Annotated in this window: 56 protein-coding genes and 1 pseudogene (2 of these 57 only partly in view); 18 read left to right on the top strand and 39 right to left on the bottom strand. The window is 66.5% G+C overall.

The features are described 5' to 3' along the window. Positions 1-24, top strand: partial view of a DUF4190 domain-containing protein gene (locus ACZYVJ_RS10720; protein WP_463830979.1) — the 3' portion only. The gene continues 246 nt to the left of window position 1, outside the view; the window shows 24 of its 270 coding nt (coding positions 247-270); its start codon lies off the left edge, out of view; the stop codon is at positions 22-24. Between the two features lie 8 nt (positions 25-32). Here the strand turns inward: ACZYVJ_RS10720 and ACZYVJ_RS10725 are convergent, their stop codons facing one another. Further along, entirely contained in the window at positions 33-458 is a 426-nt protein-coding gene (locus ACZYVJ_RS10725) for an acyl-CoA dehydrogenase family protein (RefSeq protein WP_463832942.1), read from the bottom strand. A gap of 144 nt (positions 459-602) precedes the next feature. Beyond that, positions 603-1,220 (bottom strand): annotated as a pseudogene (locus tag ACZYVJ_RS10730) (acyl-CoA dehydrogenase family protein); the annotation flags it as partial. A gap of 242 nt (positions 1,221-1,462) precedes the next feature. On the opposite strand from ACZYVJ_RS10730, the gene ACZYVJ_RS10735 reads away from it, so the two are divergent. After that, positions 1,463-2,113 carry a TetR/AcrR family transcriptional regulator gene (locus ACZYVJ_RS10735; RefSeq protein WP_463830980.1) on the top strand — a complete coding sequence of 217 codons (651 nt, stop codon included), beginning with the start codon at positions 1,463-1,465 and terminating at the stop codon, positions 2,111-2,113. A gap of 238 nt (positions 2,114-2,351) precedes the next feature. Then, a complete protein-coding gene (locus ACZYVJ_RS10740) occupies positions 2,352-3,200 on the top strand; it encodes a mycofactocin-coupled SDR family oxidoreductase (protein ID WP_463830981.1) in 849 nt (282 codons plus the stop codon). A gap of 3 nt (positions 3,201-3,203) precedes the next feature. On the opposite strand, the gene ACZYVJ_RS10745 is transcribed toward ACZYVJ_RS10740, so the two are convergent. Next, on the bottom strand, positions 3,204-3,620 hold the full coding sequence (locus tag ACZYVJ_RS10745) for a DUF5313 domain-containing protein (protein ID WP_463830982.1): 417 nt from the start codon (positions 3,618-3,620) through the stop codon (positions 3,204-3,206). Positions 3,621-3,637: 17 nt separating this feature from the next. Continuing rightward, entirely contained in the window at positions 3,638-4,129 is a 492-nt protein-coding gene (locus ACZYVJ_RS10750; protein ID WP_463830983.1) for a MarR family winged helix-turn-helix transcriptional regulator, read from the bottom strand. A gap of 85 nt (positions 4,130-4,214) precedes the next feature. On the opposite strand from ACZYVJ_RS10750, the gene ACZYVJ_RS10755 reads away from it, so the two are divergent. After that, the gene (locus tag ACZYVJ_RS10755) at positions 4,215-5,054 is read left to right on the top strand and encodes an SDR family NAD(P)-dependent oxidoreductase (protein ID WP_463830984.1); all 840 of its coding nucleotides are present in this window, start codon (positions 4,215-4,217) and stop codon (positions 5,052-5,054) included. Here ACZYVJ_RS10755 and ACZYVJ_RS10760 read toward each other — a convergent pair. The 10 genes from ACZYVJ_RS10760 to ACZYVJ_RS10805 all read right to left on the bottom strand — a co-directional run bounded on the left by ACZYVJ_RS10760 (position 5,051) and on the right by ACZYVJ_RS10805 (position 15,912). Further along, on the bottom strand, positions 5,051-5,860 hold the full coding sequence (locus tag ACZYVJ_RS10760; protein ID WP_463830985.1) for an SDR family NAD(P)-dependent oxidoreductase: 810 nt from the start codon (positions 5,858-5,860) through the stop codon (positions 5,051-5,053). The genes ACZYVJ_RS10755 and ACZYVJ_RS10760 overlap by 4 nt on opposite strands. 6 nt (positions 5,861-5,866) lie before the next feature. Then, positions 5,867-8,296, bottom strand: a complete 2,430-nt coding sequence (locus tag ACZYVJ_RS10765) for a CaiB/BaiF CoA-transferase family protein (RefSeq protein ID WP_463830986.1) — start codon at positions 8,294-8,296, stop codon at positions 5,867-5,869. After that, the gene (locus ACZYVJ_RS10770) at positions 8,296-9,291 is read right to left on the bottom strand and encodes an enoyl-CoA hydratase/isomerase family protein (protein ID WP_463830987.1); all 996 of its coding nucleotides are present in this window, start codon (positions 9,289-9,291) and stop codon (positions 8,296-8,298) included. The genes ACZYVJ_RS10765 and ACZYVJ_RS10770 overlap by 1 nt, the downstream gene beginning before the upstream one ends. A 2-nt stretch (positions 9,292-9,293) precedes the next feature. Then, on the bottom strand, positions 9,294-10,421 hold the full coding sequence (locus ACZYVJ_RS10775) for a M24 family metallopeptidase (protein ID WP_463830988.1): 1,128 nt from the start codon (positions 10,419-10,421) through the stop codon (positions 9,294-9,296). Beyond that, a complete protein-coding gene (locus ACZYVJ_RS10780) occupies positions 10,411-11,655 on the bottom strand; it encodes a M24 family metallopeptidase (RefSeq protein WP_463830989.1) in 1,245 nt (414 codons plus the stop codon). Before ACZYVJ_RS10780 ends, ACZYVJ_RS10775 begins: the two co-directional genes overlap by 11 nt. Further along, positions 11,655-12,716, bottom strand: coding sequence for an amidohydrolase family protein (locus tag ACZYVJ_RS10785; RefSeq protein ID WP_463832943.1), 1,062 nt, complete (start codon positions 12,714-12,716; stop codon positions 11,655-11,657). The genes ACZYVJ_RS10780 and ACZYVJ_RS10785 overlap by 1 nt, the downstream gene beginning before the upstream one ends. 154 nt (positions 12,717-12,870) lie before the next feature. Continuing rightward, complete coding sequence (locus ACZYVJ_RS10790) at positions 12,871-14,115, bottom strand: cytochrome P450 (RefSeq protein WP_463830990.1); 1,245 nt, start codon at positions 14,113-14,115, stop codon at positions 12,871-12,873. Position 14,116: 1 nt separating this feature from the next. Next, positions 14,117-14,311, bottom strand: a complete 195-nt coding sequence (locus ACZYVJ_RS10795; protein ID WP_463830991.1) for a ferredoxin — start codon at positions 14,309-14,311, stop codon at positions 14,117-14,119. 10 nt (positions 14,312-14,321) lie between these two features. Then, positions 14,322-14,987 carry a TetR/AcrR family transcriptional regulator gene (locus ACZYVJ_RS10800; protein WP_463832944.1) on the bottom strand — a complete coding sequence of 222 codons (666 nt, stop codon included), beginning with the start codon at positions 14,985-14,987 and terminating at the stop codon, positions 14,322-14,324. Positions 14,988-15,105: 118 nt separating this feature from the next. Beyond that, positions 15,106-15,912 (bottom strand): SDR family NAD(P)-dependent oxidoreductase, encoded by an 807-nt coding sequence (locus ACZYVJ_RS10805; RefSeq protein ID WP_463830992.1) that lies wholly within the window; start codon positions 15,910-15,912, stop codon positions 15,106-15,108. Positions 15,913-16,071: 159 nt separating this feature from the next. Here ACZYVJ_RS10805 and ACZYVJ_RS10810 point away from each other — a divergent pair, with 159 nt between their 5' ends. The 4 genes from ACZYVJ_RS10810 to ACZYVJ_RS10825 all read left to right on the top strand — a co-directional run bounded on the left by ACZYVJ_RS10810 (position 16,072) and on the right by ACZYVJ_RS10825 (position 22,179). Beyond that, positions 16,072-18,861 (top strand): helix-turn-helix transcriptional regulator, encoded by a 2,790-nt coding sequence (locus ACZYVJ_RS10810; RefSeq protein ID WP_463830993.1) that lies wholly within the window; start codon positions 16,072-16,074, stop codon positions 18,859-18,861. Positions 18,862-18,956: 95 nt separating this feature from the next. Next, positions 18,957-19,724: an SDR family oxidoreductase gene (locus tag ACZYVJ_RS10815; protein WP_463830994.1), complete on the top strand. Its 768-nt coding sequence runs from the start codon at positions 18,957-18,959 to the stop codon at positions 19,722-19,724. 21 nt (positions 19,725-19,745) lie between these two features. Beyond that, the gene (locus ACZYVJ_RS10820; protein WP_463830995.1) at positions 19,746-20,468 is read left to right on the top strand and encodes an SDR family NAD(P)-dependent oxidoreductase; all 723 of its coding nucleotides are present in this window, start codon (positions 19,746-19,748) and stop codon (positions 20,466-20,468) included. A gap of 88 nt (positions 20,469-20,556) precedes the next feature. Beyond that, positions 20,557-22,179, top strand: coding sequence for a multicopper oxidase family protein (locus ACZYVJ_RS10825; RefSeq protein WP_463832945.1), 1,623 nt, complete (start codon positions 20,557-20,559; stop codon positions 22,177-22,179). 3 nt (positions 22,180-22,182) lie between these two features. Here ACZYVJ_RS10825 and ACZYVJ_RS10830 read toward each other — a convergent pair whose 3' ends face one another. The 8 genes from ACZYVJ_RS10830 to ACZYVJ_RS10865 are packed head-to-tail and all read right to left on the bottom strand — an operon-like array spanning position 22,183 to position 31,330. Next, the gene (locus tag ACZYVJ_RS10830) at positions 22,183-22,998 is read right to left on the bottom strand and encodes an alpha/beta fold hydrolase (protein ID WP_463830996.1); all 816 of its coding nucleotides are present in this window, start codon (positions 22,996-22,998) and stop codon (positions 22,183-22,185) included. Further along, positions 22,998-23,987 (bottom strand): cyclase family protein, encoded by a 990-nt coding sequence (locus ACZYVJ_RS10835; protein WP_463830997.1) that lies wholly within the window; start codon positions 23,985-23,987, stop codon positions 22,998-23,000. Before ACZYVJ_RS10835 ends, ACZYVJ_RS10830 begins: the two co-directional genes overlap by 1 nt. Next, a complete protein-coding gene (locus tag ACZYVJ_RS10840) occupies positions 23,975-24,802 on the bottom strand; it encodes a coniferyl-alcohol dehydrogenase (protein WP_463830998.1) in 828 nt (275 codons plus the stop codon). The genes ACZYVJ_RS10835 and ACZYVJ_RS10840 overlap by 13 nt, the downstream gene beginning before the upstream one ends. A 41-nt stretch (positions 24,803-24,843) precedes the next feature. Then, positions 24,844-26,145, bottom strand: coding sequence for an LLM class flavin-dependent oxidoreductase (locus ACZYVJ_RS10845; RefSeq protein WP_463830999.1), 1,302 nt, complete (start codon positions 26,143-26,145; stop codon positions 24,844-24,846). A gap of 2 nt (positions 26,146-26,147) precedes the next feature. After that, on the bottom strand, positions 26,148-27,875 hold the full coding sequence (locus tag ACZYVJ_RS10850; protein ID WP_463832946.1) for an FAD-binding protein: 1,728 nt from the start codon (positions 27,873-27,875) through the stop codon (positions 26,148-26,150). Positions 27,876-27,883: 8 nt separating this feature from the next. After that, positions 27,884-28,801: a 3-carboxyethylcatechol 2,3-dioxygenase gene (locus ACZYVJ_RS10855; protein ID WP_463831000.1), complete on the bottom strand. Its 918-nt coding sequence runs from the start codon at positions 28,799-28,801 to the stop codon at positions 27,884-27,886. Then, positions 28,749-30,467, bottom strand: coding sequence for a bifunctional 3-(3-hydroxy-phenyl)propionate/3-hydroxycinnamic acid hydroxylase (locus tag ACZYVJ_RS10860; protein ID WP_463831001.1), 1,719 nt, complete (start codon positions 30,465-30,467; stop codon positions 28,749-28,751). Before ACZYVJ_RS10860 ends, ACZYVJ_RS10855 begins: the two co-directional genes overlap by 53 nt. After that, positions 30,467-31,330: an alpha/beta fold hydrolase gene (locus ACZYVJ_RS10865; RefSeq protein ID WP_463831002.1), complete on the bottom strand. Its 864-nt coding sequence runs from the start codon at positions 31,328-31,330 to the stop codon at positions 30,467-30,469. Before ACZYVJ_RS10865 ends, ACZYVJ_RS10860 begins: the two co-directional genes overlap by 1 nt. A gap of 126 nt (positions 31,331-31,456) precedes the next feature. On the opposite strand from ACZYVJ_RS10865, the gene ACZYVJ_RS10870 reads away from it, so the two are divergent. Together ACZYVJ_RS10870 and ACZYVJ_RS10875 are read left to right on the top strand one after the other, a co-directional pair. Then, positions 31,457-32,134 carry an IclR family transcriptional regulator gene (locus ACZYVJ_RS10870; protein WP_064951249.1) on the top strand — a complete coding sequence of 226 codons (678 nt, stop codon included), beginning with the start codon at positions 31,457-31,459 and terminating at the stop codon, positions 32,132-32,134. 14 nt (positions 32,135-32,148) lie between these two features. Continuing rightward, positions 32,149-33,765: an FAD-dependent oxidoreductase gene (locus ACZYVJ_RS10875; RefSeq protein WP_463831003.1), complete on the top strand. Its 1,617-nt coding sequence runs from the start codon at positions 32,149-32,151 to the stop codon at positions 33,763-33,765. Positions 33,766-33,899: 134 nt separating this feature from the next. Here ACZYVJ_RS10875 and ACZYVJ_RS10880 read toward each other — a convergent pair whose 3' ends face one another. Beyond that, positions 33,900-35,120, bottom strand: coding sequence for a sensor histidine kinase (locus ACZYVJ_RS10880; RefSeq protein WP_463831004.1), 1,221 nt, complete (start codon positions 35,118-35,120; stop codon positions 33,900-33,902). A gap of 113 nt (positions 35,121-35,233) precedes the next feature. Between ACZYVJ_RS10880 and ACZYVJ_RS10885 the strand changes: the two genes are divergently transcribed. Further along, positions 35,234-35,887 (top strand): response regulator, encoded by a 654-nt coding sequence (locus ACZYVJ_RS10885; RefSeq protein ID WP_463831005.1) that lies wholly within the window; start codon positions 35,234-35,236, stop codon positions 35,885-35,887. On the opposite strand, the gene ACZYVJ_RS10890 is transcribed toward ACZYVJ_RS10885, so the two are convergent. The 4 genes from ACZYVJ_RS10890 to ACZYVJ_RS10905 form a co-directional block, all read right to left on the bottom strand. Further along, a complete protein-coding gene (locus tag ACZYVJ_RS10890; RefSeq protein WP_463831006.1) occupies positions 35,880-36,776 on the bottom strand; it encodes a thiamine pyrophosphate-dependent enzyme in 897 nt (298 codons plus the stop codon). The two genes, ACZYVJ_RS10885 and ACZYVJ_RS10890, sit on opposite strands and share 8 nt — an antisense overlap. Positions 36,777-36,921: 145 nt before the next feature. After that, on the bottom strand, positions 36,922-37,809 hold the full coding sequence (gene meaB, locus ACZYVJ_RS10895; RefSeq protein ID WP_463831007.1) for a methylmalonyl Co-A mutase-associated GTPase MeaB: 888 nt from the start codon (positions 37,807-37,809) through the stop codon (positions 36,922-36,924). A gap of 7 nt (positions 37,810-37,816) precedes the next feature. Next, entirely contained in the window at positions 37,817-38,956 is a 1,140-nt protein-coding gene (locus tag ACZYVJ_RS10900; protein ID WP_463831008.1) for a thiolase family protein, read from the bottom strand. Between the two features lie 127 nt (positions 38,957-39,083). Then, the gene (locus ACZYVJ_RS10905; protein ID WP_463831009.1) at positions 39,084-39,602 is read right to left on the bottom strand and encodes a phenolic acid decarboxylase; all 519 of its coding nucleotides are present in this window, start codon (positions 39,600-39,602) and stop codon (positions 39,084-39,086) included. A gap of 155 nt (positions 39,603-39,757) precedes the next feature. On the opposite strand from ACZYVJ_RS10905, the gene ACZYVJ_RS10910 reads away from it, so the two are divergent. Together ACZYVJ_RS10910 and ACZYVJ_RS10915 are read left to right on the top strand one after the other, a co-directional pair. Next, positions 39,758-40,360, top strand: a complete 603-nt coding sequence (locus ACZYVJ_RS10910; RefSeq protein ID WP_463831010.1) for a cation efflux transmembrane domain-containing protein — start codon at positions 39,758-39,760, stop codon at positions 40,358-40,360. Between the two features lie 12 nt (positions 40,361-40,372). After that, positions 40,373-41,227 carry a proline iminopeptidase-family hydrolase gene (locus tag ACZYVJ_RS10915; protein ID WP_463832947.1) on the top strand — a complete coding sequence of 285 codons (855 nt, stop codon included), beginning with the start codon at positions 40,373-40,375 and terminating at the stop codon, positions 41,225-41,227. Between the two features lie 21 nt (positions 41,228-41,248). Here the strand turns inward: ACZYVJ_RS10915 and ACZYVJ_RS10920 are convergent, their stop codons facing one another. From ACZYVJ_RS10920 to ACZYVJ_RS10935, 4 genes are read right to left on the bottom strand one after another with little or no spacing between them, the layout of a single operon-like run. Then, positions 41,249-42,019 carry an enoyl-CoA hydratase/isomerase family protein gene (locus ACZYVJ_RS10920; protein WP_463831011.1) on the bottom strand — a complete coding sequence of 257 codons (771 nt, stop codon included), beginning with the start codon at positions 42,017-42,019 and terminating at the stop codon, positions 41,249-41,251. Between the two features lies 1 nt (position 42,020). Further along, positions 42,021-43,109, bottom strand: coding sequence for an acyl-CoA dehydrogenase family protein (locus tag ACZYVJ_RS10925; RefSeq protein ID WP_463831012.1), 1,089 nt, complete (start codon positions 43,107-43,109; stop codon positions 42,021-42,023). After that, positions 43,096-44,001: an acyl-CoA dehydrogenase family protein gene (locus tag ACZYVJ_RS10930; RefSeq protein WP_463831013.1), complete on the bottom strand. Its 906-nt coding sequence runs from the start codon at positions 43,999-44,001 to the stop codon at positions 43,096-43,098. Before ACZYVJ_RS10930 ends, ACZYVJ_RS10925 begins: the two co-directional genes overlap by 14 nt. Then, positions 43,979-45,394 (bottom strand): class I adenylate-forming enzyme family protein, encoded by a 1,416-nt coding sequence (locus tag ACZYVJ_RS10935; protein ID WP_463831014.1) that lies wholly within the window; start codon positions 45,392-45,394, stop codon positions 43,979-43,981. Before ACZYVJ_RS10935 ends, ACZYVJ_RS10930 begins: the two co-directional genes overlap by 23 nt. A 124-nt stretch (positions 45,395-45,518) precedes the next feature. Here ACZYVJ_RS10935 and ACZYVJ_RS10940 point away from each other — a divergent pair, with 124 nt between their 5' ends. Genes ACZYVJ_RS10940 through ACZYVJ_RS10950 form a run of 3 tightly spaced genes read left to right on the top strand, consistent with a single transcriptional unit; the run spans position 45,519 to position 47,499 of the window. Further along, on the top strand, positions 45,519-45,857 hold the full coding sequence (locus ACZYVJ_RS10940; RefSeq protein ID WP_463831015.1) for a 2Fe-2S iron-sulfur cluster-binding protein: 339 nt from the start codon (positions 45,519-45,521) through the stop codon (positions 45,855-45,857). Between the two features lie 20 nt (positions 45,858-45,877). After that, on the top strand, positions 45,878-46,192 hold the full coding sequence (locus ACZYVJ_RS10945; RefSeq protein ID WP_463831016.1) for a hypothetical protein: 315 nt from the start codon (positions 45,878-45,880) through the stop codon (positions 46,190-46,192). Positions 46,193-46,233: 41 nt separating this feature from the next. Continuing rightward, positions 46,234-47,499: an amidohydrolase family protein gene (locus ACZYVJ_RS10950; protein WP_463831017.1), complete on the top strand. Its 1,266-nt coding sequence runs from the start codon at positions 46,234-46,236 to the stop codon at positions 47,497-47,499. A gap of 9 nt (positions 47,500-47,508) precedes the next feature. Here the strand turns inward: ACZYVJ_RS10950 and ACZYVJ_RS10955 are convergent, their stop codons facing one another. Genes ACZYVJ_RS10955 through ACZYVJ_RS10965 form a run of 3 tightly spaced genes read right to left on the bottom strand, consistent with a single transcriptional unit; the run spans position 47,509 to position 49,794 of the window. Next, positions 47,509-47,934 (bottom strand): nuclear transport factor 2 family protein, encoded by a 426-nt coding sequence (locus ACZYVJ_RS10955; RefSeq protein WP_463831018.1) that lies wholly within the window; start codon positions 47,932-47,934, stop codon positions 47,509-47,511. 52 nt (positions 47,935-47,986) lie between these two features. After that, entirely contained in the window at positions 47,987-48,892 is a 906-nt protein-coding gene (locus ACZYVJ_RS10960; RefSeq protein WP_463831019.1) for a TIGR03620 family F420-dependent LLM class oxidoreductase, read from the bottom strand. 8 nt (positions 48,893-48,900) lie between these two features. After that, on the bottom strand, positions 48,901-49,794 hold the full coding sequence (locus ACZYVJ_RS10965; RefSeq protein ID WP_463831020.1) for an SDR family oxidoreductase: 894 nt from the start codon (positions 49,792-49,794) through the stop codon (positions 48,901-48,903). 165 nt (positions 49,795-49,959) lie between these two features. Here ACZYVJ_RS10965 and ACZYVJ_RS10970 point away from each other — a divergent pair, with 165 nt between their 5' ends. Continuing rightward, entirely contained in the window at positions 49,960-50,865 is a 906-nt protein-coding gene (locus tag ACZYVJ_RS10970; protein WP_463831021.1) for a LysR family transcriptional regulator, read from the top strand. Between the two features lie 8 nt (positions 50,866-50,873). Here the strand turns inward: ACZYVJ_RS10970 and ACZYVJ_RS10975 are convergent, their stop codons facing one another. From ACZYVJ_RS10975 to ACZYVJ_RS10990, 4 genes are read right to left on the bottom strand one after another with little or no spacing between them, the layout of a single operon-like run. Beyond that, a complete protein-coding gene (locus ACZYVJ_RS10975; RefSeq protein ID WP_463831022.1) occupies positions 50,874-51,911 on the bottom strand; it encodes a CaiB/BaiF CoA transferase family protein in 1,038 nt (345 codons plus the stop codon). Next, complete coding sequence (locus ACZYVJ_RS10980; protein WP_463831023.1) at positions 51,908-52,864, bottom strand: LLM class F420-dependent oxidoreductase; 957 nt, start codon at positions 52,862-52,864, stop codon at positions 51,908-51,910. The genes ACZYVJ_RS10975 and ACZYVJ_RS10980 overlap by 4 nt, the downstream gene beginning before the upstream one ends. After that, positions 52,849-53,289, bottom strand: a complete 441-nt coding sequence (locus ACZYVJ_RS10985) for a cobalamin-dependent protein (RefSeq protein ID WP_463831024.1) — start codon at positions 53,287-53,289, stop codon at positions 52,849-52,851. Before ACZYVJ_RS10985 ends, ACZYVJ_RS10980 begins: the two co-directional genes overlap by 16 nt. Then, entirely contained in the window at positions 53,290-54,867 is a 1,578-nt protein-coding gene (locus ACZYVJ_RS10990) for a methylmalonyl-CoA mutase family protein (protein ID WP_463831025.1), read from the bottom strand. A gap of 70 nt (positions 54,868-54,937) precedes the next feature. On the opposite strand from ACZYVJ_RS10990, the gene ACZYVJ_RS10995 reads away from it, so the two are divergent. Further along, entirely contained in the window at positions 54,938-55,762 is an 825-nt protein-coding gene (locus ACZYVJ_RS10995) for an SDR family oxidoreductase (protein WP_463831026.1), read from the top strand. A 4-nt stretch (positions 55,763-55,766) separates the two neighbouring features. Here ACZYVJ_RS10995 and ACZYVJ_RS11000 read toward each other — a convergent pair whose 3' ends face one another. Next, on the bottom strand, positions 55,767-56,126 hold the 3' portion of the coding sequence (locus tag ACZYVJ_RS11000) for a methyltransferase domain-containing protein (protein ID WP_463831027.1). 453 nt of this gene lie beyond the right edge of the window; the window shows 360 of its 813 coding nt (coding positions 454-813); its start codon lies beyond the right edge, outside the window; it ends in the stop codon at positions 55,767-55,769.

Below are 56,126 nucleotides of genomic sequence, written 5' to 3' on the forward strand. Positions count from 1 at the left end.
CAGCTGGACGCCCGGAATCACTGACGCGCAGCTCAATTGCGCGGCAGCCCGAGTACGCGTTCGGCGATGATGTTGCGCTGGATTTCCGACGTACCGCCGGCGATGGTCGCCGCGAAGGTGCGGGTGTACCGGTCGAACCAGCTGCCGTAGTGGCTGTCCAGGTTGAGCGGCGCGAACGGGGCGGTGACCGCACGCAGTGCCAGTCCGTCGCCGTTCTTGGCGTTGAGGGCGTCCTCGCTGGCGCGTTGCATCGCCTCCGAGCCGAGCAGCTTGAGCACCGACTGCGCGGGCACGTCCTCCTCGCCGCGCGTGGCCTTGGCCAGCGTCGCCGACCCCAGCAGGCGCATCGCATAGAAATCCATCACCAGCGTCGCGTAGTGATCCCGCTGCACGGCCCCCGCGGGCCTGGACTCGGCGGTCAAGGCGTGCAACATGTCTGCATAGTCCAGCCACAGCATCGCCCGTTCGTGGCCGAGCGAACCGGTCGCGACGCGCCAGCCGCCGTTGAGCTCCCCCACCAGATTCTCGGCAGGCACCCGCGCGTCGGTGAAGAAAACCTCGTTGAAGTCGACGTCTTCGATGTCGCCCACCGAGGCGAAGGGGCGACGGACCACACCGGGGGTGTCGGTCGGAATCAGTAAAGCGCTGATGCCCTTGTGTTTTGGGGCGTCCGGGTCGGTGCGCACGAATGTCAGCAACACGTCGGCGTGATGGGCGCCCGATGTCCACACCTTCTGGCCATTGACGACGAAGTGGTCGCCTTCTGAATCAGACGAGCGCACGGCGCGCGTCGTCAGCGACGCGAGATCCGAACCCGCGCCGGGTTCGCTCATCCCCAGCGATGCGGTGATCTCGGCGCGCAGGATCGGCACCGCCCAACGCTGCTTCTGTTCGGCTGTGCCGAACGACAGTAATGACGCCGCGATGATGCCCACACCCTGCGGGTTGAAACTCTGGTAGATGCGCCGCCGGGACAGCTCTTCCTGGTACACGTATTGCTGCAACAGCGTGGCGTTGCGCCCGCCGAACTCCGGCGAGTTGCCAGGCTGCAGCCATCCGCTGTCAAACAGCAGGCGTTGCCAGCGGCGGGCCCACTCAGGAATGTCCGAACTGGACTGCGGCCGTGCCAACGCCTCGGCCTCGGAAGGCAGATGCGCGTCGAGAAAAGCCACGAATTCGGCTCGGAATGCCTCCACGTCGGCGTCAAACGTCAGCTGCACAGCACTTCCCGGGATGGGTCTGAGTGCACCGCGCCGTCGGTAGATTGGGGTTTCCGCCGACGACGGGGTTCACTCTTACGATTACGCTTCCCTACACACGTCTAAGAGAATACTATTCTCGTGGTAAGAAAGTTACAATCTCCGACACGTGATCCGTGAGGGGGTCGAGCGCAGCGATGTCACCGCGTTCTCCGGTAGAGTCCAACCATGTTCTCCCCTCGCGGCAATCACCTGAGCCGGCCGTGACCAACCCCAGCGAAGAGCCGGCCTGGAAGCAGCGTGCCGTCGAGCGGTCCATCAAGACTGCGAAACTGCGTGCGGCGCAACGTGTTCAGCGCTTCCTCGACGCGGCCCAGGCGATCATCATCGAAAAGGGCAGCACGGACTTTACCGTGCAGGAGGTCGTGGACCGCTCCCGTCAGTCGTTGCGCAGCTTCTACCTGCAATTCGACGGCAAGCACGAGTTGCTGCTGGCGCTGTTCGAGGACGCTCTGAGCCGATCGGCCGACCAGATCCGCGCCGCCACCGAGAGCCAAGCCGATCCGCTGGAGCGGCTGCAGGTCGCGGTCCAACTCCTCTACGAGGCGTCCCGTCCGGACCCCACGGCCAAGCGTCCACTGTTCACCGACTTTGCTCCGAGACTGCTGGTGACGCACCCTGCCGAGGTCAAGGTGGCTCACGCGCCGCTGCTTGCGTTGCTGACTGAGCTGATGGACGCGGCCTACGACGCCGGCAAGTTGCGCACCACCATCAATCCCAAGCGGGTGGCCGCCATGACCATGCAGACCGTCATGTTCATCGCGCAATCCAGCGGCGGGCCCGATGACGCGACGATGCACCCCATCACCGCCGAAGAGGTATGGGATTTCTGCTCACGCGGATTCGTCGAGTAGTACACCCCAGGCACCCCACACTCCCCTCTTCTCTGGATGAGCAAATAGCGCACGCCGTTTGCCGGCGAGAATGAGATTCTCTAATATCTAGAATCATAGATAGCCGAAACGGATCCGTCATTGACACCCATGACGGCCGAATGACAGAGTTCAAGGGCGGCAAGACCCGCGGTTCTCCGAACGCGTTTGTTCCCCGCTGAGGCGTGCCGATCAGATCAAGTCAGGAGTTGAGGTAGCCATGACCGGACGTGTTGAGGGCAAAGTCGCTTTCGTCACCGGAGCGGCGCGCGGTCAGGGCCGCAGCCACGCGGTGCGCTTGGCTCAGGAGGGTGCCGACATCATCGCTGTCGACATCTGCAAGCCCATCCGCGAGGGCGTGGTGGACACCGCGATCCCGGCAGCGACGCCCGAAGACCTCGCCGAGACGGCCGACCTGGTCAAGGGGCACAACCGCAGGATCTTCACGGCCGAAGTCGATGTGCGCGACTTCGACGCACTCAAGGCGGCGGTGGACAACGGCGTCGAGCAGCTCGGCCGGCTCGACATCATCGTGGCCAACGCCGGAATCGGCAACGGCGGCGAGACTTTGGACAAGACCAGTGAAGAAGACTGGACCGAGATGATCGACATCAACCTGGCCGGTGTGTGGAAGACCGTGAAAGCCGGTGTGCCACACCTGATCGCAAGCGGCAACGGTGGTTCGATCATCCTGACCAGCTCGGTGGGCGGGCTCAAGGCCTACCCCCACACCGGCCACTACGTGGCGGCCAAGCACGGCGTTGTCGGGCTGATGCGCGCCTTTGGAGTTGAACTGGGACAGCACATGATTCGCGTCAATTCGGTGCACCCGACCCACGTCAAGACACCGATGCTGCACAACGACGGCACCTTCAAGATGTTCCGCCCGGACCTGGAAAACCCGGGCCCGGACGACATGGCGCCGATCTGCCAGCTGTTCCACACGCTGCCGATCCCCTGGGTTGAGCCGATCGACATCAGCAATGCGGTGCTGTTCTTCGCGTCGGACGAAGCCCGCTACATCACCGGTGTGACGCTGCCCATCGACGCGGGTAGCTGCCTGAAGTAGCCGCTAGAAGGGGCTGCTGTTGGACTGCCATTCGGCCGATTCGGGTCGCGGCCCGTAACGGGCGATGTAGTCCTCGTGCATCCGGGCCTGTTTGCGGCGGGTGATCACGTCGACCAGGTTCGGGTCCAGCCCATGGACTGCCAGCCGATGCCGGCGCCAGACCTTGTTCAGGGCAAGGGTTATCAGCAGCGCCCAGATGTAGAGCGGCGCGGTCATCTCCGTGTGCACGTAGAGCGAAGCGGGCAGCAGCCAGAACGGGGCAAGGACCAGCAGGGGCGGTATGGCCCACCTGATCATGTGCCGGCGCACCGCTCCCTGCCCGGCCAGATCGCGGGCCACCCAGCTGCGCATGGAGTCGGGCAGACGCCGGCCGTAGGAATAGCCGATCCGCTGCCGCAGATTGGGTTTCGCGTCGGTCATGATGGCTCCTCTGGGTGTCAGGATTGCAGTGCGCCGGCCGCGACGGCGGCGGCGTTGATACGGGTGAGGACCCGATGTAGGTGCTCGAGTTCGGCCACCTCGACACCCAGACGTGCCACCACGGCCGGCGGTATCGCAAGTGCTCGCTCCCGCAAGGCGATCCCGCGCTGCGTCAGCATCACGTCGGTGGTGCGCTCGTCGGTCGCGTTCTTGGCGCGGGTGATCAGCCCCTGCGCCTCCAGGCGCTTGAGCATGGGCGACAGCGTGGCGGAATCCATCTGCAACGCGGCGGCGATCTGCTTGACCGACAACGGGAACTGGTCCGCGGCGTGGGTCTTGCGGTGATCCCACAGCGCCAGCATCACCAAATATTGCGGATGGGTCAGGCCGAGCGGCTCCAGCAGGGGCCGATACACCGCCAGGACCGCCCGGTTGGTCGTCGCCAGCGCGAAACACACCTGGTGCTCGAGCGCCAGCGGATCGATGTCGCGCGCAGTCGGAGCGGCCATACTTGTATTGTGCCCTAATAGTTAGGGGGCTATCTACATGATGTCTCTCACACCGTTTCCTGGGCGAGTAATACGCTCGGAATCCATGGACGGTTTCGAGGGACGCGGGGCGGTCATCACCGGCGGTGCAAGCGGCATCGGTTTGGCCACCGCCGCCGAATTCGCCCGCCGCGGCGCCCGCTTGGTGCTGGCCGACGTCGATGAGTCCGCCTTGGAGCGAGCCGTGGCACAGTTGACGGCCGAGGGGTTCGACGCGCACGGGGTGACATGCGACGTACGGCATCTCGACCAAATGATTCACCTCGCGGATGAATCCTTCCGGCTGCTGGGTCAGGTCGATGTCGTGTTCAGCAATGCGGGCATTGTCGTCGCGGGTCCGCTCGCGGCGATGACGCACGAGGACTGGCGCTGGGTCATCGATATCGATTTGTGGGGTTCGATACACGCTGTCGAGGCGTTCGTGCCGAAATTGATCGAGCAGGGCAAGGGCGGCCACATCGCGTTCACCGCCTCCTTTGCCGGGCTGGTGCCCAACGCCGGACTCGGGGCATACGGCGTTGCCAAGTATGGCGTCGTCGGGCTGGCCGAGACGCTGGCCCGCGAGGTCAGGGACAACGGCATCGGCGTCTCGGTGCTCTGCCCGATGGTCATCGAGACAGGGCTGGTCGCGAACTCGGAACGAATTCGCGGCGCGGACGACGGGCTCGCGTCAGCGCCAGACCTGACGAGCGGCTTCGGACAGCTCCCGCCGACGCAGGATGACACGGTGTCGGTCGATGGCGTGGCACGGCTCACCGCCGACGCGATTCTGGCCAACCGCTTGTACATCCTGCCGCACGAGGCGGCTCGGGCCTCGGTCAAGCGCAGGTTCGAGCGCATCGATCGGACCTTCGACGAACAGGCCGCCGAGGGCTGGACGCACTAGCTCGTCGGCCCCAACCGGTAGTCGCCGGTCTGCGGGTCGTGATACCAGCCGCTGGAGGCTTGGGTTCCGCCGTCGATGTGGAGCGTCTGGCCGGTCAAGTAGGCCGACATGCCTGACGCCAGAAACACCGCGGCACTGGCGATTTCGTCGACATGGCCGGGGCGCCCCAGCGGCACGATGTTGCCCATGGCGGCCGTCGCGGCGTCGCCGCCGAGCTTCGCCAGCCCTTCGGTGAGCGTGATATCCGGCGCTATCGCGTTGACCCGGATGTTGTGCGGCGCCAGTTCCAGCGCCGCGGTCTTGGTGTAGTTGATGACACCGGCCTTGGCGGCGGCGTATGCCGCGTAGCCCGGTGCGGCTCGTACGCCCTCGATCGAAGTGAGCGAGATGATGCTGCCGGGCAGGTTCGCAGACACCAGCTGCCGGGCGACCCGCTGGCTGCACAGCAGCACGTGGCGCAGGTTGGCACGATACAAGGCGTCCCAGCCGTTTTCGCTTGTCTCCAGCAACGGCGAGGAGAACACGCCACCGGCGTTGTTGACCAGGATCGTGGGTGTGCCGAGTTCGGCGCCGGTCCGCTGCAGCGCGGCGTCCACCTGCTCACTGTCCCGGACATCGGTGACGATGCCCAGGGCGCCGATGGATTCGGCTGCCTGCGCACAGGTCTCCGGGTCGCGTTCCCAGATCGCCACCCGGGCACCGAATGCCGCCATCCCGGCCGCGATGCCGCGCCCGATGCCGGCTCCCCCACCGGTCACCACCGCGACCCGGCCGCTGAGCAGAATGTCCGAGGGGTCGACCGCCATGGTCGATCAGCTCCTCGCGCGCATGGCCGGCGCGCTACCGATCACGCCGTCGGTTTCCAGGGCGGCGATCTCCGAATCGGACAGGCCCAGGCCGGACAGCAGTTCATGGTTGTGCTGGCCCAGCAGCGGCGCATGCTCGGTGTGGAACTTGTGAGGCCCGGCTGAGAATCTCATCGGCACGGTGCTGAGCCTAGCCGGGCCGTTGACCGGATGGTCGACCTCTTCGAAGAAATCCCGGAACGCCAACTGTTCCAGCTCGGGTTGACGGTGCGGCTGCATGACTTTGGCGACCGGCACGCCGGCGTCCCATAGGGTTGCGACGATTTCATCGCGGCCGCGCTGCCCGCACCAGGCAGCGAGTTGCTCATCGATGACATCATGGTGTGTACGTCGGCCGGATTCGGTGGCGAGCTTGGGATCGGTTGTCCAGGAGGGTGATCCGAGTGCCCGGCCTAGACTGTCCCACTGATCGTCGGTGGCCACCGCGATCGCGACCCAGCTGTCGAGCCGACCGAATTCGTCGATATCGGCGCTGAGATAGAGGTTCTGCGGCGCGGCGGTCGGCCCCCTGTTGCCGGCACGCTCCAGCAGCGCCCCATATGCCGTGTACTCGATGACCTGCTCGGCGGCGATGCTGAGGGCCGCATCGACCATCGCCGCCTCGACGAACACGCCCTCGCCGGTGCGGCGCCGGTGCTCGAGCGCGAGCAGTATCGCGTTGAGCGCGTGCACACCCGCATTGGGATCACCAATCGAATAGGGGTCATACGGCGTTCGATCCGGATAGCCGGTAAGCCAACTCACGCCGGATGCGGATTCGATGACGTAGGCAAACGCCGGGTTGTCCCGCCAGGGGCCATCGAGGCCGAAGCCGGGCATCCGCACCAGCACGATGTCCGGCCGAATCGATTGCACCGTGGCGAAATCCAGCGCAATCTGGTCCAGCACTCGCGGGGTGAAATTCTCCACCACCACGTCGCACGTGGCGATGAGCTCACGCAGTAACTCCCGGCCCCGCGAGCTCTGCAGGTCCAGGGTCAGGCCCTTCTTGTTGGTGTTGAGGGCCTCGAAGATCGGTGACTTCTCCCACCACTGGTCCTCGCTGATCGGTATGCCGGCGATCATCCGTGTGCCATCGGGTCGGCGAGTTGACTCGACATGGATGACCTCGGCCCCGAGCAACGCCAGCGAATGGGTGCAGCACGGGCCCGCCCAGAATGTCGTCATGTCCAGCACGCGAATGCCGCTGAGCGGGAGCCTTTTCGCCGCTCCGGTCGGCGCCGGGCGCGGCGGAAGAGGTGCGGTGCGGTAGTGCTCGGTGTGCTCGCCCAGCCGCGGCGCCGGCTGCGGAGGGCGTAATTGCGCGGGCCGCATGCGATACGGGTGGCCCGGCTGCTGGAAGCCATCGCGCGGATTGCGCGCAAATGAATCGCGCTCTACGAACTGATCGAAGGAGGTGACGTTGGCGCCGTTGGCTACCGGCGCGTTGGGAATACGGAATGCCGAGGCCAGTTCCCGGATTTCGTCAACTGGGGTCTCGGCCAGCCAGGCGAAGAGCTCCCCGGCGTGGATGTTGGCCTGCTCGGTGATCGACAGCGGCGATTCCTCATCGATCCACTCCGGGTGGCCGACCATTGCGCACAGGTCGAACCACTGCTGCGCCGTCCCGCAGCCCAGATCCACCAGGCCATCCTTGGCCTGGGCCACCCCCGGAATGGTCGGCCGTCGCGTGTCTCGCCACGGCCGTCCGAGCACTTCGAAGTAGGACACCGGGTAATAGGTGAGGCACAGAATTTGTGTCTCGAGCATCGAGAGGTCCAGCAGTTCGCCTGCCCCGCCGTCGATTCGGCGCCAGCGTGAGGCCAGGGTGGCCGTGCTGGCGTAGACACCGGCCAGGTACTCGCCCACCTGGCCGCCGACGAAGACGGGCGCGCGCTCCTGCTCGCCGCGGCCGAGCCCGACGATCCCTCCCGACCACGCCTGCAGGGTGAACTCGGTCGCGGCGCGGTCTCGCCAGGGGCCTTCCAGCCCGAACGGTGTGATCGAGGTGACGGTGAGATGCGGGTGGCGGCGGTGGATGGCGCCCGGCGTAAAGTCCGGGTGCTCGGCCACTTTCGAGCCGGCCGACCACACCACCGCGTCCGCGGACGCGAGCAGCCGGTTCACCAGTGCGGCGTCGGCGTCGCCGGCGAGATCGGCGACGACGCTGTGTTTCGCCCCGGCCAGGAAGCTGAACAGGGCGCCGTCACCGCCGGCCGGGACGGTGGCACCCGATGCCGACCACCGGCGCAGCGGATCACCCTCGGGTGACTCGATTTTCACGACGTCGGCACCGCCGTCGGCGAGTAGCTTGGTGCAGTATGCGCCGGCTATACCGGTGGACAGGTCGATCACCGTGTAGCCGTCCAGCGGCGGTTCGACGCGGTGTGGCGTCACTATTTCTTTCTCTTCGCTTTGGCGCCCCTGTCGGCACGGGCCTTCTTGCGCGCCTTTTTGCTCAGCCGCCATTCGGCGGGGAACTTATCGTCGTTGTCCTTGACCGCGTCGCCCAGGCCCCGCTTCATCGCGTCGTCGAGCATCAGCTCGTCGCCGCCATCCGGGCGGACGCTGCCACCCATCGACTCGAAGACACCGCTGAGCATGCTGCCGAGGTATTCGCCCTGAAACTGCTTCATGATCTCGAAGAAGACCTTCTGCATGAACACCGTGTCGGTGGGGCGGTTACTCGCGCAGGCCAACGCGTATTTCTCCACCTCGGCCTCGAGTTCGTCACGCGGCACCACGCTGTTGAGGAAGTTGCAGTCATACATCTCGGCGGCGGTGAAAGCCCTTCCGGTGAACACCATTTCCTGGAACTTTCGAATGCCCATGGTCTGCGCCCACCACCACATGCGGGGGCCCCAGCCGTAGTACCGGAACGACGGATGCCCGAACAGCGCGTCGTCGCTGGAGATGACTAGATCGGCATCGGCGGCCTGGTAGAAGTGCCAGCCGTAGCAATAGCCCTTGGCCTCCAGGATGCTGATCTTCTTGAAGTCCTGCAGGCCGCGGATGCCCGAGTTCGGGTTGGCATACCACTGGCCCAGGGTGGCGCCGTTGCGGAACGAACCCTGCGGCGGGTAGCGGACTTCGTCGGCGCCGATCCGGTATTCGGCAAGCCGCGGGCCCTGGTCCGCCGCGTCACGCATCCGCATGACCTCGGTCAGGTCCGCGCCCGAACCGAGGTCGTCACCCGCTCCACGAACCACCAGAACCTTGACGTCGTCGTCAATGCCGGCCCGGTGCAACAAGTCCGCGTAGCGTAGGCGCGCGGCGACAGTCGGCGCGTTGAGATAGTCCGGCCGGTCGAACGTGATCGTGGCGATCCGCGTCGCGGCGTCTTTGTGGTAACGGATGATCTCTTCGGCCGCCGGCTCCGAGGGCTCGGGCATGGCTAGGGCTGCCAGAACGGGCTACCGGTAAGCACTTCGGGACCGTCCGCGGTGATCAGGACCGCTTCTCGCCCGAATACCCCGCCGACTCCTTCGGCCCACACGTAGCCCGTCACGGCCAGCACCATCCCCGGTTCCAGACGTTCGCCGGCAGCGGTGGTAGGCAGGTGCTTGGAAACGACGGGTGGGTCGAACCCCATGCCCAGGCCGCGGGCCACCGGCATCGGCGGCTCGGGCTCGCCCGCGGCCCGATAGGCGCCGAGTAGTTCGCTCGCGCCCGCGCCGGGTCGGCAGGCGGTAATCAGCTTGTCCCACAGCCGTTCCCACCGTCCGTTCAGGGCCGCCGCCCCGCCGGGCGCCTGTCGGATGTCGGCGGGCCAGGTCCGGCCCACTTCGCCGACATAGCCTCCCGCCAGCACTCCGGCTGAGAACGCCACCAGGTCGCCGTCCTGAATGCGACCGTCGCCGTGGGCGCGCCGCCACGGATGCGTGCGCGAGGTTACCCATGCGACATCTTGATTCGACGGTGTGCTTACACCGCCGGCGGCGGAGGCCTCCAGCAAGACTCCGGCCAGCGCCTGTTCGGTTACGCCCGGCCGTAACTCGGAGACCGCGGCCGCCAGTGCCGACTCGGCCACCGCGACGGACTCCCGCAGCGCTGCGATCTCCTCGTCGGTCTTGATGCGGCGCGCGGCCCGCATGGCGACCTCGCCGTCGACCAGCTGAGCGTTGGGAAACGCGGTGGGCAGAAGCTGCGCGAAAATCGGTGAGAGCGCGTCGGTTCCGACGCGCCGTGCGGTTGACGCACCGTCGATGCGACCCAGCGCGGCCATCGTGTTCACCGGGTTCCACGAGATCCCGTAAAGGTTCTCGTGGGGGATGTCCTCGGGGACGCCCTCGTCCCAGGTGCTGAGGAGGTGCACCGCACCGGTCTCGCGCACCAGCACACACGTCGGACCGAACGGCCGGGTGCCGGCGACCCACAACTGCGGAGCTCCGGTGACGTAACGGACGTTGGCCTGCCGGCCGAGGACCAGGACGTCGAGATCGTGTGTCGCCATCTGAGCCAGCGCCCGCTGGCGGCGCCCCAAGCGCAGCGTGCGCTCGTCAGGCAGGACTTCAGTTGCCATAGGGGTCATAGGGGTAGTCGGTCAAACGGATCCAGCCTTCCTCGGTAATCACCAGGACCTCCTCGCTGCGGTAGCCTCCGGTGCCGTCCTCCCACACCACGGGTTCCAGCACCAGCACCATCCCGGCTTGCAGGACGAAGTTCTCGTCGAACTCCTGCCCGAGATCGGTTCCGATCATCGGCATTTCGGCGGCGTTCACGCCGATGCCATGGCCCAGGTAGAAGTGCGGCAGCCATGGCTTAGCGCCACCGTTCGCCTTGATGGCGGCCCGGCCCAGATCCGCCGCGGTCGCGCCGGCCCTGGCGACGCCGAGAACCGCGCTCATGATCTCCAACCATTTGTCGAACTGCGCCCGCTGACGCGGTGACGGGTCCCGGCCGACGATCCAGGTGCGCCCGAAGTCGGAGCAGTAGCCCTGATAGGTGATGCTGACGTCGGTCCACAGCACATCACCTTCGGCCAACTCGCGCTCGGTGGTAAGGAGGGGCAGCGCCAAATCGCCGTGCGTGGTCCACACTCCCTCGGCCTTACTCGGCGGCATCACCTGCCAGATCGGCTCCAGCATGCTGGCCGTGGCCCCCAGCTCGAAGGCTCGGCGCAAAAAGCTTGCCGATAAATCGATCTGACGGATCCCGGGGGCCAGGCTTTTCTGGACCTCGACCATCGCCTCGTCGGTGATCCGGATCGCGGTGCGGATGCAGGACAATTCGTCCGGCGTTTTCACCGACTTGGCGGCGCTGACGATGGCCGCCGCGTCAACGGGTGCACCGCCCGGGAAGAGGAGCTTCGCGGCGCGCGACATGGCGCCGGTGAACTCGTCGACCGCGACTACCGCTGTGGCCGGGATGAGGTCGGCCAGCTGATGCGCGAATTTTTGTACGCCCTCGTCGAATTCGAGGTAGACAGGCCCGTGCAAGTGGTCGGCGGGCAAGTCCGACTCCTGCGAGGCCCCCTCGCGGAAGGGCAGGAACAGGTGCGGCCGTTCGTCGTCGGCGAGCACCACGGCCACCGGCCGTTCGACGTAAGACAATCCGGCGTCGCCGAGTGGCCAGCTGGCGCCGGTGGCGTAGACCACGGCGTTGTTGCCCAGCAGGATCATCGCGTCGACCCCGTGCTCGTTCATGGCAGCCCGTAGCCGGGCCCCAGTCTCGCGGCGCAGGCGGGCCAGGTCGGCCGTTTCCGGGATCACCAGTCCGTTGCCGGTGTTGGTATCCAGTTGCGCGAATGTCGTCACTACAGGCCCAGGAACTTCGTGATGTTGTCGCTGACGATCTTCACCGCGTTGTCCGGACCCACCGCGTCCACAACGGATTTCAGTGATTTCTCGGAATAGCCGTAGGTGCTTTCGTTGTGCGGGTAGTCGCTGGACCACATCACCTTGTCCACCCCGATCTGGTCGATCAGCTGCAGGCCCAGCGGATCGACCATGAACGACGCGCTCATGTGGGTGTCCCAGTAGTAGCGCGGTTCGTGCTCGAGGGTCCGGTTGAACATATGTTGGTACGAGCCCATCAGGTGGTCGGCATCCTGCAAAGCCCAAGGCACCCAGGAGATGCCGCCCTCGAACCAGCCGATTCGCAGCCCTGGATGATCGTCGAGAATTCCGGTGAAGAGGTACTTGGCGAACTGCTCGCGGAAGCCGTCGATGTTGATCATCATGCCGACCACGACGCTGTTGAACTGACACGGGGTTTTCGGCGGGGTCTCCCCGATATGGTGGGTCACCGGAAGACCGGCGGCTTCGATCTCGTCCCAGACCGGCTTCATTGCGGTGCTGCCGTAGTCGATGATGTTGCCGTCGTCGTCCTTGCCCGGGTTGAGCGGCAGCAGGAAGGTCTTGAGGCCCAATGACTTCAGCTCTTCCAGAGTCTTCCTGGTGCCCTGCGGGTCCCACCAGTTGATCAGCCCGGCGCCGTAGAAGCGGCCGTTCGACCGCTCCTGCAGCTCGGCGATGTATTCGTTGTAAATACGGAAGGCGAGCTCGCGAAGCTGCTTGTCCGGGTAGTGAAACAGCGCCAGCACCGCGTTGGGGAACGCCAGTTCCTTTTCGACGCCGTCGTCGTGCAGCTCCTGGATGCGGGCTTCGATGTTGGTGCTCGCGGCCCCGGGCAGGTCGTCGTACTGCATCAGCACGGCGCTGAAGTCGCCCGGCAGGAACGACTGTCCCTTGCGCCCGACCTGGTAGGCACCGTCCTCGTACCAGATTCGCGGCGCCTTGTCCTTCAGGTCGTCCGGAAAGCGTTGGTAGAAGATGTCATCCGCCAGCGAGATGTGGTTGTCAGCCGAGAAGACCACCGTCCCCTGCGGCAGACCGACGTCGGTACCCGCGGCGTGGCCACGCCGATCTTTCGGAGCGCCATAACCTCCGGGCGGGTAGAGCGTGCCTGTTTGAGTCGTCATCATTGACCCTCCAATTCGGATCCGCAGTGTTGATATGCAGCGAGCTGGGCTACCAGGTCACCGGCAGTTCGTAGACGCCGTAGGCGAGTCGGTCGTCCTTGAACGGAACCTCCTCGATCGGAATGGCAAGTTGCAGCGTGGGAATGCGCCGCGCCAACGTGTGGAAGACGATCTGCAGCTCGGCGCGGGCCAGCTGCTGTCCCACGCACTGGTGCCGGCCGTAGCCGAAGGCGACGTTGCGGTCGGCGCCCGAGCGGTGCAGGTACAGCCGGTCCGGTTCGGCGAACGCGTCCGCATCCCAGTTGGCCGGGGCCAGATCGATGATGATGCCCTCGCCGGCGCGGATCGTCTCCCCGGCGATGTGGATGTCTTCGAGCGCGACGCGGCGCTGGCCGTTCTGAATGATGCTGAGGTAGCGCAGGAGTTCTTCCACCGCGTTGGCGACGACCTTCGGATCTTCGGCGTCGCGGATGACGGCCAGCTGGTCGGGGTTTTCCAGCAGGGCGAGCACGCCGAGCCCGATCATGTTGGAGGTGGTCTCATGCCCGGCGATCAGCAGGCCGGTGCCCAGCTGCGCGGCCTCCTTAACGCTGAGCTCTCCGGCCTTTACCCGCTCAGCGAGGTCGGACACTGCGTCCTCGGCCGGATTCTCCATCTTGGCTTCGACCAGCTGGGCGAGGTACTTGTTCAGGCTCATCGCGCCTTTGACGGTGTCTTCACCTGTGGCGTAACGCGCGAGGCCGACGTTGGCGTGGTGCTGGAACATGTCGGCGTCTTCGTAGGGAACGCCCAGCAGCTGGCTGATCACCAGCGACGGCACGGGCAGCGCCAGCGCGGTGACGATGTCGGCGGGCTGGGGTCCGGCGAGGATCGCGTCGATGTGGTCGTCGGTGATTCGCTGGATGGTCGGGCGCAGGTTTTCGACTCGCTTGAACGTGAAGGGCTTCGAGAGCATGCGCCGGAATCGGGTGTGCTCCTCGCCGTCGGCGGTGAACACCGATCGCGGGCGCTTGTGGACCGTGGACAGCATGCCTTCGTTCCAGTGCGGAAATCCGGGCTGGCGGTCGTCGACGCTGACCCGCGAATCCGAAAACAGTTCGCGCACTTGCTCGTAGCCGGTGATGAGCCACGGCGTGCTGCCGTCCCAGATCCGCACCCGGGACATCGGGCTGGCCGCGGCCAGCGCCATGACGTCCGGTGGCGGCGCGAACGGGCAGCGCGGCTCCCTGGCCATCGGGTAGTCCGGGATATCGCAGGTCTGGGCTGTCGCGCTGCTCGTCAATGTGTCTGACATGTCATTCCTCGATGTGGATGGCAAGCGCGGGGCAGGCCGCCGCCGCCCGCCGCGCCCCTTCGGCCTGTTCGGATGTTGGATTGGGATTGATCAGTTCGACGACGCCGTCGTCATCGCGCTGGTCGAACACTTCGGGCGCATTCATCACGCAGTTCCCCGAAGAAGCGCAAACATCTTGGTTGACAGTAACTTTCATCGGCGAGTCCTTACTCGTACGCCGTAACGGGCGCCAGCCACAGGCCCACGATCGCGTCGATGAGCCCGGATGCCGCGGCCCGCCATGAACGATGAGACGTCACCGCGCCTGCGGCAAGCGCGCGTTCACGGTCAGCGCAAGTGTGCATCAACAGGTTTCGGGCCATGATGTTGCGTTCGAAGTGCACTTCGGCCGGCAGTTCGGGCAGGCAGCGGTTGATGCCCTCGACGACCTGGACCAGCGACCGGGAGCTGAGCGCGCCCTTGACGATGATGTTGTAGTAGGCCGGATCGGTCATTGCCTGGGCCGCGAAGCGCGCGTACCAGGTCGGGTTTCCGAGCTCGTCGAGGTGATCGGTAAGCGGGCGCACCAAACAGTCGACCCAGGCCCGCAATTCGCCGGATCCGTCCGATGCCAGCAGGTCCGACACCATCTGCTCACGGAGCTGCTCGACGGGCCCGCGGTGCTTCTGCTCGATCGCGCGCACCAGGTCGGCCTTGGTGCCGAAGTGGTAACCGACGGCAGCGTTGTTGCCCTGGCCCGCGGCCTCGCTCACCTGCCGGTTGGACACCGCGAACATGCCGTGCTCGGCGTACAGGCGCTCGGCTGCCACCAGGATCGCCTCTTGGGTGGAGCTGGCCCGCTCGGTGCGAACGGTCCGGCTGGCGGTGGTCATTGGATCAGTCAACATCGTCGTGGAGTTTAAGTCAAGCGATTGATTTAAATCGTTGGATCGCCGCGGGCAGCCCCGCTGCCGAACGTGACCGCAGCGTCACGCTCGGCGTTCGGCGACGTCAGCCCTGCTCCTTGGATCGGATCGGCTTGCCCGCCACGGTCCCACCGTCTACCGGCAGCACGGTCCCCGTGACGTAGCGCGAGCGGTCGGTGGCGAAATACAACGCCGCCTCGGCGACGTCATCGGGCGTGCCCTCACGCTTCAGCGGCCGGTCATCGCGCATCCCCTGGCGAATCCGCGCCTCGAATTGCTTCAGTTGCTCAGGGTCCATGCCGGCCGCCGACTTCCCCAGGATCGGCGTGGGTATGCTGCCCGGCGCGATGGCGTTGACCCGAATCTCGTGGTACGCCAACTCAATTGCGGCGGCCTTGGTGAACTGGATGACCGCCGCTTTAGACGCCCGATAGATCATCACGCCACCTCCGGCCTGGATGCCGCCGATCGAGGTGATGTTGATGACCGACCCGCCGCCATGTTCGGCCATGTGCCGCGCGGCGTCTCGGGTGCCTGCCATCACGCCCAGCACATTGACGCCCATCACCCGGTGAAAATCGGCGAGGTCGTCGTCGAGCAACTTCCGCAAGGGGCTGGAAATCCCGGCGTTGTTCACCATGACGTGTAGGCCGCCGAATGTCTCGACGGCACCGGCGACCAACGCTCCCACCTGTTCGGGGTCGGCAACGTCCGTCTGCCGGAAGACGGCATTCGCGCCGAGCGACGCCGCCAGCTCCTCACCTCTGTCGGTCTCGACGTCGGCGATGACGACGCGCGCGCCCTCGGCCACAAACCGCTCCACGAGGCCTCGACCGATACCCGACCCGCCGCCGGTGACGATGGCGACCTTGCCATCAAGTTCGTTAACCACCCGACGAGTTAATCGGGGCTGCAAGCGTTAAGTCAAGCAGTTGATTTAAGGCGGTGCAGGCCGCGGCGTTCGTCGCCACGGCAGCGAGCGGGGTCGGTAAGGTCGAACAGCAAATCCCTCAGATGCGGCGGTGCGGTGAAAATTCCACAGGCGCTACCTTTGCGCGGTCGGGCTACGGAATGCGCGGCACTCGATCGTCTGGCGTCGGACGCTCGCTCGGGCAAAAGTCAGGTTCTGGTGTTGCGGGGCGAGGCGGGCATCGGCAAGACCGCCCTGTTGGACTTCGCTTCCGAGCGCGCGTCGGGATTCCATCTGGCGAGGGTGGCGGGAGTGGAGTCCGAGATGGAACTCCCGTTCGCCTCCTTGCAGCAACTCTGTATGCCGCTGCTGGACTGCATCGACCGCTTACCCGCGCTGCAGCGGAACGCCCTGGAGATCGCCTTCGGACAAAGCGCCGGGCCGGCACCGGAGCGCTTCCTGGTCGGGTTGGCAGTGCTCAGTCTGATCGGCGCCGCGACCGAGGTCCGGCCGTTGATCTTCCTCGTCGACGACGCGCAGTGGATCGATCGGATCTCGGCCCAGACGTTGGCATTTGTTGCCCGCCGCCTGATCGCCGAGCCGGTTGCGATGGTGTTCGCGGTGCGCGACGGCGCCGTTGCACCAGAAGCAGATGAGCTGAACGGGCTACCCGAATTGACAGTCGGCGGGCTCAATTCCGGCGACGCCCGCGCGTTGCTGGATTCGGTCATCGTCGGCCGGCTGGACGACCAGGTGCGCGACCGTATCGTCGCGGAAACGCGGGGCAATCCGTTGGCTCTGCTGGAGCTGCCCCGGGGCCTGACCGCCGCGGAGTTGGCGGGAGGCTTCCAGCGTCCGGACGTGCAACCGCTGACGGGACAGATCGAGCAGTCATTCGTCCGACGGATCCGGTCGCTGCCCAACCACACCCAGCAACTATTGACCACCGCGGCCGCCGAGCCGGTGGGCGACGCGGCGTTATTGCTGCGCGCCGCTGAGCATTTGGGCCTTCCGCCGGACGCGGCGGCCGGCGCGGAAGCCGCCGGTTTGATCGACGTGGGCACCCGGGTGCGTTTCCGCCATCCCCTGGTGCGCTCGGCCGCATACCGCACGTCGGATCTGATCGAGCGCCGACGCATACATCGGGCGCTGGCCGAAGCGACCGACAGACGAAGCGACCCAGACCGCCGCGCTTGGCACCTGGCCATCGCGGCCCACGGCCCGGACGAATCCGTTGCCGCGGCGCTCGAGCGCTCCGCCGACCGCGCCCAGGCGCGGGGCGGCGTCGCCGCCGCGGCCGCCTTCTTGGAACGTGCCACGCAATTGACCGCCGACCCGGCCCGCAGGGGAACACGGGCGCTCGCGGCCGCTCAGGCCAAACGCGACGTGGCCGCCTTCGACGCGGCGGACGAGCTGCTGACCATCGCCGAGTCGGCGTCACTGAACCAACTGCAACAGGCCCGCGCCGCCCGGTTGCGCGCACAGATCGTCTTCGCCCGAAGCCGCAGCGGTGCCGCCGACGCACCGACAGTCTCTGATGCCGCCATCGGCCTCCTGGACGCCGCCCGCCGGCTGGAAACCCTTGACGACGCGCATTCCCGGGAAACGTATCTAGAAGCCGTGGGGGCAGCGATGTTCGGCGGCCGACTGTGCCCGCACGGCGGTATTCAGCCGGTCGCCGAGGCGGCCCGCGCCGCGCCCGCCGGGCCGAAGCCCGCGCGGCCGGTCGATCTGCTGTTGGATGGCATCGCGGTACGGGCGACGGCCGGACAGGTCCCGAGTCTGCCCGCGCTGCGTGACGCGCTGACCCGCATCGAGGCGCAAGCCGAGCGCGGCGACGACGTCCTGCACTGGTTCTGGCAGGCCTTTCCGGTCGTGCAGGAATCCGCCGTCCACGAACTGTGGGACGACGAGGCATGGCACCGACTGGCCACCCACGCCGTGCGACTCGCGCGTGATGCGGGCGCACTCGCCGTACTGCCCCACGCCCTGGTGTACCGCGCCGGAGTGCACGTGCAGGCGGGTGAATTCGCGACGGCGTCCCAACTCATCGAGGAAGCCAACGCCATCTCGGCTGCCACCGGCTATGTCCCGGTCAAATACCACTCGGTGTTGTTGGCCGCCTGGCGCGGCAACGAGGACGCCGCGAACGCCCTGATCGAGCGGGCGGCCACCGATGGGGTGGCGAGGGGGGAAGGCCGGGTCATCGGATTGACCGGGTATTCCAGCGCTGTCCTCTACAACGGCCTGTGCCGCTACGACGCCGCTTTCGCGGCGGCCCGCAAGGCATGCGAGTACGAGGACCTGGGCCTGTTCGGCTGGTGTCTGGTCGAACTCGTCGAAGCCGCCGCGAGAAGCGGGGACAAAAACGCGGCACACGACGCTCTGCGTCAACTCGAAGTCCGGGCGATCAGTGCCCAAACAGACTGGTCGACAGGGGTTTTCATTGGGTCCAAAGCATTGCTGGTTCCCGATCGCGACGCCGAGGAGTGCTACCGCGAAGCGATCGACAAGCTCTCGCGCACGCGCATCGCTGTCCGGCTGGCCCGCGCGCATCTGTCCTACGGAGAGTGGTTGCGCCGTTGCAATCGCCGGATCGACGCGCGGGCACAGTTGGCAACCGCCCATGAGATGTTCTCCCGGATGGGAGCAGACGCGTTCGCCGAGCGGGCCCGCCGCGAACTGCTGGCCACCGGCGAGAAGGCGAACAAGCGGTCCGCCAAAACGGGAAAGTCGCCAAATGGCGAGCTGACGGCGCAGGAGGGGCAGATCGCCCGGCTGGCCGGTTCGGGACTGACCAACCCCGAAATCGCCGCGCAGTTGTTCATCAGCAGCCACACCGTCGAATGGCATCTGCGGAAGGTGTTCGCCAAGCTCGGCATCACCTCGCGCCGGCAGCTGCGGGGTTTGGCCAAGGAGCTGGCCCCCTGAGTTCGATGACTACGGACTTTCCAGGGTTCCCGCCGGCGAGTGTACGGGCCATGCTGAAGAAGCCAGTTCATCGGGAAGCTCGGAAAGGCGTGATCATGAAGATTTTGGTAATCGGTGGCAGCGGGCTGATCGGATCACAGGTTGTCGCAATGCTTAACGAGCAGGGACACGAAGCGGTCCCGGCGTCACCGAGCACGGGCGTCAACACCGTGACCGGTGAAGGTGTTGCCGAGGCTGTCGCCGGCGTCCACACGGTGGTGGACGTCTCCAACTCGCCGTCATGGGCCGATGACGATGTGCTGAACTTTTTCACCACCTCTACCCGCAACCTCCTCGAGGCGGAGCGCGCCGCCGGTGTGCGGCATCACGTCGCGCTCTCGATCGTGGGAGCCGATCGGGCGGCCGCCAGCGGCTACATGCGGGCCAAGATCGCCCAGGAAAAGGTGATCGTGGAATCGGGAGCTCCGTATTCGATCGTGCGAGCGACGCAGTTCTTCGAATTCGTTGACGGCATTGCCGATTCGATGACCGAAGGTGACACGGTCCGCGCACCGCATGGCGCCTTCCAGCCCATCGCGGCTTCGGACGTGGCCACAGCCGTGGCCCGCGCCGCGACCGGTGACCCGGTCAACGGGATGATCAATATCGCCGGACCCGAAAAGCGGGGTATGGACGACTTCATCCGCACCCGGCTCGCCGCCACCGGCGATGCGCGCCAGGTGATCACCGACCCGGATGCGCAGTATTACGGCGCGGTGCTCGACGAGCGAATGATCGTTCCCATCGACGGCGAGGAAGTGAGCGTCTACCCCACCACGTTCAGCGCCTGGATGGAGTCCCGGATGCCGAACGGCGCCCGCTAAAAAGCCGGAGGAGGCGGTCCGATGGAGCTGATGGACCACACGGCCGTGATCACCGGCGGGACGGCGGGCATCGGACTGGAATCCGCGCGGCTGTTCGCCAGCGAAGGTGCCACCGTCATCATCTCGGGCCGCGATCCGGCCAGGGGCGCGCATGCGGTGGAGGCGATCGGCCCGAACGCACGGTTCGTCCAGACCGATATGGCGGATATCGACTCGGTGAATTCGCTTGTGCAACAGTGCGGTGAGGTCGACATCATCGTCAACAACGCCGGCAGCTTTCCGTCGGCGTTGACGGTGGAACAGGGGATGTCGTCCTTCGAGACGATGTTCGACACCAACGTTCGCGGTGCGTACTTCCTGGTTGCCGGGCTGGTCCCGGGAATGCTCAAACGGGGTCGGGGCAGCATCGTCAACATCACCACCATGGCCGCCTTCAAGGGAATTCCCGGCGCCTCTGGCTACAGCGCCTCCAAGGCCGCGTTGGAATCTCTCACCCGCACCTGGGCCGCGGAATTCGGAGCAACCGGGGTGCGGGTGAACAGCGTGGCGCCGGGGCCCACCCGCACGCCCGGAGTGGCGGCCGAATGGGGCGACGTCAACGAGGAGCTGGGGCGGGCGCTGCCGCTGGGGCGCACCGCCTTCCCCTCCGAGATCGCCGAGGCGGTGCTCTTCCTGAGTTCTCCTCGGTCAAGCTTTGTCACCGGCTCGACCCTGCATGTCGACGGCGGCGGCGCCGCTGTGTGAGCGTCGATGCGGCCGCGTCGGGTTGTTGCGGACATTTCGGCGATGTTCGCTCTACGGTGGGTAGTTGCGCAACGACGAGGAGCACCAATTGCCCGTGCAACCCACCCATGCCGTCCCCTTCGACAAATGTCGGCTCACCCGGCGCGGTTTCATGGCTGCGGGCATCGCCGGCGGATTGGCACTGACAGCGTGCAGCCAATCCAAACCGGAGCCGACGGGCAATGCCCGGTTGGCCGCCGCCATCGCCGAAACCGAGGCCGCCCGGCCACATAGCGGCCGCACCGTAACCGCCAAGCTCACAGCCCAGCAGGTCGAGGTTGACTTGGGCGGTCCGGTCGTGCGCACACTGGCCTACGGCAACAGCATCCCGGGCTCGGTGATCCGCGCCCGCATCGGTGACGAGGTCGAGGTGACGGTGTCGAACCGGCTCGATCATCCGACGTCGGTGCATTGGCACGGCATCGCGCTGCGCAACGACATGGACGGCGCCGAGCCGGCGACACCCAACATCGCGGCCGGTCACGACTTCACCTACCGGTTCTCCGTGCCGAATTCGGGTACTTACTGGGCGCACCCGCACACCGGCCTGGACGAGGACACCGGTCTCTATCTGCCGGTCATCGTCGACGATCCGACTGAGGGCAATTACGACGCCGAATGGATTGTGGTCCTTGATGATTGGACCGATGGTGTCGGCAAGAGCCCGCAGCAGCTCTATAGCGAACTGACCAACCCGAACAAGCCCCCGCAGAACGCACCCGGAACGACGACCTCGACAACGTCGACAACTCCGACAACGACCGAGACATCGTCCGAAACGACGACCGAGACGACCTCGACCAGCCCGACAACCTCGACGAGCCCAGCACCGACGCCCGCCGCGGCAGGCGTCGGCACCAGTGACCTGCTCGGTGGCGACGCCGGTGACATCTCCTACCCGTACTATCTGATCAACGGGCGAATCCCCGGTTCTCCCATGACGTTTAACGCCAAGCCCGGCCAGCGCATCCGGATTCGCTTCATCAACACCGCGTCCGACACCGCCTTCCGGGTGGCACTGGCCGGCCATGCGATGACGGTGACCCACACCGACGGCTACCCCGTGGTGCCCGCGCAGGTGGACGCGCTGCTGATCGGGATGGCCGAACGCTACGACGTCACCGTGACCGCCGCGGACGGCGTCTTCCCACTGGTCGCCGTCGCCGAAGGAAAGAACGGCCTGGCCCGCGCGTTGTTGTCCACGGCTTCGGGCACCGACCCCGACCCGCAGTTCCAACCGGGCGAACTCACCAAGCGGGTGGGCACCGTCGAGATGTTCACGGCCACAACGCCGGTCAACCTAGGGCGTCCCGATCCCGGCCTCAATCTGCCCGTGGTCCTGGGCGGGAACATGCTGCAATACAACTGGACGATCAACGGGGAGCCCTACGGCAAGACGAATCCGCTGCATGTCCAGCAGGGTCAACGGCCCACTCTCACGTTCGACAACACCACGATGATGTATCACCCGATTCACCTGCACGGGCACACATTCCAGGTGATCAAGGCTGACGGCAGCCCTGGCGCCCGCAAGGACACCGTCATGGTGCTACCCAAGCAGAAGCTGGTCGCCGTCCTGGTTGCCGACAATCCCGGCACCTGGGTGATGCACTGCCACAACACCTATCATCAGGTGGCCGGAATGATGACCCGCGTGGATTACGTCTTCTGACCGCTAGATTGCGCCCAGAAAATCCATCAGCAACTCGTTGACCACCGAGGACTGCTCGATCTGGGGGCAATGTCCGGCCCTGTCGACCACAACGGAGCGGGCCCCGTCTATCTGCTTGGCGATCTCGGCGGCCCAGCCCGCCGGAAGGAGCTTGTCCCCCGCCCCTTCGACGACAAGCGTTGGCACCCCGATGCGTTCGTAGGCCCGGCTGGCAGACGGGGTCGCGGACGGCGTGGCGCCGGGGCGGCGGAACCTGGCCGCGGCGATGGCTTCCCATGCCCCCGGCGCGGTGCTCGACTCGTAGCGGCGGCGCACGTACTCGTCGTCGGCCGGATAGCCGGAGTCGAAGAACAGCGCTCCAACGATGCGGCGCATCGCGGGCAGCGTCGCGTCGTAGTTCTGCAGCGCTTCGAAATGCTCGTTCTGCTGGATCTCGCCACCGCCACAGATGATCGCCAGGCTGCGCACCGGGAGTAGCGGTGTCTCCGACGTGGCGTCGGTGAGCAGGTTGATGGCGCCCATCGAATTGCCGACGAAGTGTGCCGAGTCGACGCCGAGCAGTTCGCAGAACCGCGCCACATGCCGGATCCGCATGCCGCGGCCGTCGACGAAGTCGATGACCTTTGCCGACTCCCCGAATCCCAGCTGGTCGGGCGCCAAGACCCGATACCGCGCGGACAGCGCGGTGATGTTGCGTTCCCAGCCGAGTTCGGCGCCGGCACCGAACTCACCACCGTGCAGCAAAACCACCGGGTCGCCGTCGCCGGCTTCCAGATAGCTGGTGGCCAGGCCGTCGACCGATAGGGTTTTGCGCCGCATCACTTGATCGCGATCGGGTTCACCGGTGAGCCCACTGCCCCAACGAATCTCAGGGGCGGCGCCACGAGCTGAAACTCGTAGACGCCGTCGGCGGCGCAGTCGGCTGCCAATGCGGTCAGGTCCCAATACTCGCCGAGCATCAGCCCCATGTCGCGCAGCGTCAATAGGTGGAAAGGCAAGAACACGCCCTCGACCCCGGACACCGGGTCTTCGACTTGGAGGTTGTCGGAGGCGACCGCCGCGATCTCGTGATCGTGCAGCCACTGGGCACATCGCCAGTCCAGCCCGGAATACGATTCGGTCTTGTTCCCCGTCTGCAGATACCGTGTCCACCAACCGGTTTTGATGAGCAGCACGTCGCCACGTCCGATCGTCACGCCCTGTGCGCGGACGACTTCGTCCAATTCCTCAGGCGTGATGGGTTTTCCGTGCTCCAGGAAGACCTCAGCGCCGCGATGACGCACCAGGTCCAGCAGCACACCGCGCGAGGTGATGCCCTTGACGTCCACCTTTTCGATGCCGAGCCGGCGGGCGCCTAGGCTGGTCACCGAACCCGCGGGGATCCCGTTGTAAAGCTGGTCGTCGTAATAGACGTGCGACAACGCGTCCCATTGGCTGGCCGCCTGCAACGGCATGATGATCATGTCGTCGTTGAACCGGAACAGGTTGTCGACGAAGTACGGGCCCATCTGCGCCGCCGTCGGATTCCGGTCCCAATCCGGCCCGTACTGGGCCAGCGTGCTGGCGTCACCGCCGTCCACCGTCATCACGTGGATCGGATTGTGCCGAAAACCGAAGGCGCCCTGCGGCCCCGACGAGCCGAAGTCCACACCGAGTGGAAATACTTTGCCGTGCCGGACCAGGCTTGCGGCCTGGGCGATCTTTTCCTCGGTGATGAAGTTCAGCGTGCCGAGTTCGTCGTCATCGCCCCAACGGCCCCAGTTGCTGACATCGCGAGCGGTCCGGCGGAAGTCGGTCACACTGGCCACGGGGCACGCCCTTCCTCGAGTTCACGCGCGATTGCGGCGCCCACGTTTCCGCCATCAACCCACAACACCTGGCCCGAAATATAGCTGGCGGCGGCGCTATTCAGGAAGAGCAGCGCCGAGGCCTGCTCGGCGGGGCCGGAGACGCGGCCCAGCGGCTTGGGAATGTCGTCGAGGAAGCCCTGTCCGTACGCCGTGCGCAGCTGGTCCAGGATCGGCGTCTCGGTGACCCCGGGACCGGTGCAGTTGATGCGGATTCCCCGGGCGCCCAGCGGCGTGGCGCTGCGCATGGTGTACAAGATGATCGCTTCCTTGGACAGCTGATAGCCGGTGCCCAGCGCATCGGGATGGCCGGCGCACCAGTCGATACCCTCCTGCATCGTCGCGGTGGAAAGCAGCGGCGCGACCTCCCCCAGGTGTTCCCGGTATGCGGCCGCCGCGAGCGATGACACGCTCACGATGGACGACCCCGCGGCCATCTTCGGAATCAATGCCTCGGTGGCGTGGCGCAACCCCAGGAAGTTGATGGTCACGACGAGTGGCGGATCGCCGATCCCGGACGACACGCCCGCAACGTTGAACAACGCATCGACCTGCCCCGTTACCGCGCTGACCGCCGACTCGATCGATGTTTGATCGGCCAGGTCGACCTCATGGAACTCGTCCATCCCGAAGCCCGGTCGCCGCTTGTCCAACCCGACGACTTCGGCACCAAGCTCGGTGAGCTGGCGTACCACGTGTTCACCGATGCCGGAAGCACATCCGGTTACCACGGCACGACGGCCGTCGTAGCGCCACAGCTTGTCGATCTCTCCCAAGGCTCGCCTCGAAATTCTCTCGACTCAGGTGCCGTCCGGCCCTACTTCTGCTGTTCCTTCGCACGCTGTGCCGCCTGCACGCGGCCTTCGTTGATCTCCGCCATGGCTTCGGGAATCTCGCTGGCGGTGAACTTACCGCCGCGACCGGTCGGGAGTCCACCAAACGAGTAGTCCTCGTCGAATTGCGGCGCGGTCGATTGCGGCCGACGCGCCTCCACCTTTTCGATGACGGGCTCCAACCGCTTCGCCTTTTCCGCCACGGCCTTTGCGTCCCGCTCGATGAATTCGGGGAGCACCTCTTTGCCCATCAGCTCGATCGATTCCATGGTGCCCTCGTGGCTACGCGGGTTGAGCAGCAAGATGATCTCGTCGACGCCGCTCTCCTCGTAGCCGCGCAGGAACTCGCGCACCGTGCCCGGCGAGCCGATGGCCCCCCGGCCGGGCCCGTGCGCCAGCGTCGGATCCTTCTCCACCTCTTCGAGATAACGCTTCCAGACTCCGGTGCGACCCGGGGTGTGCACGCCGGTCATGTAGTAGTGCATGATTCCGAATGAGAAGAAGCCCCCACCCTGCCCGAGCCGCTGCAACGCCTGCTCGTCAGTCTTGGCGACCATCATGGACAGGTCTCCGCCGATGGCCAGGATGTTCGGGTTGATCCGGGGAGTGACCGGCACGCCGTTCTCCTCGAACTCCTTGTAGTAGCCGTTGACCCGCTCGGTCAGGGGTCCAGGACCGGTGTAGGCGAAACTCAATGCGCCGATCGCCTTTTGGGCGGCCATCTGCACGCTGGCCGGCCGCGTGCAAGCGACCCAGACCGGCGGGTGCGGCTTTTGCAGCGGCTTGGGGACGACGTTGCGCGCGGGCATCTGGACGTGTTCGCCGTTGAAGCCGGTGAACGGCTCCTCGATCATGCAGCGGATCGAGACCTCTAGGGCCTCTTCCCACTGGGCCCGCTTGTCGGCGGGGTCGATGTTGAACCCGCCGAGTTCGCCGACCGACGACGACTCGCCCGTACCGAATTCGACGCGGCCGTTGGAGAGCAGGTCGAGGGTGGCGATGCGCTCGGCCACCCGGGCGGGGTGATTGACCACCGGCGGCAGGTGCATGATGCCAAATCCCAGGCGAATGTTCTTCGTCCGCTGGCTGGCCGCGGCCAAGAAGATTTCCGGCGCCGTCGAGTGGCAGTACTCCTCGAGGAAGTGGTGCTCGGTCAGCCATACGGTGGAGAAGCCCGCTTTGTCGGCGGCCTCGACCTCGTTGAGACAGTCCTGCAGCATGACGTGTTCGTCGTCAGGTGCCCAGGGCCGCGGCAGAGCGAATTCGTAGAACAGTGAGATTTTCATCGTTACCTCCTATGAGTATTAAGGGCTCGGTTGGCTGCTTGGGCCGCAACGTGTTTCGCGGCGACATAGCCGAAGGTCATGGCTGGGCCGATGGTCGCGCCGGCACCGGCGTAGCTGCGGCCCATCACCGGCGCGGACGTGTTGCCCACCGCGTACAGGCCGGGCACCACGCTGCCGTCGGCCCGCAGCACGCGGGCGTGCTCGTCGGTCAGCAGGCCGCCCGAGGTCCCGAGGTCCCCGAGAACGATCCGGAAGGCGTAGTACGGCGGATCGCCAAGTGGATACAGGTTCGGGTTGGGCAGGGTGTGGTCGCCGTAGTAGTTGTCGTACAAGCTGTCGCCGCGGTTGAAATCGTCGTCGTGGCCCTTGCGGGCCAGTTCGTTGAAACGGCGAGCGGTTTCGGCAAGCTGGTCCGCGGGCACGCCGATCTTCGCCGCCATTTCGTCCCACGTGGTGGCCGCTTTGACGACGCCCGATTCCAGCCAGGCCGGTGGGATCTTGCGGCCGGTGGGGACCGGCGCTCCCGGAATCTTGGGTATCGGCAGGTGGCCCCCGACGACGTAGCGGTTGAACGATCTGTGGTCGGTGATCAGCCAGCACGGGATGTGCGTGACGCCGGATCGCTGGCCGTCGATCATGGCGTGACCGAAGTCCATGTAGGGAGCCGCCTCGTTGATGAAGCGCTTGCCTGCACCGTTGACGATGAACTGCGCCGGCATCATCCGTTCGTTGAGCATGAATTGCATACGGCCGTCCGGCCACTGGATCGCCGGGAACCACCAGGCCTCGTCGAGCAGCTCCGTTGCAGCGCCCACCTTTTGGCCGGCGCGGATGCCGTCGCCCATGGCCGCGGGATTGCCGAAGCTCCAGTCCTGGTCCACCTCGGGCAGAAGCTCTTTGCGCCAGGCGAGGTCGTGGTCGAATCCGCCGGACGCCAGGATGACGCCCAGCCGCGCACCGATTCGCTGCGCGTTGCCCTCGCGCTCCACCACCGCGCCGGTGACCGACCCGTCGGCGTCGGTGAGCAGCTGCACCATCGGCGAGTCCAGCCAGAGCGGGATGCCGCGTTCCCGCAACGCCAGCCGGAGCCGGGCCGCCAGCGACTGCCCGATCGCCGCCATCCGCTCGCCGAACAGCCTCGCCCGGACCATTCGCGCGATCAACTTGAGCAGCACGCCCTTGCCCGCCCACGACTGCCTGATCCGATAGAACGTGCGCAGGTCCTTGGGGCCCAACCAGATTCCCTTGGGGGCCAGCGCCAGGGGCGCGAGCAGCTTGTGTTCGTCGGGACCCAACTTCCGCAGGTCGATCGCGGGCACGTTGATCGTGCTGCCGAGCTCGGAGCCGCCAGCCAGCTCGGGATAGTAGTCGGCATAGCCGGGCTTCCAGACGAATTCGAACCATCCGGACAGCTGCTCCAAGAACTGCAGCATCTCCGGCGCGCTCTCGACGTACTGCCGCAGCCGGGCCTCGCTGACCAACCCGTCGGTGATCTGCTTGAGGTAGCCCACGACGGCTTCCGGCGAGGGCACATAGCCCTCCCGCCGCTGCGCGGGAGCCCCGGGCACCCAGATGCCGCCTCCGGACAACGCGGTGGAACCCCCGAAGTGGGACGACTTTTCGATCGCCAGTGTGTCAAGCCCGGCGGCCTGCGCCGTCAGCGCGGCCGTCATGCCGCCACCCCCGGACCCGACGATGAGCACGTCGACAACGTGATCGAATCCGTCCAATGCCGCCGTCATGCCGGAAGTGCCGTTCGGATGGCGAAGCCGGCGATCAGTTCGGGTGCGGGCTTGTAGTAGCGCACGGTGGTCTCGTAGGGCCCCGCCGCTTCCAGCGCCCCGAACGCCGCCACCCAGGTGCGGATCTCCTGCGCGGAGCTGCCGCCTTCATGGGCGACAAACGAATTCGACCACCCGTCCAATTCGCTCAGCCATCCGCCGTCGATGATCTCCAGGAATCGTTGGTCCCACGTCGGGTTGAGCGCCTGCAGATCGCTCTCGCCGGCGGCGAAACTCTTGGCCGCGTCGATGACGGCGGCTTGTCGGGCCTGCCGCTGCTCGGACGTCATCGGCCGGCCGTGCACGATCCGCTCCAGCACCGGCGCGGGCGCGGTCGCCAGGGTCGGCACCGGCGGGCTGTGCGAGAGCCCACCGGATCCCAGTATCAGAACTCGCTTGTCCAGGGTGGCCAGATGGTCGCCGACGGCCCTGCCGAGCGCACGGCAGCGATGCATCGGGCCCAGCGGCGCGCCGATGGCGTTGACGAAGATCGGTATCACGGGACGGGCGGTGGCGTCACCGAAGAGCTTCTCCAGCGGCTGGACCGTGCCGTGGTCCACGTCCATGCTGGCCGATACCGCGATGTCGACGCCCGCGTCAAGGACCGCCTCTGCGCATTCGGTCGCAAGCGTTTCCGGCACGTTCAGCGGGCCGGCATGGGTTCCGTAGTCGCCGACTCCGCAGGCGCTGGTGCCGATGCAGAAGGGCGGCATCACCTTGTAGAAGAAACCGTTGTAGTGATCCGGAGAGAAACTGACCACCAGTTCGGGGTCGTACTCTTCGACGAAGCCGCGCGCTGCGGCGATCGCGCCTTCGATGTCGTCAAGCAGGTCCTGCGACGGCCCCGGAAGATTCAGGAGAGGGCTGTGCGACATACAGCACAGAGCCAGTGCCACTTTGTAATTCACCCCCTCGCGGCGTGAGTGTGAGTGCGTCCAGGAGTGCGGCGCTCAGGTCGGGGGTGCGCTGAGCGATGCAGGCACCAGCGATGCACCGGTCGGGGCGCAGGAACAGCACCGAGTCGGAGTGGGTGTCGAACCAGGATTTGAGGCCACCGTCCCGGTCACCGACCACCACGACATCGGGGTCGTCGTGGCCGGTCCAGTGCAGCTGGGTCGCCGGGCGGAGCGCAAAGAACCGGGCGCCCAGGGCTTTCCAGTTCGCGAAAGCCACATCCCCCAGAATCTTGCGCGGGTTGTTGTTCCAGCACAGCACGGCGAACCACGAACCGAGCACGTCGTCGAGCAACACGTTCTGCTGGTCCCGGGTGTCGACGCGGGGCTGGATGAACAGGGTTCCCACGGGCGAATCGGTACGCCCGGGCGCGGCGTGCACGACGGCCCCGTGCTCGTAGCGGGGCATCGGCTTGAACCGCATCTCCAGCACATATCGCTTGAGCGACGGCACAATTGACGCCGAGCGCACCAGCAGATCTCGCGCGGTCGCCACCCGGCGGTTGGTCGGCGAAATTACCCGGCCCACCATGGTGGACAGGTCGATCATCGCGCGGGCGTGCTTGCGGCGCTCCACGTCATAGGTGTCCAGCAGCTTGTCGTCGGCCCGGCCACTGACCACCGCGGCGAGCTTCCAGCCCAGGTTCGCCGCGTCGCGGATCCCGCTGTTGTAACCCTGGCCCTGCCACACCGGCATCAGGTGGGCGGCATCCCCGGCCAGCAGCAACCGGTCCTGGCGGAACGCGCCGGCGATTCGCGAATGGTGGGTGTACACCCGGCGCCGGATGACGTCGACCCGGTCGGGGTGTGGCACCATCCGGGCCAGCATCTGCGTCAGGAACGCGGGATCTTCGGCCTGCTGATCGGTCTCGTCGGCGTGAATCATGAACTCGAAGCGGCGAATTCCGTGGGCGATCGAGATCGAGGCATACGGGCGTTCAGGGTCGGCGCCGACCTCACTGTTCGGGTGCCCGAGCGGATCGTTGGCGATGTCGACCACCAGCCACCGCGTCGACGACGTCGTTCCGTCGAACGACACACCCATCACCCGGCGGGTCATGCTGCGGCCGCCGTCGCACCCGACCACATAGCGCGCCCGCACACGTGAGCTGTCGCCGTCGTGGGAGCCACCGAGTTCGACGGTCACCCCGTCGGCGCTTTCCTGGCATGCCGTCATCGGGCGTCCCCACCGCACCTGGACGTGTTCGAATCGGTCCAGGCCGGCCAGCAATTCGGCGTCCACCAGCGGTTGCACGAAGCCATTTCGCTTCGGCCACCCGAAACGCGCGTCCGGCGGCGCCATTTCGGCGAGCACGCGGCGCTTGGCGTCGACGAACCGAAGAATCTGGTTGGGCACGGTGTGCGGCAGCACCCGTTCGGCGAGTCCGATCGACTGGAAGGTCCGCAGCGCCTCGTCATCCAGGCCGACCCCGCGCGGGTAGTCGATGAGGGTGTCCCGCTCGTCGACGATCACCGTGCGGATACCTTGCAGGCCAAGGATGTTGGCGAGGGTCAAACCGACCGGTCCCGCGCCCACCACGAGCACGTCGGTCTCGGTCTCAGGTACCTCGCGTCCCGGTGTGACCATTACCGGCCCAGCAGGAAGTCGAGATGCAACTGATTGAACGTCTTGGGATCCTCGTACTGCGGCCAGTGGCCGCAACCGGGCATCACCTCGAAGCGTGCGCCCGGAATCATCGACGCCATGCGACGTCCCTCCGTGACGTCGGCGGTGGGGTCGTCGCTGGTCCACAGCACCAGCGTCGGGGCGATGATCGACCCGTATTCGTCCGGGCCGAGGATGTTGCGCGCGCGAATTTCCGGATCCTGCAACGCCATGATGTCGCTCATGGCGGAGACGAATCCCGGTTGGCGATAAACCCGTTGGCGGCTGGCAACCAGGTCGTCGTAATCCTTCGACTTGTCGGCCATCAACCACTTGATGCGCGCTTGCACCGTCTCCCAGGACGGGTTCTCGGCGGCGGCCATGGACAGCGTGATGATCCGTTGCATCACCGCGGGATCGGCCTGCGAACCGCCGGCCGTGTTGAGCACCAGCCGCTCAACCACATCCGGATGGTCGACCGCGGTGCGGGCGGCCACCCAGCCCCCGAGCGATTCGCCGCTGATGTAGGCGCGGTCCACACCGATGGTGCGCAGCACCGCCATCAGGTGCTCGACGTAGTGGGCGACTTCCAGAGGATGACCCGGCTTGTCGGTATATCCGTGACCCAGCATGTCGATCGACCAGGTCCAGAAATGCTCGGCGTGCGCACCCAGATTGCGGACGTAGGCCTCCGCGTGCCCACCCGACCCGTGCAGCAGCACCAGCACCGGCTTGCCCGGATCACCGGCACGCAGGTAGCGGGTCCGTATTCCGCCGGCGTCGAGGTAGCCCTGCTCAAACGCGACGCCCTGGAGGTCGCTCCAGATGCTCTCGAACTCCGCCACGGTGCTGTCCGGCCTCCAGATCGGGGAAATCTCGTTCTCGTTTTCGGATTACCTTGTGTGCTAATATCGCACAGTAATGTGCGTTATATATAGAGCTTCGCTCTCGCGAGAAGGTCTGTCAAGGCTGTGACGGGGTCCGGCACCGGATCGCAGACCCTGGCCAGGGGTCTGACCGCGCTGCAGATGGTGGCGGACTCCCCCGGCGGATTGACGGTGCAACAGCTCGCCGATCAGGTCGGTGTGCACCGCACCATCGCCTATCGGCTGCTGACGACGTTGGCCGAGTTCCGGCTGGTGGCCAAGGGAGAGGACGGTCGCTACCGGCCGGCCGCGGGCCTGGCCGTGCTCGGCGCTTCCTTCGACCGCAACGTGCGACAAGTGAGTCTGCCGACGCTGCGGGCGCTGGCCGACGAGCTCGGCACCACCGTGTCCTTGCTCATCGCCGAAGGCGACCAGCAGGTGGCGATCGCGGTCATCGTGCCCAGCCATGTCGCCTACCAGCTTTCCTTCCACGAGGGCAGCCGCTACCCGCTGGACCGCGGCGCCGCCGGGATCGCTCTGCTCGCATGCATGCCTCCCCGCCCGGGCGAACGAGAGCTGGTTTCCCGTGCGCGCGAACGCGGTTGGGTGACGACCTACGGTGAGATCGAACCGAATACCTACGGCCTGGCGGTTGGGGTGCGCCGTCCGGTGCCGTCCCCACCAACGTGCATCAACCTCATCTCACACCGGGAAGACGTCGTGATGCGTGGAAAGGATGCGGTCGTCAAAGCCGCCAAGCAGTTGTCCGAGCTACTGAGCTGAAGGGATAACAGTCCATGTCATGGGACCACGAAGTTGACGTCGTCGTGCTCGGCAGCGGCGGCGCCGGCCTCACCGCCGCACTGACCGCGGCCGTCACGGGCGCTTCGGTGGAGGTCTACGAGAAGGCCCCGACCGTCGGCGGCACTACCGCCGTGTCCGGCGGCATCGTGTGGATCCCCGCCCATAACCGTTCTCCCAACGGCGAATTGACACCCGCCGACGCGCTGCGGTACCTGCGTGCCCAGTCGCTCGGATCGATGGACGACGAGTTGGTGGAGACGTTCGTGCGCACGGGGCCAGCGATGCTCGATTTCATCGAGGCACACAGCGGCCTTCAGTTCGAGATCGCGACCGGATTCCCTGACTACCGTCCCGAGTTACCGGGAGGGCGGCCGGGCGGGGGCAGGTCGCTCAGTGCGGCTCCCTTCGACCTGGCCCAGCTCGGCGAATGGGCAACGCAGATAACGTCTTTCCCGGCCGACTGGTCCAATGTCGGCTTTGACGCCGAAACCAGGGCGCGCCTGCACGCGGCGATCGACGAACGAATCGGCCATCTGTGCGTCGCGGGCACCGCGCTGATCGCGGGCCTGCTCAAGGGCCTGCTGGATGCCGGGGTGACCCCACACACCAACGCCCGGGCCGAAGGCCTCATCGCCGTAGACGGCGAAATCATCGGGGTGCGCGTGGCCCTGCCGGATCAGACGATCAGCGTTCGCGCCCGGCACGGGGTCATACTGGGCACCGGCGGCTTCGAATGGGATCCGGCTATGACGCAGACGTTTCTGCGCGGCCCGATGCACGGCGCGGTTTCGCCGCCCAACAACACCGGCGACGGGTTGCGCATGGCGATGGAGCACGGGGCCGACCTGGCCAACATGGGCGAAGCCTGGTGGGTGCCGATCGTGCAAATCCCTGGCGACACCATCGAGGGCAAGCCGCGCAGCCGTAGCGTACGGCTCGAGCGGACGCGGCCGCGCAGCATCATCGTCAACTCGGCCGGCCGGCGCTTCGTCAACGAGGCATGCGATTACAACTCGATGGCCGGCGCCTTCCATTACCTGGATCCTCGCGGCGGCTACGTCAACGATCGCGGATGGATGGTGTTCGACTCGATTCATCTGCAGCGCTACGGGTTTCTCGGCATCGAACCCGGCCAACCCGCCCCGGACTGGTTCTGCGAGTCGGCGGATCTGACCGAGTTGGCCGCCAAGACCGGTATCGACGCCGACGGTCTGATCCGCACGGTGGAGAGCTGGAACCGTCACGTGTCCGCCGGCGCCGACCCCGACTTCGGCCGTGGGTCCAGCGCGTACGACGGCTACTGGGGCGATGACAGCGCGACCACGCCGGCCGGAAAGACGCTGGGCCCGATCGATACCGCCCCGTTCTACGCGGTGCCGGTGAGCATCGGTGCGATGGGGACCAAGGGCGGCCCGCGCACCGATCACGATGCCCGGGTTCTGCATGTCGGCGGCGAGCCGATACCGGGCCTGTTCGCTGCGGGCAATGCGATGGGCGGCGTGACCGGGCGGGCCTACGGAGGCGCGGGCGGAACACTGGGCCCGGCAATGGTTTTCGGTTACCGGGCGGGTCACGCAGCCGCCACCGGGAAGTCGGTCGACCTGCAGTAGCCGGGTACATACTGGCGCAACCGCAGCCGACTGCGTCATCCCGAGTCGATGGTCGCCTACGACCGGATCGGCGCCACCTACTGCAGCACTCGCCGACCCGACCCGCGGATAGCCGCCCAGGCGCGCACGAACGGCTAGTGCTTCAACGGCATTTCGACGCAGACGTGGGTGCCCACCGGGACGTCGAGAAACACCAGGGTTCCCCCGGCGGCCTCCACCCGGGCGCGATGCGAGGCCAGACCGATGTGGCCCTCCCCCAGGCGGCGCGCCACCGTCTCCTGGCCGAACCCCACACCGTCGTCGACCACATGCAAAACGCAAGTCTGGTCGGTGATCCCGAGCATGACCGTCGCACTGCGGGCCGCGGCATGCTGCACGACGTTGGACAACAGCTCGCGGACCACGCCGAACATGACGGGGTCGATGTCGCTGCGCGTCGAGTACTCGATATCGGTGCTGATGTCGATGCCGGACCGCTGTGCGGTGAACTCCGCGAGCTGCTGCACCGCGGCGCCCAGCCCGACCTGCTCGAGTACCGCCGGATGGAGCTCGAAAGTGGCCTGCCGCAACCGTTGCGAGGCCATCTGCAAACCGGCCAGTGCCCGGCCGACGCGCTCATCGCCGTCGAACGCCGCGTCTAATTCGACGAGCTCTTGGCGCACGGCCAGGATGTCTTGCAGCGGTCCGTCGTGGATGAATTCCGAGATCCGGCGTTGCGACACATCCGAAGCGTTCATCGTCTGGGCAAGTAATTCCTCTCGCAGGGCGCTCAATCCGGCCACCGAGCGGGTATGCCGCTCCTCGATGCGCACTACCAAGAAGGCCGCGCAACAAAGGAATGCATAGAGCAGGAACCGAAATCCCGCCTCCGGCAATTTGACCTCGCTCAACATCACCGGATCTTGCAGCACGGCGATGGCGAACCCGAGCATGGAGAAGATCAGCACTACCGCGGCCCGGCGCGAGGAGACGTCAAGCCCCAATAGGACCGGCAACATCGCCATGATCAGCAGCGGATAGACCCCGTTGGTGGACAGCAGCTGGAAGACGGTCAGCGCGATGATGTCGATGACGGTGAAGACGAACGGCTCCCACCGGCCGATCGCGACCAATCGGCCCATTCCGATCCATCGACGGAACGGAGCGAACGCCAATCCCAGTGCGCTGAGCGCGACGAGCGCGTACAGGACGATCAGCACGCTTTCCTTCGGCCACTCCGCTCGGCTGGTGCCGATGATCATGGCCGCGACCATGAGGCCGACCACACCGATCCGCAGCACCGAGCCGATGCGGTACGAGCGCAACTGGTGAATCGTGCGCACCCGTTCCAGCTCTAGGTCACCGGCGACCGCCACCCGATCACCGTACTCATCCGCGTCTGCCGCGCCGAAGCAAACTGGAAAATAACTCATCGTGCCGCCCAGAGAATGCGAACGTCGCTGTTGGGCAAGCGGCTACACTCGTCGCCATGGTCGGCGCGGCTACCCCCGAAATGGTGCGGGTGGTTGTCGGCGACGATCACCCGCTTTTTCGCGAGGGCGTGGTGCGCGCGCTGTCGTCGAGCGGTTCGGTCAACGTCGTCGGTGAGGCGGAAGACGGCTCTGCGGCACTGGAATTGATCAAGTCGCACATACCCGACGTCGCGCTGCTCGACTACCGGATGCCCGGCATGGACGGCGCCCAGGTGGCGGCCGCGGTGCGAACGCAGGGGTTGTGCACCCGGGTGTTGCTGATCTCGGCGCACGATGAGTCGGCGATCGTGTACCAGGCGCTGCAGCAGGGTGCGGCCGGATTCGTGCTGAAGGACTCCACGCGCAGCGAGATCGTCAAGGCCGTGCTCGAGTGCGCGCAGGGTCACGATGTGGTGGCGCCCGCGCTCGTCGGCGGCCTCGCCGCGGAGATCCGGCAGCGTGCTGAACCGTCGGGGCCGGTGTTGAGTGCCCGCGAACGTGAGGTGCTCAACAGGATCGCTCGCGGTCAAAGTATCCCTGCGATCGCCGGTGAGCTCTTCGTGGCGCCGTCGACGGTGAAAACGCACGTGCAACGCCTCTACGAGAAGCTCGGCGTCAACGATCGCGCGGCCGCCGTCGCCGAGGCAATGCGGCAAGGTCTGCTCAGCTAGCGGCCGGCCAGGGCTTTGAGTCTGGCACGGGCGGAATCCCCTGCGCCCGCACCAATGCTCTCGCCGAAGCCATGGCCTCGGCCACCAGGTGGCGTGCCCCCCGTTCCACTTCGTAGAGGTGGTCGCCGTCGCTGCCGGCCGCGACCAGTTGCCGGCGCGCGAAGACCAATGGGTCGGCGGCCGCGGGGTGATTCGTTTCGTAGGTGATCGCCTCGACCAAGGCGGGGCCGTTGCCGGCGCTCACCCGTTGCACCGCCTCGGCGACCGAGTCGGCCACCGCCACAACGTCCCTGCCGTCGACCGGAAGCATGGGCATCGCGTCGGATTCGTACGCGCGCCGACGGGCGTTGGATCCACCGCGGATGTTTTCCACGACGAACACCACCGGCAGCCGCCACTGCACGGCGATCTGTGCGGCAGTGGTGAACTCGACGGAGTGCGTGTCGCGCCCACCGATGACACACAAACTGACCCTGCCCTCGCCGGTCAGTCGCTGGGTGTTGGCGTCGCCCAGCGCAAACAGAGTCGATTGGCCCAGGGCCGTCTCGTTGGCCAGCGTGCGTTTCCAGTCGGCGGCGCCGCCGTCCCGGCGCTTGGGGCCGATCATCTCCGCGATGGCCGGGCCCAGCGGCAGGGCCAGGCCGACCTGCTGAGCCTGCCGGAACTGTGGGGTGGCGGCGTTGACCAGGTCGCCCGGCCTCAGCGCCGCCACCGTGCCGATGGCCACCGCCTCCTGCCCGAATTCCACTCGTGCGCTGTCGTCGATCAGGCCGTCGACGCGCAGCTCCTCCAACGCCATGTCGAGCAGTCGCAGAACCCACATCCGGCGATACAGCTCCAACCGGTCGCCGCGGACGAGTGCTGCCGAAGTCTGGGGTGTGTGAGTCATGCCGAATCTCCTAACTCGCTGGCCGAGGGGGCCGCCGCGTTGAACACGAACTCAACGTAGGGCGACTGCGCGAGTGGCACATCCGCCGATCGGCCCGCAAAGGTGATGAATGCGCGCGTCCCCCGATCGGGGGACAGGCGGGCCGTCAGTCGGTCTGAGGCGGGGGAGGTGAGATCAGGTGATCAGCGGCCGTGTATGGGTCCTGGCTGCCGTCGACGACCGCCTCGGCGAGCCGGTCGAGATCGGGCTGGGTCCGCAGCCGGGTTTGCGCCAGCGACAGAATCTGCGCCCTGGCGCGGGCCAGCCGGCGGGCGCGACTGTCGGTGCGGCGGTGGTCCTCGATGGCAGCCATCAGGTCGTCGATGCCCTCACCCCGCGCAGCGATCAGCGAAACGATGGGGGCGCTGGTTTCGGCCCGAAGGTCCCGAACCGTCTGTTCGGCGCCGTCCCGGTCCGCCTTGTTGACTGCCACGATGTCGGCGACTTCCAGCACTCCCGCCTTGGCGGCCTGAACCGCGTCGCCGGCGCCGGGATTGAGGATGACGACGGTCGGGTCGGCCACGGCGGCGATCTCGATCTCGGACTGGCCCACACCCACCGTTTCCAGCAGGACAACGTCGTAACCGATGGCGCCCAGCAGCCGGATGGCCGCCGGCACCGCGGCGGCCAGCCCGCCGAGATGCCCACGGGTGGCCACCGAACGGATGAGTACGTCGGAGTCGTTGATATGCATGGACATTCGAATTCGGTCGCCCAGCAGGGCTCCGCCACTGAACGGGGACGACGGGTCTACCGCCAGCACTGCCACCCGGCACCCGCGCTTGCGGTAGGCGGCGACCAGCGCGGCGACCGTCGTCGACTTTCCCGCGCCCGGCGGCCCGGTGATGCCCACGACCGGCCCCATGCCCTGCGGCGCGGGCCCGATACTCGCCAAGACCTCGTCGCGCTGGTCGCCCTCAACCAGGCTGAGTAGCCGACCGGCCGCGCGGGGAGATCCATTGCGCGCGCGGGCAATCAGGTCAGCGATGATCATGTACGCATTATGGAGCCGGGACCTCGATCACGGTCGCCGAGCCCATCCCACCGCCCGCGCACATCGCCGCGACGCCGATGCCACCGCCGCGGCGGCGCAATTCGTGCACCAGGGTGACCAGCATCCGGGCTCCGGTCGCGGCGACCGGGTGTCCCAGCGAGCAACCACTGCCACTGACGTTGACCTTGTCGGGGTCGAGCTCGAGCAATTTGATGGTGGCCACGCACATCGCGGCGAAGGCTTCGTTAATCTCGAAGAGATCGACGTCGGAGGCCGAAAGCCCGGTCCGCTTAAGGGCTTTCGGTATTGCCTCCACCGGCGCCAGGCCGGTGATCGCCGGGTCGACGCCGACGGATGCCCAGGATCGGATGGTGGCCAGCGCGGGCATGCCGAGCCGGTCGCTGGCGATGACCAGCGCCGCCGCACCGTCGTTGGCGCCGCACGCGTTGCCGGCGGTGATCGAAAAGCCCTCGATCTCGGGGTGCAACGGCTTGAGCGCGGCCAGCTTCTCCATGGTGGTGTCGCGACGCGGGTGCTCGTCGACCGAGAACAGGCCGTGCGGTGTCTCGATCGGGACGATCTCCTCCTTAAAGCGGCCTTCGTCGATGGCGGCGATGGCGTTGCGGTGTGACCGCAGCGCCCAGGCGTCCATCTCCTGGCGACTCACGCCGGCCTTGACCGCGGCGTTCCAGCCCACGGTGATCGACATGTCCATGTTCGGCGCGTCGGGCCGGTCCGGGTGGGTCGGGGGGAACCAGTCGACCCACCCGCCGTCGACCTGGATGCGGGAGCGCGGTGACGTCGACGCCGCATTCACACCGCCGGCGATGATCAGCTCGTCCATCCCGGCGCGCACGCTTGCCGCCGCGCTCTGCACCGCCGCCTGTCCGGCCGCGCAGTGTCGGTTGTTGGCCAAGCCGGGGACGTGGGACAGCCCGGCGGTGATGGCCGCGTGGCGGGCGATCACGCCGCCGCCGTAGAGGCCCTCACCCAGGATCACATCGTCGACGTGCGCGGGATCCAGATCTCTCGCCGCTTCGGTCACCACGTGCTGCGCGAGATCGAACGCGCTGGTATCGCGCAGGGTGCCTTTGCGGGCGGTGCCGATGGGGGTGCGCAGGGCAGTCACGATGACGGCTTCAGACACGGGTCTTCTCCAGTTCGACCAGCAGGTGCGGCGCCTCGAAAGCCACCCGCACGTTCATGAGAATCATATTCTCTCATTGCGAGAGTGTGAGTCGCAAGGAGCGGCCGGCCGGGTGCCCCCGGGTCGATCAGTTGGTGCGGTTGGACCATCCCGGCGGGAGGTTCTCGGGACCGGTGTCGATGACGGTCTCGTCATCGGTTCCGACGTATTCGAACAGAGTGATGTAGGCGAATTCGGGGACTTCGTAGATGGGGTAGGTGGGTCCCTGGTCACGGTAGGCCCGCATCTCATCCAGGTGGTCGTTCTGGAAGCAGACCGTGTGTTCACCGTGGATGCGAATCCACTGCGGAAAGAAGATGACGCCGTGGATGCGGCGTTTGGCGGGCAGGACGTTGACCGCCACGCAGGTGCCGGTGGGTTCGGTCCACGAAATCTTGAAACTATCCTCGTCGAGTTGGACGAGGTTGACCTCCTGGCCTTTGACCCAGCGGCCTCCGACGTGTCCTGAGTGGATGCGGTAGTCGATGGTGGTGGCGTTCTTGACGTACATTTCGTACTGCCATCCGTTGGCGTAGGTATAAATGAAGCGATGTCCGACAATTCCCGAAAGATCTTGCGACGGGATCGGATTCGTGACGCTGCTCATTGCCGTTCCTCCCTTTGGGCCGCAGCCGCTGCCCTTGGAGATCCTGCCAGAACGCGGGGCTGCTGCGGCAGCCGCGCCCGGCAACGTCGACCTTTCCTGACAGTTGATGGACGACATCGGCCATGGCGGTATGCCGATGTGTGAGACTGACTCCGATGAGCCACCTGGACGAGGCCGCACGGAGGTCTCTGCTGCGGCGCGGATTTGCCCTCGAATACGCCACCCTGGTCTGGAACGTGGTCGGCATCGTTATCCTCGCGTCGGCCGCCATCACGGCCAAATCGGTGGCGCTGGCTGGGTTCGGTCTGGACTCGCTGATCGAGATCGGCGCCTCATTGGTGGTGATCTGGGAGCTCTCCGGGACCGGAGAAGCCCGTCGGCGCAAAGCGTTGCGGATCATCGGCACCGCCTTCGGAGCGCTAGGTATGTACCTGACCGTGCAGTCGACGATGGTCCTCGTCGCCGGCTTTCACCCGGAGCCCTCGCCCCTTGGCATCGCTTGGACGACGGTCACCGCAGCGACGATGTTCGCGCTTGCCGCCGGCAAGGCCCGAACCGGCGCCGCCCTGAGCAACCCCGTCCTCACCACTGAGGGCCGCGTCACCCTCATCGACGGCCTGCTGGCCGCCGCCGTGCTACTGGGCCTGCTGCTGAACGGCATCGCCGGCTGGTGGTGGGCGGATCCCCTCGCCGGCTATGTGCTCGGGTTCTACGCGCTGCGTGAGGTCAAAGAAATCTTTTTCAGCGATGGTGGATGAATGACTCAGGGAATGGTCGCGGTCCCAGGCGGCAACGTGTGGTTCAAGCGGACCGGTGGCGGCGCGGGTCTTCCGCTGCTCGTCATTCACGGCGGGCCGGGCTTGCCGCACGACTACTTGCGGTCACTGGAGCGGTTGGCCACGGAGCGCGAGGTCATCTTCTGGGATCAGCTCGGTTGCGGAAACTCCAAATGCCCACCCAACCGCGAGCTTTGGACGATGGAGCGCTCGGTGGCCGAGGTAGATGCCGTGGTGCGAGTCCTGGAGCTGGATCGCTTCCACCTCTTCGGCAACTCCTGGGGCGGTATGTTGGCCCAGCAGTATGTGCTCGACGCGGCGCCCGCCGGCGCCGCGAGCCTGACCATTTCCAACAGCATCGCGTCCATCCCGGAGTTCGCGAAGATGGTGGCGCGCTTGAAGTCCGAACTGGACCCCGCCACCCAGACCGTCATCGACCGGCATGAGGCCGCCGGCACCACGCACGCGCCCGAGTATCAGGCCGCCATCCGAACCTGGAACGAGACCTACCTGTGCCGGGTACGCCCGTGGCCGCGAGAGCTCGAGGATGCATTCCGGAACATGGGCGCCGAAGTCTTCGAGACCATGTTCGGCCCCAGCGACTTTCACATCGTGGGGACGGTCCGGAACTGGGATGTGGTCGACCGGCTCAGCGAAATCGCTGTTCCGACACTGATACTCGCGGGTCGATACGACGAATGCGTTCCCGAACACATGTGGGAAATGCACCAGTGGATACCGGATTCACGGTTCGAGCTGTTCGAGGCCAGCGCGCACATGCCGTTCATCGAGGAGCCGGACAAGTTCGATGCGGTGATGCGCGACTTCCTGCGCCGGCACGACTCCTGAAGCCGTCGTGCGGCTAAAACCTCAGTTCTTCTTGGCCGCGTTGAATTTCGCGACGTTGGCCCGGAAGTCCTCGGTCACGAACGACTGGCTCTCGGCGGACAGCGCATAGTCCAGACTGGCGAGCACGGCCCGCTCCAGATGGATGTTGAGCACCCGCTTGGTGCTCTCCACCGCCTGCTGCGGCAGCTCCAAGATCTTTTTGGCGCTGGCGATCGCCTCCGCAACCGGGTCGTCCGCAATGTGATTGGCCAAGCCGAGATCGACGGCCCGCTGTGCGCTGATCCGGGTGCCGGTGAGGGCGAATTCCTTGGCCAGCAGCAGGCTTATGTGCAGCGGCCAGGTCAGCGGCCCCCCGTCGGCGGCCACCAGCCCCACCTGCACGTGCGGGTCGGCCAGATAGGCGCTTTCGGCGATGTAGACGATGTCACTGAGGGCCACCAGGCTGCAGCCCAGCCCCACGGCGGGGCCGTTGACCGCCGCCACCACCGGAATTCGGCAGCGGACCATGCCCAGCACGATCTCGCGGCCGTCCCGGATGGTTTTGGCGCGCAGCTCAGCATCGTTCGCCAGCTCCTCCAGATACGTGAAATCGCCGCCCGCCGAAAACGCCCGGCCGGCACCGGTGATCACCGCGGCGCGGGCGGTGGGATCATCGGTGAGTCGCTGCCAGAGCCGCGCGAGTCCGACGTGCAGGTTGTCGTTGACCGAGTTGAGCGAATCCGGGCGGTTGAGCGTGATGATGCGCAGGGCACCGTCGGCCTGAACGTCGATTTCGGTAGGCATGTCGTACACGTCAGACTCCCAATCCCAAGATTCGTGAAGCGATGATGTTCTTTTGTATCTGTGATGTCCCGCCCATGACGCTCTGGGCCCGGCTGTACAGGTAGGCGCTCAGCAGATCGGGATCGCGGGTTCCCGCGACGGCAAGGGCCGCATGCCCGACGGATTGTTCGACCCAGGTCATCAGCAGCTTGTCCAGCGAGCCTTCCGAGCCGTGCGATACCCCGTCGAGCTGCTCGGAGAGCCGCCGCCGGACGTGATGGGTCAGCATATCCGACTGAACCGCGGCCCACGCCAGCTCTTCGGGTACCTCACCGTCGTTGCGCGACAATAACTCTCGGACGAGCTTGCCGTAGCGCGCCGCATAGCCGAGCGTGGAGGGCTCGCGCTCGTGCCCGACAACCGTCATCGCGACGGCCCAGCCATCGCCGGGAGCGCCGACCATCCGGTCCGCCGGCACCGTCGCATCATCGAAGAACACCTGGCCGAATTCGTTGGTGACGCCGTTGATCATCTGCAGCGGGCGCTGTTGCACGCCGGGCTGTTTCATGTCCAGAACGAAAGCCGACAGGCCGCGGTGGCGCTTGGCCCCGGGGTCGGTGCGCGCCAGCAACAGACACCGGTCCGCCACGTCGGAATAGCTGGTCCAGATCTTGTGCCCGTTCACCACATAGTTGTCGCCCTCGAGGCGAGCGGTGGTGGTCAGCGACGCCAGATCCGAGCCGGCGCCCGGTTCGCTGAAGCCCTGGCACCAGCGCTCGGTGCCGTTGATGATGCCGGGCAGGAAGCGCTTTCGGAGCTCATCGCTGGCGTGGGCGCCGATGCCGTACACCAGGTAACCGACGCTGGGGCGCGGCGGCGCACCGGCACGCACCAGCTCTTCGTCGACGATGACGTCGTAGACCGGCGCCAGGTCCTGGCCGCCCCAATCGCGTGGCCAGGACAGGCCGAAGAAGCCGTTCTCGTACAAAGCACGGTGCCAGTCGGCCATCCGTGCCCAGTACTCGTCGCCCGAGCCCGAGAACTCCTTGGCGTGTGCGGCAAGCCATGTGCGCAGCCGCTCCCGGAAGGCGGCTTCGTCGGGTGAGTCACGAAAGTCCAAGATCGATCTCCTTCAACGCGACCGGCCACAGCTCGGTCGATGTGAGGGCACGGCGCAAGTAGACGTGCGCCACGCATTCCCAGGTGTTGCCGATACCGCCGTGCACCTGGATGGCCGTCTCGCAGACCGTGCGGGTGGCGCGCGCGCAGTAGACCTTTGCGATTTGGCCGGCCCGAATGGCTTCGGCGGGGGCGAGCTCGTCGACGGCCCACGCGGCATGCCGCAACACGCTCACCGAACCCTCGATCAGCGCAAGGCTTTCGGCCAGCAAGTGCGCGATGGCTTGATAGGAGCCGATCTGCTTGCCGTACTGTTCACGGATTTTGGCGTAGTCACACGCGACGGCGTGCGCGCCGCGGGCGATGCCCACCAGATCCGCCGTCGTGGCGACCAGCGCGAGAGCCCGCCATTGTTCGGCGATCTCGGCCGAAAGGTCGCCTAACGCCTCCGGCGATCCCGTGGCCGTTCCGTCGGCCCGCGTCAGGTCGACGCTCTGCGGCGAAACCTGCACATCGGCGGCGAGGACCGTGCCACCCGAGAGCGACAGGGCGCGCCGGGCGCCGCGGGCATCGATCACTCGATCGTCGACGGCCACCGTCGCCGCCGATACGTCGGCGCCGACATGGCGGCCCAGATCGTCGGCGAGCACCGGCCCCAGGAACGGTGTGTCAACCAGCCGGCGGCCGAATTCCTCGGCCACGATGGCCACCTCCACGCCGGAGGCCCCGTCGGAACGCAGCGACCGCCAGCCGGTGTTCTCGATCTGCTTGTCCAGACGGGAAATTCGAGTCTGGTCTTCGAGATCCTGCACCGCTGCCGGCCCGAGATCGTCGGCCAGTTTGGCGGCGGCATCACGCAATTGCTGTTGTTCAGCTGTCAGACGTACATCCATAGCGCTCCTTCAGCACTCGGCGCAGCACCTTGCCGGAAGGCAGGCGAGGAATGTCGGGGACGAACACGACCCGGCTCAGATGTTTATATGACGCCAGTCTTTCGCCCACCCGGGCGGTCAACTCGGTGGCGACCGCCTCGGCGTCGATGGGTTCGGATGCGGCGACCGCGGCCACGACGGCTTCGCCGTTGAGTCCGTCGGGAATGCCGAACACCGCGCAATCTTTGACGGCCGGATGACCGTGTAACACCGTCTCGATTTCGGCCGGGGCGACCTGGAAGCCGCGCACTTTGATCATCTCTTTGAGGCGGTCGGTGATTCGCAGCCAACCGCCGGTGTCCAGCCAGCCGACGTCCCCGGTGCGGTACCACCCGTCGCGGACCGCATCGGAGGTCGCCTCGGCCGGGAGGTAGCCGGCCATGAGCGACGCCGACCGGGCCTGGATCTCACCGACCTCGCCCGCGCCGACCGGCTCGCCGGTCTCCAGCGAAACGACGCGCAGGTCGACCCCGGGTACCGCCCGTCCGACGGTGTCCAGGCGCGGGTCATCGATCGGATTGCACGCTACGACGGGCAATTCGGTGGTCCCGTAAGCCGGGAGCCAACCGACTCCGGTGCGCCGGGTCACCGTCTCTGCGACGTGCGCGGTGACCGGGGTGGCGCCCCACATGATGTAGCGCAGCGACGACAGGTCATATGACTCGAGGTGGGGATGCGATGCGATGGCCAGCGCGATGGGAGCGACCGCCATTTCCACTGTGATGCGGTCACTTTCGATGTGCCGCAGCACCCGGTCGATGTCGAACCGGGGATGAAGCCGCACGAAAACGCCGGTCTCCCACGCGGTCAGCAGGTTCAACAGGCCGAGAATGTGTGACGGTGGCGTCGCAACCTGGATCCGGTCGTGGTGGGTCAGTTGCAGCGCCTGGCGCCAGTGCCGCACCGCCTCGCCCAGCGAGGCGTGGGTGTGCCGGACGGCCTTCGGCAGGCCGGTGGTGCCGGAACTGAACACGAGCGCCGCGTCGCTCGCAGGCGGCGCTGCGCCGCCTGTCGGCTCTGCGGGCGCGACCGGCTCGTCCATGTGCAGCATCGGCATCAGAGCGGCCAGCACCGGATGGTCGCCGACGGCGTGCCCGGGGTCGGTCAGCGCGAGCGCATGGTCGACCTCATCGCGCTTCCACGCGGGACTGATGAGCACCGCCGTGGCGGCCAGTCGCCAGATCGCCAGCAGGACGGCGAGGAATTCCGGCCGATTGGAGGCCATGACGGCGACGCGTTGACCTGCCGTGACCCCGTCTTTCGCCAGGGTCGCGGCCCATCCGGCGGCCAACGCGTCGAGTTCGGGCACGCTGAATCGCCGATCCTCGAACACGAGCGCCGCCGGCTCGGTCACGTCCCGTCCTTCCCTGACAGACCGGGCTGACCCGACATCCATACAGACTTGAGAAGATGCTATCGCTTCGTGAGAATAGTATTCTCTATACTGAAGAATGCAAATACGGAAGGGGGCGGTCTCAGTGACGGTCACCCGGATCATCGAGGAGACCCCAGGGGTGACAGATCCGGCAACCAACGGCGCCAGCGCCGGAAAGGTGACGATTCATCTCGACCGCAAGAAGGTCTCGGTGCCCATAGTCCCCGGCGAGACTCTCCTGGAGACCGCGCGGCGGGCCGGGCTGGAACCTCCGTTTAGCTGCGAGGCCGGCAACTGCGGTACGTGCATGGCCAAGCTCGAAGAGGGCCATGCCACCATGCGGGTCAACGACGCTCTGGAACCCGACGAGGTAGCCGAGGGCTACATTCTGACGTGCCAGGGCGTTCCGGATACGGACTCCGTCACGGTGCGCTACGAGTAGCAGCCAGAGAGGTGGCGACGATGGCCAAGGGCATCATCCTCGTGGAGAGCCGACCCAGCTCGCCGGAGCGCGAACAGGAGTACAACACCTGGTACGACGAGGTGCACCTGGGTGAGCTCGTAGCCCTGGACGGATTTGTCTCGGCGCGCCGGCTGCGACCCGTCGCCGCCGACGGACCCTACGTCGCCATCTACGAGATCGAGGGCGACGACCTGCAGGCGATTCTGGACAACATGATCGCCAGCGCGGGGCAGCTGCACATGTCGGATGCCCTGCAGCTGGATCCGGCGCCGATACCACGACTGCTCGAAACCACCACGGAGTGCGTCGGCTGACCGAGTTCGGCTCGGGTCGCTGCGCGGGAGAGGACTGCTTGATGAAGGTCGACGACCTGATTTTGGTGAGCATTGACGACCACGTGGTCGAGCCGCCGGACATGTTCCTGCGGCACGTGCCCGCCAAATACAAGCAGGAGGCGCCCATCGTCGTCACCGACGACAAGGGCGTGGACCAGTGGATGTACCAGGGCAGGCCGCAGGGCGTCAGCGGCCTCAATGCGGTGGTGTCGTGGCCGGCCGAGGAATGGGGCCGCGATCCCGCCGGCTTCGCGGAGATGCGCCCCGGCGTGTACGACGTCCACGAACGCGTCCGCGACATGAACCGCAACGGCATCCTCGCGTCGATGTGCTTCCCGACGTTCACCGGCTTTTCGGCCCGGCACCTCAACATGACGCGCGAGGACGTCACCCTGGTGATGGTGTCGGCCTACAACGACTGGCACATCGACGAGTGGGCCGGGTCGTATCCCGATCGGTTCATCCCGATCGCCATCCTGCCCACCTGGACTCCCGAGGGCATGTGCGCCGAGATCCGCCGCGTGGCCGCGAAGGGCTGCCGGGCGGTCACCATGCCGGAATTGCCGCACCTGGAAGGACTTCCGAGCTACCACGACGAGAACTACTGGGGCCCGGTGTTCCGCACGCTGTCCGAGGAGAACATGGTGATGTGTCTGCACATCGGCACCGGCTTCGGGGCGATCAGCATGGCGCCCGACGCGCCGATCGACAACCTGATCATTCTGGCCACCCAGGTGTCGGCGATGTGCGCCCAGGATCTGCTGTGGGGCCCCGCGATGCGCAACTATCCCGACTTGAAATTCGCCTTCTCCGAAGGCGGCATCGGCTGGATTCCGTTCTACCTGGACCGCAGCGACCGCCACTACACCAACCAGAAGTGGCTGCGCCGCGACTTCGGCGACAAACTGCCCAGCGACGTCTTCCGCGAGCATTCGCTGGCCTGCTACGTCACCGACAAGACGTCGCTGAAGCTGCGCCACGAGATCGGCATCGACATCATCGCCTGGGAGTGCGACTACCCGCACTCGGACTGCTTCTGGCCGGACGCGCCCGAGCAGGTGCTCGCCGAACTCAACGCCGCCGGCGCCGCCGATTCCGACATCAACAAGATCACCTGGGGCAACGCCTGCCGGTTCTTCGGCTGGGACCCGTTCGCCCGGACCCCGCGCGAGCGGGCGAATGTCAAGGCCTTGCGCGCCAAGGGAAGTGACGTGGACGTGTCGATACGGTCACGTGCCGAGTGGGCACGTCGCTACCAGGAAAAGCAGTTGGCGGAGCTGTCGTAGTGCAGCCGGTCAGCCCGTTGGCGGGTTGACGAACCAGACGTTCTCCTCGCGCAAGTTGCGGCTGCGCCAGCCGCCCGCCGTGCGGGTCAGCTCGTGGTGGTAGTAGCCCCCGCAGTAACTCAGCTCCGCCATGCCCGGCAACTGCATCGGGTTGTAGAACATGGCGCGCACCGCCGCGAAATCACCGTCGAGGGCAAGGATTTCCACATTGGTGATGTAATGCATCGACATCGGGAAGGCACCGAAGCCTTGCTCCAACCACTTGGCCACTTCGTCGCGCGGTCCGGCCGCGGCGCCCGCAGATGAGTAGTCGATGTGCGCATCGTCGGTGAAGACCGACCGGTACAGGTCCCAGTCCTTGGCGTCGACGGCGCGGGCGTATTTGTTGAGTAGCGCGGTGATTTCGAGTTCATCGGCGACCCGCTGCAGATCCATCGTTGCACCATATATAGATAGCTGTCTCAGGCACAAGAACTTCGAGCACGCGTCAGGCAATCTCCCCGAGATCGGCCACCGCGCGCCCCAGTTCTTCTAATTGGTCGATGGCGGCGCCAAATTCAGCGCCAATAGGCGGTAGCAGCGCGACGTGATCCGCACCCGCCGCCAGGTGCTCGCGCAGCTTGGCCGCGACGGCCGCCGGATCGCCATGCGCGACAAGCACATTGACCAGCCGGTCACTCACCTCGTCGATGTCACTGGCCGGGTAGCCCAGCTCCACCAGCCTCGACGCATAAGACGGCACGCCGAGTCTGGCCGACACCGCCTCACGCGCGGCCTGGATGTCGCGCGCCGTGGACAGGCCAACGATCACGAGCTTGTCCGGTCCCAACGCCTCGCGGGCCTGGGCCGTGAACTCGGGAGGCAGGCCGGCGGGGAATACTCCATCCGCTTTTTCACCGGCCAGCGTAAGCATTTTCGGCCCGTTGGCGGCGACAATTCGGGGATACGGCACGTCCGGTGCCGGCGGCCACGTCACACTATCCATCCGGTCCAGATAGTCGCGCATCGTCGTCAACGGGCTGCCGAATTCGCGCCCGACGCTGGCCGCCTGCTCCGGATAGCCGACGCCTAACCCCAGCACAATTCTGCCCGGATAAGCCTGTGCCAGTTGGGCTGCCGCTGCGTGCATCGTCTGGGCCGGCCGCGCCCAGATGTTGGCAATGCAGGTGCCGAGAACCATGCGCTCGGTCGCGGCCAACAACACGGCAAGCTGCACCAGGGCGTCCTTGCCGATGACCTCGTTGGTCCAGACCGCGCTGTACCCGGCGTCTTCCAGGATGCACGCGGCCTCCCGCAGCCGGGCGGCCTGGGGTGCGCCGGTGAACGAGACCGGCAGGCATACGCCCACTGGACCCAGCGCCTTTCGAGTCGCAGTGCTCACTGTCTCAGCCATGGCCCCACTCACTCGCCGAAGTAGTGGCCGGCATCGAGATCCTCGAGCAGCCCGGGTCGTTCCGGGTGCCAGTCGAGGATCTTCTGTGTCAAGGCATTCGACGTCGGATTGTCCAGCGACGCGAAGATCGCGAGAAAGCCGAAGTGACCGGCATTTTCGGCGGGGATGCTGGACGTCGGCACGGCCAGGTGACGACCGATGACTGCGGCGATGTCCCGAAACGGCACTCCCTCATCGGCGACGCCGTGCAAACGCGTTCCAGCGGGCGCATTTTCGAGCGCCAGGCGGTACAAGTGCGCGGCGTCGAGCGTATGCACACCGGGCCAGCGGTTGACGCCATCACCGATGTAACCGCACACGCCGGTAGCGCGGGCGACGTTGATCAAGTGGTGGGTGAAGCCATGGTGATCAAGGTCGCTGTGCACCAGCGGCGCAAGGCGGATCACCGACGACCGAACCCCGCGCTCGGCGAGCGCGATCACCGCGTTTTCGGAGTCAACCCGCGGGCCGGATGACACCGTGTCCTGTTCGGTGGCAACACCACCTTGGCCCAGCTGCGCAAGCAGCAGCGTTCCCGACGTGCTGACGAATGGCCGATCCGAACCCACGAGCGCTTCCCCGATGGCGCGGACCGCGCGCAGATCTGTCTCGGCCGCTCCCGCGAAGTCGTCGAAGTCGTGCTTGAAGGCGAGGTGGATGACGCCGTCGGACGCCGCCGCCGCCTCGCGCAGGCCGTCGAGGTCGTCGAGATCTCCGCGGCGCGGTGTTGCTCCCGCGGCTTGCAGGGCGGCTGCGCCCACATCCGACCTCGCCAGGCCGGTGACTTGGTGCCCGGCGTCGATTAGTTCGGTGACAACGGCGGAGCCGATGTGACCAGTCGCGCCCGTGACAAAAACGTGCATGAAAGTCCCCTTCTGGTCCCCTGGGATGTATGCCATCAAGTCAATGGCGGCGTGCAAGCCGTGTCCAAGTCCTGTTTCCTATGGCGTGATGCAATTCAGGCATTGCAGCAGCTCACAGCGGCTTCTCAGGCGCACGGCGCGACGGGCTCTGATTACACTGGACGCATGACGGACTCGGCATCGCAGGCAGTGGATCTCGACCTGCGGCCGGTGGGTTACTTCGTCGTCGTCGCCGAGCACCTGCACTTCGGCCGGGCCGCCTCGGCGCTGCGCGTCGGGCAGCCGTCGTTGAGCCGCCAGATTCGCCGGCTCGAGCAGCAACTCGGCGTCCGCCTGCTGGACCGCACCCCGCAGGGCACCCGCCTCACGGAGGCGGGCGAGGTCTTCCTGCCCCGGGCCAAGGCGCTGCTGCGTTCGGCCGCCCAAGCCACCGCGCAGGCGCGAGCGGCTGCGCAGCCCAGCCGGATCACCATCGGGTACACGATGGGAATGATCGTCACGCCCGCGGTGCGCGAGATGCGCCGCGAGCATCCCGAAGCCGATGTTCAAGTCACGCATTTGGATTGGGACCAGGCGCTCGATGCGTTACTCGGCCATCGGGTGGATGCGGTGGTGACCCGGCTGCCCTTTCCAACCGAAGGGCTGCACGTGACGATCCTGTACGACGAACCACGCGTGCTGGCGATACCCGTCGACCACCGCCTGGCCGGCCGGGAATCGGTCACCCTCGACGACATCGCCGACGAACCCATGCCGCGGGTGCGGCATTCAGATCCGGCCTGGAGCGCCTTCTGGCGCATCGATCCGCGCCCCGACGGTCGCCGGGCACCCGATGGTCCGTTCATCGATGCGCTCGAGGACAAGTTCGAACTCATCGCCTCGGGGCAAGCGGTAGCCATCACGGCGGGCGTTCACGGCAACGGCGTGAGACCGGATATCACCACGGTCCCGTTGGAAGGTGTCGAACCCAGCCATGTCGTATTGGCTTGTCGCGCTGGGGATCGCAGCCGTCTGCTGGCGGCCTTCCGCAAAATCGCTGAGGCTCTGCTCACCGGGCCTGCTCCGGTCTGAGCAGCGCGCTACCGGCGAAGCTCCGGCGGCGGGCGGTACTCGGGCTCATACCCCGAGACGTGGATCGGGCTTCCCACCAACCGGAATTCGCCTGCTGTGACAATAACTTCCGGGGTCGCCTCGAGCGCCTCGGACAGGGTTCGCACGGCCGCCGCCGGAACGCCGAGCGGCCGCAGCCGCCGTTCCCACCCGACGGCGCTGTCGGTGGCGAGCATCGCGGTGACGACGGCCAGCACTTCGTCGCGGCGGGCGACCCGCTCGGCCATCGTCTCGAAGCCCCCGATGCCCGCTTCGGCGGCAAACGACTTCCAGAATCCGTCGTGCGTGATGAACAGCGCCAGATATCCCTCGGCCGTCGGAAAGAGCTGCGCCGGAACGTAATAGGAATGGGCTCCGTAGGGGCGGCGCTGCGGCTCCACCCCGCCGTTGAGATAGGCCGACGCGTGGTAGTTCAGCTGGGACAACATGACGTCGCGCAGCGACACATCCACCTGGCCGCCGGTTCCCGAGATGATTTTGGCCAACAGCCCCAGCGCCGCGCTCATTCCGGTGGAGTTGTCGGCCGACGAGTAGCCGGGCAGCGTCGGCGGCCCGTCCGGGTCACCGGTCAGGGCGGCGGTGCCGACGCCCGCCTGCACCACGTAGTCGAAGGCCGGATCGTCGCCGCCGTACAGTCCGAAGCCGGTGATCGCCACGCAGACGATCCGCTCATTGTGTCGGCGCAACTCGTCGTAGGTCAGGCCCAGCCGGCGGATGGCCGACGGCTTCAAGTTCACCAGCAGCGCATGCGAATCCGCGACCAGCTCGCCCAGTCGCTGTTGTCCCGCATCGGAATTCAGGTCCAACGTGATGCTGGATTTGTTGCGGTTGAGGCTGGCGAAGTAGGTGGCACCGACGCTGCGAGAAATCTCGCCACCGGCCGGTTCGATCTTGGTGACCTCGGCGCCGAGATCGGCGAGCAGCATGGTGGCGTACGGACCCGCCAGCATGGTGCCGACCTCGAGGATGCGTATCCCTGCCAGCGGTCCGGTGTTGTTTGCGGTCAACGCAATTCCGCGGCGAGTGAGGCGATCATGTCGCGGGTGCGGCGCTTGGAGGCGACCAGCTCGTCGCGGTTGTCGCCAATCGGCAGCAGCCGCACCGACAGATCCGTCACGCCGGCGTCGGCGAATCGGCGCATCCGGGCCAGTATCGCCTGCTCGTCGCCGGCCGCACACAGGTCACCGACATCGCGGGCATCGCCGCGGTCGAGCAGGCGCTGGTAGTTGGGCGACACCTCGGCCTCGCCCAGGATGCGATTGGCCCGCTCCTTGGCTTCGTCGACTTGCCCAGGCGCACAGAGACATACGGGGATGCCCGCGACGATCCGCGGTGCGGGCCGCCCGGCGTCCGCGGCCGCCTTGGTGATCTTCGGCGCGATGTGATCGCCGATCGCGCGCTCGTCGGCCATCCACAGCACAGTGCCGTCGGCGAGTTCACCGGCGATCTGCAGCATCACCGGTCCCAGCGCGGCGACCAACACCGGCATCGGGGTATCGGCCCCGATCGCCAACGGATTGTGCACCTTGAACGAATCGTTCTCGACGTCAACCGATCCCGGCCCGGCTACGGCGGCGTTGAGCACCTGCAGGTAATCGCGGGTGTAGGCGGCCGGCTTCTCGTACGGCAGGCCGAGCATGTCCCGGATGATCCAGTGGTGCGACGGCCCGACGCCAAGCGCCAGCCGTCCACCGGCCACCGCATGCGTCGAGAGCGCCTGGCGGGCAAGGGCTATCGGGTGCTGGGCCTGCAGGGGCACCACGGCGGTACCCAACTCGATGCGTGAACTGTGGGCGGCCATCAGCGACACCATGGTCAAGCAGTCGAAGTCGTTGGGCACCTGCGGCATCCACGCCGTGTCCAGGCCCGCGGATTCGGCCCATTCGATGTCGGAGGCCAGTTTGTCCACCTTGCGGGCCATGTCGCCCCGCTCGGCGCCGATCATCACTCCGACGCGCATGGTTCCTCCGTGACGGGTTCGTTCGAGTCATTGTCGGCCGTGCCGGTCAGTGTTCGGATGTCGCGCACCAGGTTGTCCAACGGTGTCCCGGTGGGGAATACCGCGGCCGCGCCGGCGGAGAGTAGCTTCGGGACGTCCGCGTGCGGGATGGTGCCCCCGACGACGACGGCGATGTCGGCGGCATCGGCGGCGCGCAGCGCCTCCACGGTGCGCGCAGTGAGGGCCAGGTGGGCACCCGACAGGATGCTCAACCCCACCACCGCCACGTCTTCCTGGACGGCGATCGAGGCGATGTCCTCGATGCGCTGGCGGATGCCGGTGTAAATGACCTCGAACCCGGCGTCGCGCAGGGTGCGGGCGACGATCTTCGCACCGCGGTCATGCCCGTCCAAGCCGGGTTTGGCAACGAGAACGCGGACGGCCATCTAGAACACCACCGGTTGCTGGAATTCGCCCCATACCACCTTGAGCGCGGAAACCATTTCCCCGACCGTGCAGTACGCGTTGGCGCAGTCGATCAGCTTGTGCATCAGGTTGTCGTCTCCCTCGGCTGAGCGCGACAGCGCAGCCAACGTGGATTTCACTGCGGCCGAATCCCTTTCGGCCTTGACCTTGGACAGCCGCTTGAGCTGCAGATCGCGTCCTTCGGCGTCGAGTTCGTACGTGACGACATCGTGCGCCAGTTCCTCCGTCACGAACCGGTTTACCCCCACGACGGGCCGGGTGCCGGATTCGACCTCCTGATGCATGTTGAAGGCTTCGTCGGCGATCAGGCCCTGCAGGTAACCATCCTCGATGGCCTGCACCATCCCGCCGTGCCGCTCGAGGTCGGACATGATCTCGATGATGCGCTCCTCGGTCGCATCGGTCAGCGCCTCCACGAAGTAGGAGCCGCCGAGCGGGTCGGCGACGCTGGCGACGCCGGTTTCGTGCGCCAAGATCTGCTGGGTGCGCAGCGCCAGTGTGGTGGTTTCCTCGGTCGGCAGGGCGAACGGCTCGTCCCAGGCCGCGGTGAACATCGACTGCACACCGCCCAGCACCGCGGCCATCGCCTCGTAGGCCACCCGGACGATGTTGTTGTGGGCCTGCGGCGCGTACAGCGACGCACCGCCACAGACGCAGCCGAAGCGGAACATCGCCGCCTTCGCCGTTTTCGCTCCGTAGCGCTCCTGCACGATCGTCGCCCAACGCCGCCGCCCCGCACGGTATTTGGCGATCTCCTCGAAGAAATCCCCGTGGGTGTAGAAGAAGAACGAGATCTGCGGCGCGAACTGGTCGATCGTCATGCGGCCGCGCTCGACCACGGTGTCGCAATACGTCACGCCGTCGGCCAGGGTGAACGCCATCTCCTGCACCGCGTTGGCCCCTGCGTCGCGGAAGTGCGCGCCGGCCACCGAAATCGCATTGAACCGGGGAACCTCGGCCGCACAGAATTCAATCGTGTCGGCGATCAGTCGTAGCGACGGCTCCGGCGGCCAGATCCAGGTACCGCGCGAGGCGTACTCCTTGAGGATGTCGTTCTGGATGGTGCCGGTGAGTTTCTCTCGCGGGATCCCCTTTTTCTCCGCGGCGGCGACGTAGAACGCCAGCAGGATCGCCGCCGTTCCGTTGATCGTCATGCTCGTGCTGAGCTTGTCCAGCGGGATGCCGTCGAACAGGATCTCGAAGTCGGCCAGGGTGTCCACCGCGACGCCGACCCGGCCGACCTCCTCGCCGAACTCGGGGTCGTCGGAGTCGTACCCGCACTGCGTGGGCAGGTCGAGCGCCACCGACAGTCCCGTGCCGCCCTGCTCCAGCAGGTAGCGGTACCGGCGGTTGGATTCCTCGGCGGTGCCGAATCCGGAGTACTGGCGGAAGGTCCAGAGCTTGCCGCGATAGCCGGACGCGAAGTTACCGCGGGTAAAGGGGAACTCCCCCGGTTGCGGAGGCTCCGCGCGTACGTCCTCCGGCCCGTATACGGGCTGCAGCGGGATGCCAGACGGAGTGTGGGCCGTATTATCCATCGGTGAATAACGTACTTGCAAAAAAAGAGAATGCCAATACCACATGCTTGACCTGCTAAAAGGAGGCTCCATGCCCAACGGTTCGCTCGTCGATCGCACCGTCGTCATCTCCGGTGGCAGCCGCGGAATCGGGCTCGCGATCGGAATCGGTGCGGCCAGGCGGGGCGCCAACGTGGTGCTGCTGGCCAAGACCGACACCCCGCATCCTCGCCTGCCCGGCACCGTGCACACCGCAGCGGCCGAGGTCGAGGCGGCCGGCGGCAAGGCGCTGGCGGTCGTCGGCGACGTCCGTCGCGAAGAGGACGTGGAACGCGTGGTCGATGCGGCGGTGCAACGGTTCGGCGGCGTCGACGTCTGCGTCAACAACGCCAGCGCCATCGCGGTGGAACCGACCGCCAGGTTGTCGGCCAAAAAGTACGACCTGATGCAGGAGATCAACCTGCGCGGCACCTTCCTGCTGACCAAGGCGTGCGTGCCGCATCTGGAGAAATCCGCCAACCCGCACGTCCTCACCATCTCGCCACCGGTGAACATGAACCCCCGGTGGCTGGGCGAGCACCCGGCCTACACCCTGTCCAAATACGGCATGACCCTGCTGTCGCTGGGCTGGGCGGTGGAATTCGCCGACGCCGGTATCGGGGTGAATTGCCTGTGGCCGCAGACGTATATCGCCACCGCGGCGGTGGCGAACATGGCCGACGGGGACAAGTTGGCCGAGTCGTCGCGCAGCCCCGAGATCATGGCCGACGCAGCCGTCGAGATCATCTCTCGCCCCAGCCGGGAAGCGACCGGGAACTGCTACATCGACGCCGATGTTCTGCACTCCGCCGGGGTTACGGACCTGTCCCGGTACGGCGGCGGCGACCGACCGATTCTGGACCTGTTCCTCGACTGAGCGTCTATGCGCGGCAGATGATTTCGCCGTGTGGGATGGCGATCCAGCCGTCCGGCGCGCCGGCCCATTCCCGCCACGCGTCGGAGATCTCCTCGAGCTGCGCGGTGGTCGCCAGATCGAGGCTCACCAGGTCGCGGGCCACGGTGGAGTGCAGAATCCGGTCGGCCCACATTCCGCCCCACCAGTCTCGCGTCGCGGGCGTGGCATAGCACCACAGGCTGCCGGTGGGCGTGATGTCGACGAATCCCGCCTGCTGCGCCCACGACAGCAGTCTCCGGCCCGCATCCGGTTCGCCGCGGTTGGCGCGCGTGACGCGTTGGTAGAGATCTCGCCACAGGTCGAGCGCAGGCAGATCGGGGTACCA

The organism is Mycobacterium sp. IDUB_3 (assembly GCF_055419585.1).

Bases quoted from the DNA above. Each gene is read 5' to 3' on its own strand.
- ACZYVJ_RS10775 (WP_463830988.1), bottom strand. From the start codon at position 10,421: ATGGCAACTGAAGTCCTGCCTGACGAGCGCACGCTGCGCTTGGGGCGC.
- ACZYVJ_RS10890 (WP_463831006.1), bottom strand. From the start codon at position 36,776: ATGACTCACACACCCCAGACTTCGGCAGCACTCGTCCGCGGCGACCGG.
- ACZYVJ_RS10915 (WP_463832947.1), top strand. From the start codon at position 40,373: ATGGTCGCGGTCCCAGGCGGCAACGTGTGGTTCAAGCGGACCGGTGGC.
- ACZYVJ_RS10960 (WP_463831019.1), bottom strand. From the start codon at position 48,892: ATGGCTGAGACAGTGAGCACTGCGACTCGAAAGGCGCTGGGTCCAGTG.
- ACZYVJ_RS10955 (WP_463831018.1), bottom strand. From the start codon at position 47,934: ATGGATCTGCAGCGGGTCGCCGATGAACTCGAAATCACCGCGCTACTC.
- ACZYVJ_RS10990 (WP_463831025.1), bottom strand. From the start codon at position 54,867: ATGGATAATACGGCCCACACTCCGTCTGGCATCCCGCTGCAGCCCGTA.
- ACZYVJ_RS10760 (WP_463830985.1), bottom strand. From the start codon at position 5,860: ATGGCGGTCGACCCCTCGGACATTCTGCTCAGCGGCCGGGTCGCGGTG.
- ACZYVJ_RS10815 (WP_463830994.1), top strand. From the start codon at position 18,957: ATGAAGATTTTGGTAATCGGTGGCAGCGGGCTGATCGGATCACAGGTT.
- ACZYVJ_RS10800 (WP_463832944.1), bottom strand. From the start codon at position 14,987: ATGACCACCGCCAGCCGGACCGTTCGCACCGAGCGGGCCAGCTCCACC.
- ACZYVJ_RS10970 (WP_463831021.1), top strand. From the start codon at position 49,960: ATGACGGACTCGGCATCGCAGGCAGTGGATCTCGACCTGCGGCCGGTG.
- ACZYVJ_RS10885 (WP_463831005.1), top strand. From the start codon at position 35,234: ATGGTCGGCGCGGCTACCCCCGAAATGGTGCGGGTGGTTGTCGGCGAC.
- ACZYVJ_RS10980 (WP_463831023.1), bottom strand. From the start codon at position 52,864: ATGCGCGTCGGAGTGATGATCGGCGCCGAGCGGGGCGACATGGCCCGC.
- ACZYVJ_RS10845 (WP_463830999.1), bottom strand. From the start codon at position 26,145: ATGAAAATCTCACTGTTCTACGAATTCGCTCTGCCGCGGCCCTGGGCA.
- ACZYVJ_RS10745 (WP_463830982.1), bottom strand. From the start codon at position 3,620: ATGACCGACGCGAAACCCAATCTGCGGCAGCGGATCGGCTATTCCTAC.
- ACZYVJ_RS10860 (WP_463831001.1), bottom strand. From the start codon at position 30,467: ATGGTCACACCGGGACGCGAGGTACCTGAGACCGAGACCGACGTGCTC.
- ACZYVJ_RS10755 (WP_463830984.1), top strand. From the start codon at position 4,215: ATGGACGGTTTCGAGGGACGCGGGGCGGTCATCACCGGCGGTGCAAGC.
- ACZYVJ_RS10740 (WP_463830981.1), top strand. From the start codon at position 2,352: ATGACCGGACGTGTTGAGGGCAAAGTCGCTTTCGTCACCGGAGCGGCG.
- ACZYVJ_RS10725 (WP_463832942.1), bottom strand. From the start codon at position 458: ATGCTGTGGCTGGACTATGCAGACATGTTGCACGCCTTGACCGCCGAG.
- ACZYVJ_RS10830 (WP_463830996.1), bottom strand. From the start codon at position 22,998: ATGCGGCGCAAAACCCTATCGGTCGACGGCCTGGCCACCAGCTATCTG.
- ACZYVJ_RS10875 (WP_463831003.1), top strand. From the start codon at position 32,149: ATGTCATGGGACCACGAAGTTGACGTCGTCGTGCTCGGCAGCGGCGGC.
- meaB (WP_463831007.1), bottom strand. From the start codon at position 37,809: ATGATCATCGCTGACCTGATTGCCCGCGCGCGCAATGGATCTCCCCGC.
- ACZYVJ_RS10750 (WP_463830983.1), bottom strand. From the start codon at position 4,129: ATGGCCGCTCCGACTGCGCGCGACATCGATCCGCTGGCGCTCGAGCAC.
- ACZYVJ_RS10985 (WP_463831024.1), bottom strand. From the start codon at position 53,289: ATGGCCGTCCGCGTTCTCGTTGCCAAACCCGGCTTGGACGGGCATGAC.
- ACZYVJ_RS10905 (WP_463831009.1), bottom strand. From the start codon at position 39,602: ATGAGCAGCGTCACGAATCCGATCCCGTCGCAAGATCTTTCGGGAATT.
- ACZYVJ_RS10790 (WP_463830990.1), bottom strand. From the start codon at position 14,115: ATGTCAGACACATTGACGAGCAGCGCGACAGCCCAGACCTGCGATATC.
- ACZYVJ_RS10995 (WP_463831026.1), top strand. From the start codon at position 54,938: ATGCCCAACGGTTCGCTCGTCGATCGCACCGTCGTCATCTCCGGTGGC.
- ACZYVJ_RS10820 (WP_463830995.1), top strand. From the start codon at position 19,746: ATGGAGCTGATGGACCACACGGCCGTGATCACCGGCGGGACGGCGGGC.
- ACZYVJ_RS10910 (WP_463831010.1), top strand. From the start codon at position 39,758: ATGAGCCACCTGGACGAGGCCGCACGGAGGTCTCTGCTGCGGCGCGGA.
- ACZYVJ_RS10770 (WP_463830987.1), bottom strand. From the start codon at position 9,291: ATGCCCGAGCCCTCGGAGCCGGCGGCCGAAGAGATCATCCGTTACCAC.
- ACZYVJ_RS10855 (WP_463831000.1), bottom strand. From the start codon at position 28,801: ATGTCGCACAGCCCTCTCCTGAATCTTCCGGGGCCGTCGCAGGACCTG.
- ACZYVJ_RS10930 (WP_463831013.1), bottom strand. From the start codon at position 44,001: ATGGATGTACGTCTGACAGCTGAACAACAGCAATTGCGTGATGCCGCC.
- ACZYVJ_RS10945 (WP_463831016.1), top strand. From the start codon at position 45,878: ATGGCCAAGGGCATCATCCTCGTGGAGAGCCGACCCAGCTCGCCGGAG.
- ACZYVJ_RS10950 (WP_463831017.1), top strand. From the start codon at position 46,234: ATGAAGGTCGACGACCTGATTTTGGTGAGCATTGACGACCACGTGGTC.
- ACZYVJ_RS10965 (WP_463831020.1), bottom strand. From the start codon at position 49,794: ATGCACGTTTTTGTCACGGGCGCGACTGGTCACATCGGCTCCGCCGTT.
- ACZYVJ_RS10795 (WP_463830991.1), bottom strand. From the start codon at position 14,311: ATGAAAGTTACTGTCAACCAAGATGTTTGCGCTTCTTCGGGGAACTGC.